General features: G+C 53.8%; 69 protein-coding genes and 2 tRNA genes (1 of these 71 only partly in view). 33 read left to right on the top strand and 38 right to left on the bottom strand.

Going from position 1 to position 55,575, the window contains the following annotated elements; genetic code table 11:
• Positions 1-198, bottom strand: partial view of an AmmeMemoRadiSam system radical SAM enzyme gene (gene amrS, locus Q8A57_RS04520; RefSeq protein ID WP_305169794.1) — the 5' end (the start) only. It extends 897 nt beyond the left edge of the window; the window shows 198 of its 1,095 coding nt (coding positions 1-198); its start codon is at positions 196-198; the stop codon falls past the left edge of the window.
• A gap of 84 nt (positions 199-282) precedes the next feature.
• Here amrS and amrB point away from each other — a divergent pair, with 84 nt between their 5' ends.
• The 3 genes from amrB to Q8A57_RS04505 are packed head-to-tail and all read left to right on the top strand — an operon-like array spanning position 283 to position 2,168.
• Positions 283-1,062, top strand: coding sequence for an AmmeMemoRadiSam system protein B (amrB, locus tag Q8A57_RS04515; RefSeq protein WP_305169793.1), 780 nt, complete (start codon positions 283-285; stop codon positions 1,060-1,062).
• Entirely contained in the window at positions 1,056-1,637 is a 582-nt protein-coding gene (gene amrA / locus Q8A57_RS04510; protein WP_305169792.1) for an AmmeMemoRadiSam system protein A, read from the top strand. Before amrB ends, amrA begins: the two co-directional genes overlap by 7 nt.
• Before the next feature lie 54 nt (positions 1,638-1,691).
• The gene (locus tag Q8A57_RS04505) at positions 1,692-2,168 is read left to right on the top strand and encodes a flavin reductase family protein (RefSeq protein ID WP_305169791.1); all 477 of its coding nucleotides are present in this window, start codon (positions 1,692-1,694) and stop codon (positions 2,166-2,168) included.
• 4 nt (positions 2,169-2,172) lie between these two features.
• Here the strand turns inward: Q8A57_RS04505 and prmC are convergent, their stop codons facing one another.
• From prmC to hemA, 3 genes are read right to left on the bottom strand one after another with little or no spacing between them, the layout of a single operon-like run.
• Positions 2,173-3,018, bottom strand: coding sequence for a peptide chain release factor N(5)-glutamine methyltransferase (gene prmC, locus Q8A57_RS04500; protein WP_305169790.1), 846 nt, complete (start codon positions 3,016-3,018; stop codon positions 2,173-2,175).
• Between the two features lie 3 nt (positions 3,019-3,021).
• Entirely contained in the window at positions 3,022-4,104 is a 1,083-nt protein-coding gene (gene prfA, locus Q8A57_RS04495) for a peptide chain release factor 1 (protein ID WP_305169789.1), read from the bottom strand.
• Positions 4,105-4,131: 27 nt separating this feature from the next.
• Positions 4,132-5,400 (bottom strand): glutamyl-tRNA reductase, encoded by a 1,269-nt coding sequence (hemA, locus tag Q8A57_RS04490; RefSeq protein ID WP_305169788.1) that lies wholly within the window; start codon positions 5,398-5,400, stop codon positions 4,132-4,134.
• Between the two features lie 196 nt (positions 5,401-5,596).
• On the opposite strand from hemA, the gene Q8A57_RS04485 reads away from it, so the two are divergent.
• The 12 genes from Q8A57_RS04485 (at position 5,597) to Q8A57_RS04430 (ending at position 15,613) form a co-directional block, all read left to right on the top strand.
• Positions 5,597-7,369, top strand: a complete 1,773-nt coding sequence (locus tag Q8A57_RS04485) for a tetratricopeptide repeat protein (RefSeq protein WP_305169787.1) — start codon at positions 5,597-5,599, stop codon at positions 7,367-7,369.
• 3 nt (positions 7,370-7,372) lie between these two features.
• Positions 7,373-7,975: a lipoprotein insertase outer membrane protein LolB gene (gene lolB / locus Q8A57_RS04480; RefSeq protein ID WP_305169786.1), complete on the top strand. Its 603-nt coding sequence runs from the start codon at positions 7,373-7,375 to the stop codon at positions 7,973-7,975.
• Positions 7,975-8,814 carry a 4-(cytidine 5'-diphospho)-2-C-methyl-D-erythritol kinase gene (gene ispE, locus Q8A57_RS04475; protein WP_305169784.1) on the top strand — a complete coding sequence of 280 codons (840 nt, stop codon included), beginning with the start codon at positions 7,975-7,977 and terminating at the stop codon, positions 8,812-8,814. The genes lolB and ispE overlap by 1 nt, the downstream gene beginning before the upstream one ends.
• Before the next feature lie 4 nt (positions 8,815-8,818).
• A tRNA-Gln gene (locus Q8A57_RS04470) sits at positions 8,819-8,894 on the top strand.
• A gap of 56 nt (positions 8,895-8,950) precedes the next feature.
• Entirely contained in the window at positions 8,951-9,883 is a 933-nt protein-coding gene (locus Q8A57_RS04465) for a ribose-phosphate pyrophosphokinase (RefSeq protein ID WP_305170148.1), read from the top strand.
• Positions 9,884-9,974: 91 nt separating this feature from the next.
• On the top strand, positions 9,975-10,628 hold the full coding sequence (locus Q8A57_RS04460; RefSeq protein WP_305169783.1) for a 50S ribosomal protein L25/general stress protein Ctc: 654 nt from the start codon (positions 9,975-9,977) through the stop codon (positions 10,626-10,628).
• A 44-nt stretch (positions 10,629-10,672) separates the two neighbouring features.
• Positions 10,673-11,257, top strand: a complete 585-nt coding sequence (gene pth, locus Q8A57_RS04455) for an aminoacyl-tRNA hydrolase (RefSeq protein WP_305169782.1) — start codon at positions 10,673-10,675, stop codon at positions 11,255-11,257.
• A gap of 35 nt (positions 11,258-11,292) precedes the next feature.
• Positions 11,293-12,384: a redox-regulated ATPase YchF gene (gene ychF, locus Q8A57_RS04450; RefSeq protein ID WP_305169781.1), complete on the top strand. Its 1,092-nt coding sequence runs from the start codon at positions 11,293-11,295 to the stop codon at positions 12,382-12,384.
• 54 nt (positions 12,385-12,438) lie between these two features.
• A complete protein-coding gene (locus tag Q8A57_RS04445; RefSeq protein ID WP_305169780.1) occupies positions 12,439-13,668 on the top strand; it encodes a PQQ-dependent sugar dehydrogenase in 1,230 nt (409 codons plus the stop codon).
• Between the two features lie 32 nt (positions 13,669-13,700).
• Positions 13,701-13,928, top strand: a complete 228-nt coding sequence (locus Q8A57_RS04440; protein ID WP_305169779.1) for an acetyltransferase — start codon at positions 13,701-13,703, stop codon at positions 13,926-13,928.
• An 84-nt stretch (positions 13,929-14,012) separates the two neighbouring features.
• Positions 14,013-14,089: transfer RNA gene (locus tag Q8A57_RS04435), tRNA-Met, on the top strand.
• Between the two features lie 243 nt (positions 14,090-14,332).
• A complete protein-coding gene (locus Q8A57_RS04430) occupies positions 14,333-15,613 on the top strand; it encodes an aminotransferase class I/II-fold pyridoxal phosphate-dependent enzyme (RefSeq protein ID WP_305169778.1) in 1,281 nt (426 codons plus the stop codon).
• A 78-nt stretch (positions 15,614-15,691) separates the two neighbouring features.
• On the opposite strand, the gene Q8A57_RS04425 is transcribed toward Q8A57_RS04430, so the two are convergent.
• Positions 15,692-16,030 (bottom strand): DUF1820 family protein, encoded by a 339-nt coding sequence (locus Q8A57_RS04425; protein WP_305169777.1) that lies wholly within the window; start codon positions 16,028-16,030, stop codon positions 15,692-15,694.
• A 158-nt stretch (positions 16,031-16,188) separates the two neighbouring features.
• Between Q8A57_RS04425 and miaB the strand changes: the two genes are divergently transcribed.
• The 8 genes from miaB to holA all read left to right on the top strand — a co-directional run bounded on the left by miaB (position 16,189) and on the right by holA (position 25,761).
• Positions 16,189-17,529 carry a tRNA (N6-isopentenyl adenosine(37)-C2)-methylthiotransferase MiaB gene (miaB, locus tag Q8A57_RS04420; protein WP_305169775.1) on the top strand — a complete coding sequence of 447 codons (1,341 nt, stop codon included), beginning with the start codon at positions 16,189-16,191 and terminating at the stop codon, positions 17,527-17,529.
• Between the two features lie 144 nt (positions 17,530-17,673).
• Entirely contained in the window at positions 17,674-18,696 is a 1,023-nt protein-coding gene (locus Q8A57_RS04415; protein ID WP_305170147.1) for a PhoH family protein, read from the top strand.
• Between the two features lie 17 nt (positions 18,697-18,713).
• Positions 18,714-19,166: an rRNA maturation RNase YbeY gene (gene ybeY / locus Q8A57_RS04410; protein WP_439651646.1), complete on the top strand. Its 453-nt coding sequence runs from the start codon at positions 18,714-18,716 to the stop codon at positions 19,164-19,166.
• Positions 19,167-19,175: 9 nt separating this feature from the next.
• On the top strand, positions 19,176-20,012 hold the full coding sequence (locus tag Q8A57_RS04405) for an HlyC/CorC family transporter (protein WP_305169773.1): 837 nt from the start codon (positions 19,176-19,178) through the stop codon (positions 20,010-20,012).
• A gap of 32 nt (positions 20,013-20,044) precedes the next feature.
• Positions 20,045-21,550 carry an apolipoprotein N-acyltransferase gene (lnt, locus tag Q8A57_RS04400; RefSeq protein WP_305169772.1) on the top strand — a complete coding sequence of 502 codons (1,506 nt, stop codon included), beginning with the start codon at positions 20,045-20,047 and terminating at the stop codon, positions 21,548-21,550.
• Between the two features lie 103 nt (positions 21,551-21,653).
• Positions 21,654-24,137 (top strand): leucine--tRNA ligase, encoded by a 2,484-nt coding sequence (gene leuS, locus Q8A57_RS04395; protein WP_305169771.1) that lies wholly within the window; start codon positions 21,654-21,656, stop codon positions 24,135-24,137.
• 45 nt (positions 24,138-24,182) lie between these two features.
• Entirely contained in the window at positions 24,183-24,728 is a 546-nt protein-coding gene (locus tag Q8A57_RS04390) for an LPS-assembly lipoprotein LptE (RefSeq protein WP_305169770.1), read from the top strand.
• Positions 24,712-25,761, top strand: a complete 1,050-nt coding sequence (gene holA / locus Q8A57_RS04385) for a DNA polymerase III subunit delta (RefSeq protein ID WP_305169769.1) — start codon at positions 24,712-24,714, stop codon at positions 25,759-25,761. The genes Q8A57_RS04390 and holA overlap by 17 nt, the downstream gene beginning before the upstream one ends.
• On the opposite strand, the gene Q8A57_RS04380 is transcribed toward holA, so the two are convergent.
• The gene (locus tag Q8A57_RS04380; RefSeq protein WP_305169767.1) at positions 25,758-26,105 is read right to left on the bottom strand and encodes a VanZ family protein; all 348 of its coding nucleotides are present in this window, start codon (positions 26,103-26,105) and stop codon (positions 25,758-25,760) included. The genes holA and Q8A57_RS04380 overlap by 4 nt on opposite strands.
• A 125-nt stretch (positions 26,106-26,230) precedes the next feature.
• Between Q8A57_RS04380 and Q8A57_RS04375 the strand changes: the two genes are divergently transcribed.
• Complete coding sequence (locus tag Q8A57_RS04375) at positions 26,231-26,878, top strand: helix-turn-helix domain-containing protein (protein WP_305169766.1); 648 nt, start codon at positions 26,231-26,233, stop codon at positions 26,876-26,878.
• Here Q8A57_RS04375 and murU read toward each other — a convergent pair.
• Entirely contained in the window at positions 26,875-27,600 is a 726-nt protein-coding gene (gene murU / locus Q8A57_RS04370) for an N-acetylmuramate alpha-1-phosphate uridylyltransferase MurU (RefSeq protein WP_305169765.1), read from the bottom strand. The genes Q8A57_RS04375 and murU overlap by 4 nt on opposite strands.
• A complete protein-coding gene (locus tag Q8A57_RS04365) occupies positions 27,597-28,637 on the bottom strand; it encodes an aminoglycoside phosphotransferase family protein (protein WP_305169764.1) in 1,041 nt (346 codons plus the stop codon). Before Q8A57_RS04365 ends, murU begins: the two co-directional genes overlap by 4 nt.
• A gap of 184 nt (positions 28,638-28,821) precedes the next feature.
• Here Q8A57_RS04365 and Q8A57_RS04360 point away from each other — a divergent pair, with 184 nt between their 5' ends.
• From Q8A57_RS04360 to Q8A57_RS04320, 9 genes are all read left to right on the top strand, one after another.
• Positions 28,822-31,470, top strand: coding sequence for an LPS-assembly protein LptD (locus Q8A57_RS04360; RefSeq protein WP_305169763.1), 2,649 nt, complete (start codon positions 28,822-28,824; stop codon positions 31,468-31,470).
• An 18-nt stretch (positions 31,471-31,488) separates the two neighbouring features.
• A complete protein-coding gene (locus Q8A57_RS04355) occupies positions 31,489-32,787 on the top strand; it encodes a peptidylprolyl isomerase (protein ID WP_305169762.1) in 1,299 nt (432 codons plus the stop codon).
• On the top strand, positions 32,784-33,761 hold the full coding sequence (gene pdxA, locus Q8A57_RS04350) for a 4-hydroxythreonine-4-phosphate dehydrogenase PdxA (RefSeq protein ID WP_305169761.1): 978 nt from the start codon (positions 32,784-32,786) through the stop codon (positions 33,759-33,761). The genes Q8A57_RS04355 and pdxA overlap by 4 nt, the downstream gene beginning before the upstream one ends.
• The gene (gene rsmA, locus Q8A57_RS04345) at positions 33,758-34,561 is read left to right on the top strand and encodes a 16S rRNA (adenine(1518)-N(6)/adenine(1519)-N(6))-dimethyltransferase RsmA (protein ID WP_305169760.1); all 804 of its coding nucleotides are present in this window, start codon (positions 33,758-33,760) and stop codon (positions 34,559-34,561) included. Before pdxA ends, rsmA begins: the two co-directional genes overlap by 4 nt.
• Positions 34,558-34,926: a Co2+/Mg2+ efflux protein ApaG gene (gene apaG, locus Q8A57_RS04340; RefSeq protein WP_305169759.1), complete on the top strand. Its 369-nt coding sequence runs from the start codon at positions 34,558-34,560 to the stop codon at positions 34,924-34,926. The genes rsmA and apaG overlap by 4 nt, the downstream gene beginning before the upstream one ends.
• A complete protein-coding gene (locus tag Q8A57_RS04335) occupies positions 34,923-35,726 on the top strand; it encodes a symmetrical bis(5'-nucleosyl)-tetraphosphatase (RefSeq protein WP_305169757.1) in 804 nt (267 codons plus the stop codon). The genes apaG and Q8A57_RS04335 overlap by 4 nt, the downstream gene beginning before the upstream one ends.
• Positions 35,727-35,818: 92 nt before the next feature.
• On the top strand, positions 35,819-37,141 hold the full coding sequence (locus tag Q8A57_RS04330) for a short-chain fatty acid transporter (protein WP_305169756.1): 1,323 nt from the start codon (positions 35,819-35,821) through the stop codon (positions 37,139-37,141).
• Positions 37,142-37,209: 68 nt separating this feature from the next.
• On the top strand, positions 37,210-37,713 hold the full coding sequence (locus Q8A57_RS04325; protein ID WP_305169755.1) for a class I SAM-dependent methyltransferase: 504 nt from the start codon (positions 37,210-37,212) through the stop codon (positions 37,711-37,713).
• Between the two features lie 87 nt (positions 37,714-37,800).
• Positions 37,801-39,240 carry a two-component system sensor histidine kinase NtrB gene (locus tag Q8A57_RS04320; RefSeq protein WP_305169754.1) on the top strand — a complete coding sequence of 480 codons (1,440 nt, stop codon included), beginning with the start codon at positions 37,801-37,803 and terminating at the stop codon, positions 39,238-39,240.
• Between the two features lie 45 nt (positions 39,241-39,285).
• On the opposite strand, the gene galE is transcribed toward Q8A57_RS04320, so the two are convergent.
• The 30 genes from galE to tuf form a co-directional block, all read right to left on the bottom strand.
• On the bottom strand, positions 39,286-40,332 hold the full coding sequence (gene galE / locus Q8A57_RS04315) for a UDP-glucose 4-epimerase GalE (RefSeq protein ID WP_305169753.1): 1,047 nt from the start codon (positions 40,330-40,332) through the stop codon (positions 39,286-39,288).
• A gap of 139 nt (positions 40,333-40,471) precedes the next feature.
• The gene (gene rplQ, locus Q8A57_RS04310; RefSeq protein ID WP_305169752.1) at positions 40,472-40,867 is read right to left on the bottom strand and encodes a 50S ribosomal protein L17; all 396 of its coding nucleotides are present in this window, start codon (positions 40,865-40,867) and stop codon (positions 40,472-40,474) included.
• Between the two features lie 80 nt (positions 40,868-40,947).
• Positions 40,948-41,946, bottom strand: coding sequence for a DNA-directed RNA polymerase subunit alpha (locus Q8A57_RS04305; RefSeq protein WP_305169751.1), 999 nt, complete (start codon positions 41,944-41,946; stop codon positions 40,948-40,950).
• Positions 41,947-41,996: 50 nt separating this feature from the next.
• Positions 41,997-42,617: a 30S ribosomal protein S4 gene (gene rpsD / locus Q8A57_RS04300; RefSeq protein WP_305169750.1), complete on the bottom strand. Its 621-nt coding sequence runs from the start codon at positions 42,615-42,617 to the stop codon at positions 41,997-41,999.
• A gap of 15 nt (positions 42,618-42,632) precedes the next feature.
• Positions 42,633-43,025 carry a 30S ribosomal protein S11 gene (gene rpsK / locus Q8A57_RS04295; RefSeq protein WP_305169749.1) on the bottom strand — a complete coding sequence of 131 codons (393 nt, stop codon included), beginning with the start codon at positions 43,023-43,025 and terminating at the stop codon, positions 42,633-42,635.
• A gap of 12 nt (positions 43,026-43,037) precedes the next feature.
• Positions 43,038-43,394 (bottom strand): 30S ribosomal protein S13, encoded by a 357-nt coding sequence (gene rpsM, locus Q8A57_RS04290; protein WP_305169748.1) that lies wholly within the window; start codon positions 43,392-43,394, stop codon positions 43,038-43,040.
• Between the two features lie 123 nt (positions 43,395-43,517).
• A complete protein-coding gene (rpmJ, locus tag Q8A57_RS04285; RefSeq protein WP_081890805.1) occupies positions 43,518-43,634 on the bottom strand; it encodes a 50S ribosomal protein L36 in 117 nt (38 codons plus the stop codon).
• A 19-nt stretch (positions 43,635-43,653) separates the two neighbouring features.
• Positions 43,654-44,976 carry a preprotein translocase subunit SecY gene (secY, locus tag Q8A57_RS04280; protein ID WP_305169747.1) on the bottom strand — a complete coding sequence of 441 codons (1,323 nt, stop codon included), beginning with the start codon at positions 44,974-44,976 and terminating at the stop codon, positions 43,654-43,656.
• A 6-nt stretch (positions 44,977-44,982) separates the two neighbouring features.
• Positions 44,983-45,417 (bottom strand): 50S ribosomal protein L15, encoded by a 435-nt coding sequence (gene rplO / locus Q8A57_RS04275; protein WP_305169746.1) that lies wholly within the window; start codon positions 45,415-45,417, stop codon positions 44,983-44,985.
• 2 nt (positions 45,418-45,419) lie between these two features.
• Positions 45,420-45,608: a 50S ribosomal protein L30 gene (rpmD, locus tag Q8A57_RS04270; RefSeq protein ID WP_305169744.1), complete on the bottom strand. Its 189-nt coding sequence runs from the start codon at positions 45,606-45,608 to the stop codon at positions 45,420-45,422.
• A 42-nt stretch (positions 45,609-45,650) separates the two neighbouring features.
• Entirely contained in the window at positions 45,651-46,163 is a 513-nt protein-coding gene (gene rpsE / locus Q8A57_RS04265) for a 30S ribosomal protein S5 (RefSeq protein ID WP_305169743.1), read from the bottom strand.
• 12 nt (positions 46,164-46,175) lie between these two features.
• Positions 46,176-46,526 (bottom strand): 50S ribosomal protein L18, encoded by a 351-nt coding sequence (rplR, locus tag Q8A57_RS04260; RefSeq protein ID WP_305169742.1) that lies wholly within the window; start codon positions 46,524-46,526, stop codon positions 46,176-46,178.
• Positions 46,527-46,535: 9 nt separating this feature from the next.
• A complete protein-coding gene (rplF, locus tag Q8A57_RS04255) occupies positions 46,536-47,069 on the bottom strand; it encodes a 50S ribosomal protein L6 (RefSeq protein ID WP_305169740.1) in 534 nt (177 codons plus the stop codon).
• Positions 47,070-47,082: 13 nt separating this feature from the next.
• On the bottom strand, positions 47,083-47,475 hold the full coding sequence (gene rpsH / locus Q8A57_RS04250) for a 30S ribosomal protein S8 (protein ID WP_305169739.1): 393 nt from the start codon (positions 47,473-47,475) through the stop codon (positions 47,083-47,085).
• 27 nt (positions 47,476-47,502) lie between these two features.
• Positions 47,503-47,808, bottom strand: a complete 306-nt coding sequence (gene rpsN, locus Q8A57_RS04245; protein ID WP_305169738.1) for a 30S ribosomal protein S14 — start codon at positions 47,806-47,808, stop codon at positions 47,503-47,505.
• Positions 47,809-47,818: 10 nt separating this feature from the next.
• Positions 47,819-48,358, bottom strand: a complete 540-nt coding sequence (rplE, locus tag Q8A57_RS04240; protein WP_305169737.1) for a 50S ribosomal protein L5 — start codon at positions 48,356-48,358, stop codon at positions 47,819-47,821.
• 17 nt (positions 48,359-48,375) lie between these two features.
• Entirely contained in the window at positions 48,376-48,693 is a 318-nt protein-coding gene (gene rplX / locus Q8A57_RS04235) for a 50S ribosomal protein L24 (protein ID WP_305169736.1), read from the bottom strand.
• Between the two features lie 21 nt (positions 48,694-48,714).
• Complete coding sequence (gene rplN / locus Q8A57_RS04230) at positions 48,715-49,083, bottom strand: 50S ribosomal protein L14 (protein WP_305169735.1); 369 nt, start codon at positions 49,081-49,083, stop codon at positions 48,715-48,717.
• Positions 49,084-49,118: 35 nt separating this feature from the next.
• The gene (rpsQ, locus tag Q8A57_RS04225; protein ID WP_305169734.1) at positions 49,119-49,385 is read right to left on the bottom strand and encodes a 30S ribosomal protein S17; all 267 of its coding nucleotides are present in this window, start codon (positions 49,383-49,385) and stop codon (positions 49,119-49,121) included.
• A 1-nt stretch (position 49,386) separates the two neighbouring features.
• Positions 49,387-49,578: a 50S ribosomal protein L29 gene (rpmC, locus tag Q8A57_RS04220; protein ID WP_305169732.1), complete on the bottom strand. Its 192-nt coding sequence runs from the start codon at positions 49,576-49,578 to the stop codon at positions 49,387-49,389.
• Positions 49,578-49,991 carry a 50S ribosomal protein L16 gene (gene rplP, locus Q8A57_RS04215; protein WP_305169731.1) on the bottom strand — a complete coding sequence of 138 codons (414 nt, stop codon included), beginning with the start codon at positions 49,989-49,991 and terminating at the stop codon, positions 49,578-49,580. Before rplP ends, rpmC begins: the two co-directional genes overlap by 1 nt.
• A 25-nt stretch (positions 49,992-50,016) precedes the next feature.
• Positions 50,017-50,697 (bottom strand): 30S ribosomal protein S3, encoded by a 681-nt coding sequence (gene rpsC / locus Q8A57_RS04210; RefSeq protein WP_305169730.1) that lies wholly within the window; start codon positions 50,695-50,697, stop codon positions 50,017-50,019.
• The gene (rplV, locus tag Q8A57_RS04205; RefSeq protein WP_305170146.1) at positions 50,697-51,038 is read right to left on the bottom strand and encodes a 50S ribosomal protein L22; all 342 of its coding nucleotides are present in this window, start codon (positions 51,036-51,038) and stop codon (positions 50,697-50,699) included. Before rplV ends, rpsC begins: the two co-directional genes overlap by 1 nt.
• 25 nt (positions 51,039-51,063) lie before the next feature.
• Positions 51,064-51,339: a 30S ribosomal protein S19 gene (gene rpsS / locus Q8A57_RS04200; protein WP_305169729.1), complete on the bottom strand. Its 276-nt coding sequence runs from the start codon at positions 51,337-51,339 to the stop codon at positions 51,064-51,066.
• 23 nt (positions 51,340-51,362) lie between these two features.
• Positions 51,363-52,187, bottom strand: a complete 825-nt coding sequence (gene rplB, locus Q8A57_RS04195; protein ID WP_305169727.1) for a 50S ribosomal protein L2 — start codon at positions 52,185-52,187, stop codon at positions 51,363-51,365.
• Between the two features lie 12 nt (positions 52,188-52,199).
• Positions 52,200-52,496 (bottom strand): 50S ribosomal protein L23, encoded by a 297-nt coding sequence (gene rplW, locus Q8A57_RS04190; protein WP_305169726.1) that lies wholly within the window; start codon positions 52,494-52,496, stop codon positions 52,200-52,202.
• The gene (rplD, locus tag Q8A57_RS04185) at positions 52,493-53,107 is read right to left on the bottom strand and encodes a 50S ribosomal protein L4 (RefSeq protein WP_305169725.1); all 615 of its coding nucleotides are present in this window, start codon (positions 53,105-53,107) and stop codon (positions 52,493-52,495) included. Before rplD ends, rplW begins: the two co-directional genes overlap by 4 nt.
• Before the next feature lie 11 nt (positions 53,108-53,118).
• A complete protein-coding gene (gene rplC, locus Q8A57_RS04180) occupies positions 53,119-53,754 on the bottom strand; it encodes a 50S ribosomal protein L3 (protein ID WP_305169724.1) in 636 nt (211 codons plus the stop codon).
• 109 nt (positions 53,755-53,863) lie between these two features.
• On the bottom strand, positions 53,864-54,175 hold the full coding sequence (gene rpsJ / locus Q8A57_RS04175; protein ID WP_305169723.1) for a 30S ribosomal protein S10: 312 nt from the start codon (positions 54,173-54,175) through the stop codon (positions 53,864-53,866).
• 215 nt (positions 54,176-54,390) lie between these two features.
• Positions 54,391-55,575 (bottom strand): elongation factor Tu (gene tuf, locus Q8A57_RS04170; protein WP_305169722.1); only part of this gene is annotated, 1,185 nt, incomplete at its 5' end.

The raw sequence follows: 55,575 nt of genomic DNA, 5'->3' as shown, positions 1-55,575 counted from the left end.
ACAGAAGCCACTGGAGCGACCATAGGTGTAAAGCACGATTTCATCGCCTTCCCTGCCCCGCACATAGCAAAGTCCACGCTGCCCCTCGTGCAGACGGCAGTGTCTTGGACAGACATCGCACTGCACCCGGCCATCGTCGACCTTGTGCCAGTATCGGGTAGGATAACTTTCCGGAGAGGTCTCTTTGCCTGTTGCCATCGAAGTTACACTCAACCTGAAAAAAATTTTCTATAACTTATATATAGCAGGTTATGGTCACCCAACGACTGGGAGGAGAGGAAAATGCTGGCACGTGTACCCGCTGTGGCAGGCGCGTTCTATCCGGGCAACCCCCTGTCCCTGCAACGGCAGATAGATGACATGCTCAATAGCCAACCGGGCACCCCTCTGCGCCCGAAGGCATTGATCGTTCCCCACGCAGGCTATATCTACTCCGGCCCGATTGCCGCCAGCGCCTACCGGCTGCTGCAGACCTATGCCGACCGGATTCGGCGAGTGGTGTTACTTGGCCCGTCTCACCAGGTCGCTTTTCGGGGCCTTGCCGCTCCGGAAGAAGACCTGTTTCAACCCCCCCTGGGTGACATTACTGTCGACCGGTCGTCAATTCACCAGCTGCAAAGCCAGGGCCTGATCGCCGTGCGCAGCGATGCCCACCAATGGGAACACAGCCTGGAAGTCCAGCTGCCATTTTTGCAAAGTGTCTTGGGAGAATTTCTGTTGCTGCCACTGGTGGTGGGAGACGCCAACCCACAGCTGGTGGCCGACACCCTGCGCGCCAGCTGGGGTGGAGAGGAAACACTGGTCGTAGTCAGCAGTGATCTCAGTCACTACCATTCCTACAGTGAGGCCCGACAAATCGACCGCCATACCAGCGCGATGATCGAATCATTAAATGGTACGCTAAACGGCGAACAGGCTTGCGGATGCAGAGCCGTAAACGGATTATTGGCCGTAGCAAAGGAAAAACAACTCGCCATCACCACTCTGGATCTTCGCAACTCGGGGGACACCGCAGGTGACCGCGATCGCGTGGTAGGATATGGCGCCTATGCCCTGTGTTGAACGCTATGCCCTTTATTGAGCTGAATTACGATGACCGCCAGACTCTGCTGTCCCTGTGCCGTGAAAGCATCCGCGTCAGGCTGTTGTTTGACCGGGACCTGAACATCGACAAGACTGCTTTCAGCCCCGCTCTGCAACAGACAGCTGCCTGTTTTGTCACCCTGAAAATTGACGGCAAACTGCGGGGCTGTATAGGCTCACTCGAAGCACATCAACCGCTAGTCGAAAACGCGGTGCATAATGCGGCTTCAGCCGCCGTGGATGACCCGAGATTTCCCCGGCTCACCCTGGATGAGGAAGCCCATATCGACATCGATATTTCCGTGCTGACCACTCCCATAGCACTGGAGTTCGACAGCGAGGAGGCACTGCTGGAACAACTCACACCGGGCAAGGATGGGTTAATTATCGAGTCCGGGCACTACCGGGCCACGTTCTTGCCCAGCGTGTGGAATAGCCTGCCAGGGAAAGCCGCTTTTCTGGCGCAATTGAAAGAAAAAGCCGGGATACCCCAGAATATTGAACCTGAAAAACTCACCGCCTGGCGTTACCAGACGCTGAGTTTTAGCGAGTAACCCGGAAAGACATCGGTGGCAAAGCCACCAACTGACCCCCAAGGGATAATAACAATGACCAATAACCCTCAGCGCGAGCTGCGCAATGCTATGGGTAACTTTGCCACCGGCATCACTGTGATTACGGCCCTGGATGGACAGGGCAACCCCAGGGGGATGACCGCCAACAGTTTCTCTTCTGTTTCACTCGAACCTGCCATGGTCTCCTGGTGCGTGGGGCGTGACTCTCGGCTGTTTGAACTGTTTCAGCAGACGGATCATTTTGCCGTAAACATTCTGCACAGCGGCCAACAGGCTATTTCACAACTGTTTGCCGGTTCCGAGCAGAACAAGTTTGATCATGTTAACTGGCATCCGGGCCTGCATGGACTGCCCATCCTGGACGACTGCCCCTGCCATTTCCAGTGCCGAATTGAACACCGGCACCCCGGCGGAGATCACATCATTCTTGTGGGCCGGGTACTGGAGTTCAGCAATGAGCCTCTGGAACCGCTAATTTTCCACGGCGGCCAATACCGCACACTGAAATAGTTTTTCAGGCGGAGTCCGTCCACTGGCCCAGTGTCGCGCGGTCCCGCCCGCCGAGATCCTGACGGGTTTCGACCCGATCAAACCCCGCTGCCTGCATTAGCTCCCTGACCGCCTGTGCCTGCTGCCAGCCGTGTTCTAGCAACAGCCATCCACCGTTATTCAGGTGCACTGGCGCCTGCTGGATAATGGTTTCCAGGTCCGCCAACCCTCTCCCCTCAGCCACCAGTGCAGACTTCGGCTCGAAGCGCACATCGCCCTGTTGCAGGTGTGGGTCTGATGAATCGATGTAGGGTGGATTACTGATCACCAGGTCAAACCGCAGGTCTCCTAGAGCGGCAAACCAGTCACTTTGGCGAATGTCCACATTGAGCAGACCCAGTTGGCGACGGTTTGTGTCCGCCAGTATCACAGCAGCATCAACTGCATCAACGGCAACTACCTGCCATGCGGGTTGCTCACAGGCTAGCGCCAATGCAATCGCACCGGTGCCAGTGCCCAAATCGATTACCTTCGCGCTTTCAGGCAATGGCAGTTGAAGTGCAGTTTCTACCAATAGTTCGGTATCAGGGCGCGGTATCAGCGTGGCCGGGGAAACCGACAGGGACAGGGACCAGAATTCCCGGCTCCCCGTCAGGTGGGCTACCGGTTCGCCCCGCAGGCGCCTCTCGAACAGCGCTTCAAACAACCGGTATTCGTCTTCACTGAGGGCATGCTCCGGCCAGGTAAAAAGATAGGTACGGGATTTTTGCAGCACATGGCCCAGCAGTACTTCGATATCCAGACGCGGGGTGTCGCTGACACTGGCAAGTGCGGCACTACGCCGTAACAGGCTGGCAATAGTCTCGACCACAGTCTACCCGGACAGGGCGGCAAGTTGCTCCGCCTGGTACTCGTTAATCAACGGCTGAATGACCTCATTGAGCTCACCCTCCATGATCTCATCGAGCTTGTAGAGGGTCAGGTTGATGCGGTGATCGGTGACGCGCCCCTGGGGATAATTGTAGGTGCGGATACGTTCGGAGCGATCGCCGCTGCCCACCAGTGAACGGCGCTCATCGGCGATATTCTTGGCCGCCGATTCTTCCTGGGCATTTTTCAATCGTGCCGCCAGCAGCGACATGGCCTTGGACTTGTTCTTGTGCTGTGAGCGCTCGTCCTGACATTCCACAACGATACCCGAGGGAATATGAGTAATACGGATGGCCGAGTCCGTCTTGTTAACGTGCTGACCACCTGCACCGGATGCCCGGAAGGTATCAATACGCAGGTCATTTTTGTTGATATCCACGTCTTCCAGCTCATCAGCTTCGGCCATAATGGCCACCGTGCAGGCGGAAGTGTGAATACGGCCCTGGGATTCCGTATCAGGCACACGCTGTACACGGTGCGCACCGGATTCAAACTTCAACAGGGAATACACCCCCTGCCCGACAATGCGGCTAATGATTTCCTTGTAGCCACCGTGCTCCCCCGGGCTCTCGCTGATAACCTCAACCTGCCAGCGCTGTTTTTCGGCATACCTGCTGTACATACGAAACAGGTCACCGGAAAAAATGGCCGCCTCATCGCCACCGGTACCGGCGCGAATCTCCAGGAATACGTTTTTTTCATCGTTGGGGTCCTTGGGCAACAGCAATTTTTGCAGGTCGACTTCCAACTCAGCGCGACGCGCCTCCCCCTCCTGAAGCTCTTCCTGAGCCATTTCCCGCATATCAGCATCAGCATCTTTCAGCAATTGGCTGGCTTCATCGATATTGGCCTGAACCCGCTGATAGTCCCCATAGCTTTTAACCACAGGCTCAAGCTCCGCATATTCGCGGGATAAATCGCGAAAGCGATTCTGCTGAGCAATCACCTCGGGATCGCTCAGGAGTGCACTCACTTCTTCATAGCGGTCGGAAAGATGCTGTAATTTTTCCAGGATGGAGGCTTTCATTAACTCTCTTTATCTTCTTAAAGGTGGTTAGGATTCAGACCCGTCGTCGGGTTTTTTGAGACCAAACAGGTGATGCGCCAAGTCAATATGTTCTGTCAGGCCCTGTTCACCGGCCTGCTTCAACCGCGTAGTCGGGGTGTGCATTAATTTGTTGGTGAGGTTGCGCGCCAGGCTTTTCAGGACCAACTCCGGAGCCTGGCCGGCGCGCAGTGAAGCCAGTGCCTTTTCCAGTTCATGATCCCTGGCTTCCTCGGCGCTGCTGCGAAAAGCACGAATCGTGTCCACCACGTTCAGCGCGCGCAGTTGACTCTGCCAGCCCACAACGCCCTGTTCGACAATATCCTCTGCCTCACCAGCGGCACTCTGCCGGGAGCGTATGTTTTCATCGATCACAGCCTGCAGGTCGTCGACGGTATACAGGTAGACATCCTGAAGCTTTGCCACTTCCGGCTCGATATCTCGCGGTACCGCAATATCCACCATAAAGATGGGTTTGTGCTTGCGTAGTTTAAGTGCCGATTCAACAGCGCCCTTGCCAAGAATGGGCAACTGACTGGCCGTGGAGGAAATCACCATATCTGCCCTGTGCAGATAGTCGGGTATTTCGGACAACAGAATGCCCTGGGCTGAAAACTGCTCCGCAAGGTCTTGTGCCCGACTGAGGGTGCGGTTTGCAACCGTGATTTCCCTGACGCCTTTCTCCTGAAGGTGACGGGCGACCAGCTCAATCGTCTCCCCCGCGCCGATCAAGAGCGCCCGCACATCCCGCAAGTCAGAAAAAATCTGCTGAGAGAGACTGACGGCAGCGTAGGCCACCGATACTGGACTTTGCCCGATGGCGGTCTCAGTTCTCACCCGCTTGGCAATACTGAAGGCCTGTTGGAACAGCTGGTTCAGCACTGTCGACACTTTTCCTGCCTCACGGGCCACGGCGTAGCAGGATTTCAATTGACCCAGAATTTGCGGCTCACCGAGCACCATGGAATCGAGTCCACAGGCAACCTTCATGATATGGCGAACGGCGTCGGAATCGGTCAAGAGATAATGGCAACTCTGCAGCTGCTCCAGGGAGATGCGCCGCTGTTGGGCAAGCCAGTGTAGTACCTGATCCGCCTGCTCACCTTCCGCGTATATTTCCGTACGATTACAGGTAGAAAGTATCGCGACTTCCTTAAGCGCGGCAGCATCTGCCAGGCCCTGCAACGCTTCCATCATCTGTTCCGGGGCAAAAGCCACCTTCTCCCGGATATCGAGAGGGGCGGTTCGGTGGTTGATGCCCAGAGCAAAAATGGTCATGAAAACGGAGCTTGGAAGTGAGCCCGCAATTGTCCGATTCTCGACCTGCAAAGACAAGCGGTATAGAAATTCAGGCTCTTGGCACTAAAGGCCTTGATTTATTGTCTGAGTTATTGGCTACAATGAGGCCGCCTATAATGACATTAATCCAACCATTGCCCGACGAATCCGATATTCACCATTGAAAGAGCCAAAATTGTTTCAACACTTTACCCGTCTCTCCGGCATCGCCATGCCGACGCTTTTGGCTTGTTCATTCATCCTGACGGGCTGTTCCACCCCCCAAGGCAATCAGGTCGTCAGTGATCAGCCAGCAGCGGTTGTCCCCACTACAGCTCCAGGGGAACAGCCAAAGGCTGACGAAGAGGCTGTGGAATACCCGGTGCGGGCATTCCCCACAGAAACCCTCTACGACCTCCTGGTGGCAGAACTGGCAGGCATGGACAATAACCTGCCTTTGGCGCTATCCAATTATCTGATACAGGCCAGAGCGACCCGGGACCCGGGAATTGTTGCGAGAGCGGCCCGCGTCGCCGCCTATGCCGAAAACCACCCTGCGCTGCTGGAAATGTCCTTGCTGTGGAGCGACATTGAACCGGACAACCTCGACGCCCGTAGCGTTGCCACATTGTCGCTGGGCAGGGAAGGCCGTCTGACAGAAGCCCTGCAACATGCGGAATTTGCGCTTAAACAGGGTGACCAGGAACCCATCATGGGCCTGACGGTGAGTGCGGGCGGCTCCACACCGGCGCAACGCCAGACGTTACTGGATGCCTACACCGATTTGCGCTCACGACTGCCCAGAGATGAAACCGTGTTGCTGACCTATGCCATGCTTCTCCGCCAGCAAGGCCAGTTCTTGACAGCGCTGGCCACCGTCGATGAGTTGCTTGAACAGGCACCGGCGAAAGAGAGTGCCATCATGCTGAAAGCCCAGCTACTTCACCAGCTGGGCAAAAAACAGGAAGCCACAAAATTCCTCGGCACCGTGCTGGATGGTCTAGCAGACAGTAAAAGACTGCGACTGCAATATGCCCGCTTCCTGGCTGAAGATGACCTGCTCGGAGCCTATCAACAACTGAATACCCTGATGGTGCAGTACCCCCACGATGCCGAACTGGCATACACCCTGGCTTTGGTCTGCCGTGGGCTCAACAAAAACGAGGAAGCCAGAGAACTGTATACCCAGCTCAGCAAGAACCCCAACATGGCGGCAGCCGCCCACTACGAACTGGGCCAACTGGCTGAGGAAGAAAACAACAGCGATGCGGTGCTTCTGCATTATCGCGCGGTCAGAAACGGTCCCAAATTCCTGCCAGCCGTAGTGAAGCTGGGTAGATTCATGGCCAGCAACGGACAACTTAGCAGCGCACAACTCTATATGAGCCAGCTGCGCCTGGAATACCCCCACTATTCCGCGCAACTCTATCAGATCGAATCTGAATTGCTGGTGGAGAATCAATTGATCGGCGATGCGCGCCTGATTCTCAGCGAAGCACTGGAGCATTTCCCCAACAACATTTCACTGCTTTACAGTCGCTCTATTCTCAGTGAACGAGAAAATGATTTTGCTAGCTCGGAGCAGGACCTCCGCGCCATCCTTGCCCAGGACGCCAATAATTCCATGGCGCTTAACGCCCTCGGCTACACCCTCACTCTGCATACGGATCGCTACGAGGAAGCGCGACAACTGATCCTGCGAGCACTGGAACTGAATCCCGGCGATCCGGCCATTATCGACAGCCTGGGGTGGGTGCTCTTCCAGCTCGGAGAATACGATACGGCCATCATCCACCTGCAGGAAGCGCTGGAAAAAATGCCAGACCCCGAAATTGCAGCGCATCTGGGCGAAGCGCTGTGGGCTAATGACCAGCAGGAAGAAGCGCTTCAGATTTGGCAGCAAATCCTCGAGCAGCATCCCGACAACCCTATCATTCTCGAAACCATGCAGCGCCTGCAGGCGGAATAGTTAGTGCGTCTGTTAGCCCTGATATTTGCCACGCTGTTTCTTGGCGCCTGTGCCAGCCACACACCCCGACCCGAGCCGGTCATATCAGACTGGCAACAACACCAGTCCGCGCTCCAGAACTTCAACAGCTGGCAGCTGGAAGGCAAGTTGGGCTATCGTGACAGTCGCGATGGCGGCAGTGCATGGCTGAACTGGCAGCAGTCATCAGACGCGTTCAAGTTACTGTTAAGCGGACCTTTCGGCACGGGTGCCACCCAGATTCTGGGCAACAGTCATCACGCAGAGCTGCGCCGCAGCGGCAAGGAGACCCTCTATTCGCCTTCGCCTGCAGCCCTCACTGAGCAGCTGTTTGGCTGGCAGTGGCCCGTGGATGAACTACATTTCTGGATTCGCGGCATACCTGCACCCAACACGACCCAGGATGTCAGCAGCCACAATCTGGATGGCACCCTGTCGACCCTTACCCAGGCCAACTGGCAATTACAATTCTCAGGCTACCAACAGGTCGGCCCGTGGATACTGCCCGGTCGTATCCGCGGGAACAGCGGAGAATACAGTTTCACGCTGGTCATCAAGCAGTGGCACCTGGACATGGAAAATCATTGATGCTGTCACTGCCTGCTCCTGCGAAAATCAACCTGTTCCTGCATATCACCGGGCGCCGTCCGGATGGTTATCACAACTTACAAACCCTGTTTCAGTTGTTGGATTTTGGAGATCAGCTGGACATTGAAGTCGATTCCAGCGGAGTCATCAGGGTCACACCAACCCTGGAGGCGGTTCCTCCTGAAGACAATCTGATCTATCGGGCAGCTCGACTGCTACAGCAAGAAAGCGGCTGCAAAATGGGGGCCGCCATCCATCTACACAAGCAACTACCAATGGGCGGCGGCCTGGGTGGTGGTAGCAGTGATGCTGCCACGACACTGATGGCGCTGAACACGCTCTGGCAGCTGAACTGGTCCAGGGAAAAACTGATGTTCCTTGGCCAGCAACTAGGCGCCGATGTACCCGTATTTATCTTTGGTCACAGCGCTTGGGCAGAAGGGGTTGGCGAGCAACTCACAAAAGTGGAAATGAAGTCTTACTGGTACCTGGTTTTGGCCCCGGACACACAGGTTTCTACCGCTACAATTTTCGCGCATCAGGGTTTGACAAGAAACACGCATCCGATCAAAATACGCGCCTTTCTCGAGCAGGGTGGCCGGAATGACTGTCAGACAGTCGTTGAGGCTCTATATCCTCAGGTAAAAAAAGCACGCCTCTGGCTCGCTCAATTTGCCGATGCTCGATTGACGGGAACAGGTGCCTGCCTATTTGCCCGCTTTGATTCAGAAGCTGATGCGAGATCAGTCCTGAAACAAATGCCGGCGCCTTGGCAAGGCTTTGTTGCACAAGGGGTCAACCGGTCACCCTTGCTTGACAAGCTCCCGTCACACAACTGACTACTGGGGTGTCGCCAAGTGGCTAAGGCAACGGGTTTTGATCCCGTCATTCGGAGGTTCGAGTCCTCCCACCCCAGCCATATTCCTTTGGGTTAGCTGCACCAAGACCCCGATCAGGAAAAAAGCCGTGGCAAATATGATGGTTTTCTCCGGGAATGCTAACCCGGAGCTGGCAAATGAAATCGCTCGCTACCTCAGCCTGAGTCTGGGTGATGCGCTGGTGTGCCAGTTTTCTGATGGCGAAATTAATGTCGAGATTCGCGAGAACGTGCGCGGTCGCGATGTCTTTGTGGTTCAGCCCACCTGTGTACCGACACATAAAAACCTGATGGAGTTGATGCTCATCATCGACGCCCTTCGCCGCTCTTCTGCGGGTCGCATAACCGCCGTACTGCCCTATTTCGGCTATGCCCGCCAAGATCGCCGCGTTCGCTCCATCCGCGTTCCCATCAGCGCCAAAGTGGTCGCCGACATGCTCACTAATGTAGGCGTCGACCGCGTGATGACCGTTGACCTTCACGCCGAGCAAATTCAGGGCTTTTTCGACTGTGCCGTAGATAACGTCTACGGTCTGCCCGTTATGCTCTCTGATGTTGAACGGCAGAATTATGAAGATCTGACCGTTGTTTCGCCCGATATTGGCGGCGTTGTCCGCGCCCGCGCCATGGCCAAACAACTGAACACTGACCTGGCCATTATCGACAAACGTCGTCCCGAAGCGAATCAGGCACAGGTAATGAACATTATTGGTGAGGTAGAAGGCCGCACCTGCCTATTGGTTGACGACATTGTGGATACTGCAGGCACCCTATGCAAAGCCGCCGATGCGCTCAAAGAGCACGGTGCGAAAAGGGTTGTTGCCTGCTGCACCCACCCTGTACTGTCGGGTAAAGCTATCGAAAACCTCGAGAACTCTTCCCTCGACACGCTCGTGGTCACCAACAGTATTCCACTCAGCGAAGCTGCCCGCCACTGCGGGAAAGTCCGCGTCTTGAGCCTGGCTCCGATGCTGGCAGAAGCCATGCGCCGGGTCAGCAATGAGGAATCCATCAGCGCTATGTTCGACTAGCGCTGTTTACTTAACTGCCCATCAGGGCTTATTTCACTCCCACTACGATTCTGGTCGCGGATCGCAATGGGAATAATTAGGAGTCAAGGCAATGTCCGATGATTTTAAATTGAATGCCATGGTCCGCAATGACATGGGGAAAGGTGCGAGCCGCCGCCTGCGTCGTGAGGCCAACCTGGTGCCTGCCATTATCTATGGTGGCAAAAATGCACCGGAAAACATCAGCATCGCGAGCAACGAGCTGGAACACGCACTGCAAAATGAAGCGTTTTACTCGCACATCATCACCATTTCGGTGGACGGTAACGACCAGGACGTGATCCTCAAGGATCTTCAGCGTCACCCGTCCAAAACCGTCGTGATCCATGCAGACTTCCTGCGCGTCAGTAAGACCCAGAAACTGCACACCAAGGTTCCCCTCCACTACATCAACGAAGATATCTGTGTCGGTGTGAAAATGGGTGGCGGTATCATTTCCCACAACATGACAGAGCTGGACATCAGCTGTCTGCCCGCCGACCTGCCCGAGTACATCGAAGTGGATGTCAGTGCAGTTGATATTGGCGGTGTTCTGCACATTTCTGACATTGCCCTGCCATCCGGGGTGGAAAGTGTAGAGCTGAGCCATGGTGCAGAGCACGACCAGCCCATCTTCACCATCAACAAGCCCAAGGCAGCTGTTGAAGAAACAACTGACGAAGAAGCTGCAGACAAAGGTGATAACGAAGAGACGTCCGAAGAGTAATCAACCACTCTTTCTGTCTTCAGAGACACCAGCAGGCCCCGACATTGGATACGCCCGTTCAGCTCATTGTGGGGCTGGGAAACCCCGGCCCACAATATGACCGAACCCGTCACAATGCCGGGGCCGATTTTGTTGCGGCACTGGCAAACCGCTACTCCGTAGAATTGACGCCCGAAAGCAAGTTTTTTGGCAAAACCGCCAAAGCTATCATCGATGGCGCTCCGGTGTGGCTGTTGATCCCCGACACGTTCATGAATCGCAGCGGCAAAGCCATCGCAGCGCTGGCCAGCTTCTACCGTATCCCGACGAAAGCCATTCTTGTGGCCCACGACGAACTCGACCTCAGCCCCGGTACAGCACGCCTGAAATTGGGCGGCGGCCACGGCGGACACAATGGTCTACGGGATACCATCCAGGCATTGGGCAACAACCGAGACTTTGCGCGATTAAGGCTGGGTATCGGTCACCCCGGGCACGCCAGTGAAGTTGTTAATTTTGTGTTGAAACGCGCCCCGGCCAGTGAGCAGGAGCTCATCGAACAGAGTATTGATCAGGCGTTAGATGTCATTGGCGATACCGTTGCCGGACGCTGGAACGACGCCATGAAAAAACTTCATACCAATAACTAGGCCCACCGGGCAGAAACAGTATTCAGGAAATCATTATGGGTTTTAATTGCGGAATCGTCGGCCTGCCCAACGTGGGCAAATCCACCCTGTTCAATGCGCTGACCCAAGCGGGTATTGACGCGGCAAATTTCCCATTCTGCACCATAGAACCCAACACCGGCATTGTGCCCATTCCAGACCCACGGCAGGACAAACTGGCTGAGATCGTCAAACCTGAACGCATCATTCCCACCACCATGGAGTTTGTGGACATTGCCGGCCTGGTTGCAGGGGCATCGAAGGGAGAGGGTCTCGGCAACCAATTCCTTGCCAACATCCGCGAAACCGACGCCATTGCCCACGTGGTCCGCTGTTTTGATGACGACAACGTCGTGCACGTGGAGGGCAAGATCAACCCCGCCGCAGATATCGACGTAATCAATACTGAATTAGCCCTTGCCGACCTGGAAACGGTTGAAAAAGCTCTGCTGCGATCCGCCAAGGCTGCCAAGGGTCAGGATAAAGACGCCATCGCCCTGAAGGCTGTACTGGAAAAAATCCTGCCACATCTCAACGAAGCCAAGCCATTACGTTCCTTTGGCCTCGAAAAGGATGACCTGAAAACCATCCGCTCCCTGAGTCTGCTGACACTGAAACCCACCATGTATATCGCCAATGTCGATGAGGGCGGTTTCGAGAACAATCCATATCTCGATCAAGTACAGGCAATTGCCGACTCGGAAGGGGCTGTGGTCGTACCCATCTGCAACAAACTGGAAGCAGAAATCGCTGAATTGGAAGACGAGGAAAAACTCGAATTTCTGCAGGAAATGGGTATGGAGGAGCCGGGACTTAACCGCGTGATACGCGCTGGTTATTCCCTACTAGGGCTGCAGACTTACTTCACCGCCGGCGTCAAGGAAGTCCGCGCCTGGACTATTCCTGTTGGTGCCACAGCCCCTCAATCTGCCGGAAAAATCCACACTGACTTCGAAAAAGGCTTTATTCGCGCGGAAGTCGTAGCCTACGACGATTTTGTCGCCTGCAAAGGTGAGCAGGGTGCCAAGGACGCCGGCAAATGGCGCCTCGAAGGTAAGGACTACGTGGTCCAAGACGGCGACGTCATCCACTTCCGGTTTAACGTCTAAACCCAAGCCTCTAACTGCCGGCATGGGAGACACCCATGCCGGACTGTCATACGGGTGCGTAGCTTCTATAATGAAGCGATGCACTATTCACTCAGGATCTTCACACTGCTGCTGTTACTGCTTGTTCTGGCAGTTTTCCTCGCCACTCGCTTTGTGCCGGGACTGCAGATCAGCAGCTTCGCCGTCATTTTCAATTCTATCTCGGGTGCCGGCAGCCCGGAAACCAGCCACCGCATCGCTGATTCACTGGTTATAACGCCTGGCTTGCAACTTACAGTATTTGCCGACAATCTCACCAGACCACGGATTCTAAAAACCGCCCCCCATGGCCAGTTGCTGGTCAGCTCACCCCCTACCGGTTCGATCATCCTTCTTGCCGATACCAATAGCGACGGACAGGCCGATAACAACCGGGTGATTCTCTCCAACCTGAAACGCCCTCACGGTATCGAGATTTTTGATGACGGCAACACCAGCTGGCTGTATGTGGCAGAAACCAATGCCGTGGGGCGCGTGGCGATGGACTGGACATCCGGCGAGCCAGTGGGCGACTACCAGCGACTGATCACCGACCTACCCCCCGGCGGCGGCCACTGGACACGGAGCATCCGCTTTGGCCCTGACGGCCTGCTGTATTTAACTGTCGGCTCAAGCTGTAATGTCTGTGAGGAATCAGACCCGCGCCGTGCTGCAATGATGCGCTACCAACCGGATGGTAGTGGCGAGGAGATTATTGCTACCGGCCTGAGAAACAGTGTCGGCTTCGACTGGACACCCTGGAGCAACCAACTCTACGCCACCGATAACGGACGCGATATGCTGGGGGATCATTTTCCACCCTGTGAGCTCAACCTGATTCAGGCTGGCGGGTTTTATGGCTGGCCTTATATCAATGGCTTCGGGAAGCTGGACCCCGATCTCGGCCAGGGTAAAGAATCTTTGCTGACATCCAGTCTTTCACCGTCCTATGGTTTTCCTGCCCACAATGCACCCCTGGGCATCCATTTTATGCGCCATAGCAACAGACCGGAAACTTTCCAGCGCACCGCCTTAGTCGCGCTGCACGGCTCCTGGAACCGCAGCGAGCCCGACGGTTACAAGGTGGTTGCTTTGCGCTGGGACCAGCAGGGCACTATCAGTATCAAAGATGTTCTCACAGGCTTTCTACGACAAAACCAACAGGTGATTGGTAGACCTGTGGATATAGAAGAAGGGCTCGATGGCAGTATTTATATCTCTGATGATTACGCTGGCAGCATCTACCGCATGCTATATATAGATTAACTCTCTACAAACAATCACCAGGAGGGAACATCATGTTCATGAAAGAGGAACCTTCCGGTCACCTGGTTGAAATTCTGTCTTTGCAGGATCTGTTCGATCCTTTTCGCCAAGACGTTGCCGGGCGCTATCGCTACGGGGAAGAAGCGCAGGAGCCGGAAACCATCCCTAAAGCACACCTGGTTTTTCTATCCGGGGAATCCCTGCCCCAATGCTGGCTGGACCCCCATTATCGGGATCATGAATTGCCCACGAAAGGATAAAAGCGTCGCGCAACCGACTGCGGAAAACGCCTTGACAACCCCTGGCAAAATCGAGAAAATTCGCGCCCTCTCTAAAAGAGCAATGGCTACGTAGCTCAGCTGGTTAGAGCACAGCATTCATAATGCTGGGGTCGGTGGTTCAAGTCCACCCGTAGCTACCATACAAGATAAAGGCTTAACACCACAGGTTGTTAGGCCTTTTTTGTGAGCAATAATACACCAGGATCGATATTCGTCTCTTCGCCCGAAGCCAGGTTTTTGGGCTTCAACGAGAGAGGTGGTCAACAGGTGAATGTATTACAATGTACCCGTTTTATCGGCTGACCCAGCGCCATCAACAACCCATAGGCTGTTGAACTGAACCGGAAGACACCTATCAATCACCCCGTTTACGAGGAAATCAAGTGTACGTCGAACAGGCAACCCGCGAGCAGTTGCAACAATGGCATAAAGAACTTACCACCAACCACCAGTCTTTTGTGGCAGGAGGTCTCAATCTGGACCTAACCAGAGGCAAACCCTCTGCCAGCCAGCTATCCCTGGCCAATGACCTGGATGGAGCTCTGAAAGGCAACTATATCGCCGACGACGGCACGGACACCCGCAACTACGGCGGCATTGATGGACTCCCCGGCATGAAGGCCTTGGCCGCGGATATTCTCGGCGTCAAAGCCGAAGACATTCTGGTCGGCGGCAACAGCAGCCTGACCTTAATGTATTTCTCAGCCCTGTTTGGCTGGCAATTTGGCTTCACCGGTCCCACATCGGCATGGCGTAACGAGGACAAGGTAAAATTCCTCTGCCCGGTTCCCGGCTATGACCGCCATTTTGCCATTTGCGAAGAACTTGGCATTGAAATGGTCAATGTGCCCATGGATGACAACGGCCCTGACATGGATGTGGTTGAGTCTCTGGTCCGTAACGACCAGTCCATCAAAGGCATCTGGTGCGTCCCCAAATATTCCAACCCAACGGGCTGTATCTACAGCGCCGAGACGGTAGAACGGCTGGCCAATCTGGGCACCATTGCTGCCGATAATTTCCGTATTTTCTACGACAATGCCTATGTGGTTCACGACCTGACAGATGATCCTGCGGAGCTGCCCAATATCATGGATTATTGCCGAAAAGCAGGCACTGAAGACTCGGTGCTACAGTTCGGCTCTACCTCAAAAGTCACATTTGCCGGGGCTGGGGTTGCCTTTATGGCCGCTTCGGCCGTCAATCTGAAGGCCATGAAAAACCATCTGGGAATCGCCACCATCGGCCCGGACAAGGTAAATCAACTGCGCCATCTCCGTGTCATCAGCAACGTACAACAATTGCGCGCTCATATGATCAAGCATGCAGAATTGCTGAAGCCTCGCTTTGCCTGCGTTCTGGACCACTTGCAGAAAAATTTTGCGGATTCTGATCTGGGCAGCTGGAGCACCCCTGAGGGCGGCTACTTTATTTCCTTTGACACCCGTCCGGGGCTGGCCAGTGAAGTAGTGAAACTGGCAGCAGAAGCAGGTGTCAAGCTCACCCCTGCTGGCGCAACCTTCCCCTATGGCAAAGATCCACAGGACTGCAATATTCGCCTGGCCCCTTCTTTCCCCACTGTTGAGGATATCGACAAGGCCATGGCCGTCTTCTGCAACTCGGTCAAGCTGGCATCGGTCAGCCAGCGCCTTCAGGCCGGCTAGCTAACAGCGGCACCCAAGAAATGACCAATAAAAAGGGCAGCTTTAGCTGCCCTTTTTATTCGCGAACCCTGATATTGTTCAGTCGCCTTTATTCGGGTTTGGCACCAGATTGGGGTAAGGGAACGGCGTAATATTGCCGGTACCTTTTACCTCGCTCACCTTGCAAGCGCCTTCCTTTTCCACTTCATCAATACGCACCACGGCATGCAGAGGAATAAAGCTTCGTTTCACCGATGCAAATTCAGTTTTGAGTTTTTCTTCGGCCGGGTCAACGATCATTTGTGAGCGCTCGCCAAACACAAACTCTTCAACCTCAAGAAATCCCCAGAGATCGCTCTGGTAGACTTGCCGAGCATAGATTTCATACATCTCGCCCTGGTTGAGAAACATGATTTTGTAGATGGGAGCTGAAGCCATGTCGCTTGTCTGTCCAACGGTTATTCAAGGGGGCGAGAGAATACCACAATTTGTGCAAATTTCATCCAATCACCCCGATGTGTATGGGCTTCCTCCACGTCCATCGCTATAATGCGCGACCCGAGCAATTGCCCATAAATTAAACACTTGTCCTCACCATGCCTGAAGAGAACGTTAAAAAGCTGCACATTGTGACCCACGGTTGCCAGATGAATGAGTACGATTCATCGCGTATGCGTGATCTGCTGGGTGATAGCTATCAGATGGTGTCAACGGACAATCCGGAAGAAGCCGACGTCATCCTGCTTAATACTTGCTCCATTCGCGAGAAAGCGCAGGAGAAGGTATTTCACCAGTTGGGCCGCTGGAAACACCTGAAAGAATTAAATCCCGACCTCGTCATTGGCGTCGGCGGTTGCGTGGCGAGCCAGGAAGGTGAGGCCATCGCCAAACGTGCACCCTATGTGGACCTCGTCTTTGGCCCCCAAACCCTGCACAGACTGCCGGAAATGCTGTCCGAGAGAAAACAGGGTGACGGCACAACCATTGTCGATATCAGCTTCCCGGAAATCGAAAAGTTTGACCGACTGCCCCAACCGGATGCCGACGGTGTCAGCGCTTTTGTCTCAGTAATGGAAGGCTGCTCAAAATACTGCACCTTCTGCGTGGTGCCCTATACCCGTGGCGAGGAAGTCAGTCGTCCCGCTGAGGATGTTCTGGCCGAAGTCGCTCATCTGGCCAAGCAAGGTGTCCGCGAAATCAATTTGCTGGGCCAGAATGTGAACGCCTACCGTGGAGAAATGCCCGACGGCCATATCTGCGACCTGGCTGAACTGATCACCTATGTGGCGGATATCGACGGCATTGACCGTATTCGTTTCACCACATCTCATCCGGTTGAGTTCTCCGACAGCCTGATTGCAGTCTATGCCCAGGTTCCAGAATTGGTCAGCCACCTACACCTTCCAGTGCAGAGTGGTTCTGATCGGGTGCTGGCTGCCATGAAGCGCGGGCACACCGCCCTTGAATACAAGTCAAAAATTCGAAAGTTACGGCAAATCCGCCCGGACATCAGCATCTCATCCGATTTCATTGTGGGCTTCCCGGGAGAAACGGAGAAAGATTTTGAGGACACCATGAAGCTGATTAACGATATCGGCTTTGATCACAGTTTCAGTTTTATCTACAGCGCCCGGCCCGGCACCCCTGCCGCAGATCTTCCAGATGAAACCCCTGAAGCAGTGAAAAAACAGCGCCTGCAAATTTTGCAGAACCGTATCAACCAGAACGCCATGCGTATCAGTGAAGAGATGGTCGGCAGCCAGCAGTCCGTTCTGGTGACCGGCATATCCAAGAAGGACCCCGGCCAGCTCCAGGGCCGCACAGAAAATAACCGGGTGGTGAATTTCCCCAGCCAGGACCACAGCCTGATCGGCCAATTTGTAGAACTTGCCATTACAGAAGCCCTGCCCAATTCGTTACGGGGCATGCTGGCATAACCCACAAATAACCTGAAAATATATAAAAATTCCTAGTTGCCCGTATTTTTGTATATAAACACCGCTTAAAAGTATTTGCAGGTCTTACCAAAGGGGATATGCTAAGTAAAAGTCACTGCCGCAGAGGGCGGCCTATTGGCAAATTTGAATAAACTGACAGCAGTACACACCATTACTCTCGAGCCTAGCGATACTCGACGACTTGCAACACTCTGCGGCCAATTCGACGAACACCTTAAACAAATAGAACAGCGGTTGAATATTGAAATTCGTAACCGCGGCAATGTCTTTGCACTTTATGGTGACAACAGAACAACCCAGGCGGCCGGAAAGCTGCTACACAACCTTTATCAGGAAACCAACAGCAACGGCGATCTGACACCCGATCAGGTTCATCTTGCCATCCAGCAATCCAACACAGAGATGCCTATGGAAAACTATGCTGCCAATACCCCGATACATGCCCCCAATGGAGAAAACGTGGAAAGCTTTACCGTCATCCGCACCAAGAAAGGCAACATCAAGCCGCGAGGGGCGAGCCAGCAGAAATATGTTCGGGCTATACAGACCCACGATATCAACTTTGGCGTCGGGCCTGCGGGTACGGGTAAAACCTACCTGGCGGTCGCCTGTGCAGTAGAAGCGCTGTTGCGTGATGAAGTCGAACGCATCCTGCTGGTGCGCCCTGCCGTTGAAGCAGGTGAGAAGCTGGGTTTTTTACCCGGAGACCTGAGCCAGAAAGTCGATCCTTATCTGCGCCCGCTATACGACGCGTTGTATGAGATGCTCGGCGTTGAGACCGTCGCCAAACTGATCGACCGCAACGTGATTGAAGTGGCACCACTGGCCTATATGCGGGGCCGCACGCTGAACAATTCCTACATTATTCTCGACGAAAGCCAGAACACCACCCGTGAGCAGATGAAAATGTTCCTGACGCGTATCGGCTTTGGTTCCACTGCGGTCATTACCGGTGACACGTCACAAATTGACCTGCCCCGCCGCAGCCAGTCAGGCCTGCTGCATGTGTGCCAGGTCCTGAAGGACGTTGAGGATATCAGCTTCACTTTCTTCGGCTCCAAGGATGTGGTCCGCCACCCCCTCGTCCAGCAGATTGTAGATGCCTATGACATCCATGAGAGTGAGGCAGGCGACGAACAACCGTGACGGAACTCACCCTGGATATGGAGAACGTCTCCTCTGCTGTTAGGGTGCCAAACGAGGACCAGATATTCCAATGGGCATCTGCCGCTCTCAACGACATTGACAGGGCGCTGGAATTAAGCGTTCGAGTCGTTGATGAAGCCGAGAGCGCCGAGCTCAACGAGCATTACCGTCACAAAACCGGCCCCACTAATGTATTATCGTTTCCGGCTGACCTTCCGGATGAACTCAATCTGCCGCTGTTGGGTGACTTGGTCATCTGCGCGCCGGTGGTCGAGCAGGAAGCCATCCAGCAAACCAAAACTGCTGAGGCCCACTGGGCGCATATGGTTATTCATGGCTGCCTGCACCTGATCGGCTACGACCATGTACAAGATGACGATGCAGAAGTGATGGAAACACTTGAAACCAATATACTTGTAGGCCTAGGATTTCCTCCTCCTTACGAAGAGACCCTATCCAAGAGCAATTGAAGAACCCAAATGACTGACGACGATTCGAGTAGCTCACAGGAAAAAACCTGGCTGGGCAAACTGGCCAACGCATTCTCCGGTGAGCCGCAATCACGGGATGAGCTCGCAGGTACTCTGCGGGCTGCTTACGAAAACAAGATTATCGATCACGATGCCCTCGAAATTATTGAGGGGGCATTGCATGTCTCGGATCAACAGGTCCGGGAAATCATGATCCCACGTTCCCAGATGGTGGTTATCCAGCACGACGCCAGCCTGGAAGACATCCTCAAGCTGGTCATCGACTCCAGCCACTCTCGCTTTCCGGTTATCGGTGACAATGCTGACGATATTACTGGAATCCTGTTGGCCAAGGAATTATTGCCACTGGTTCTCACCGGGCGGGAGAACTTCGACATGGCAAAAGTCGTCCGCCCCGCTACTATTATCCCAGAGAGCAAGCGACTCAATGTTCTGTTAAGGGAATTCCGAGAACAACGCTATCACATGGCCATTGTAGTCGATGAATATGGCGGCATTGCAGGCCTGATCACTATTGAAGACATCCTCGAGGAAATTGTCGGGGATATCGAAGACGAGACTGACGAAGACGAAGGGGCCATGATCAGGCCGCAATCGGATAAGACGTATCTCGTCGATGCACTGACCCCGATTGAAGATTTTAACGAATATTTCGATACCGGTATCAGCGATGAAGATTTTGACACCATCGGCGGTATTATCGTCCAGGCTTTTGGCCGCATGCCAAAAGTGGATGAATCCGTCAGGGTCGACAATTTTCTTTTTCGCGTCGCCGAAGGGGACAGTCGCCAGGTGAAACTGCTTGAAATGAGCATTGCCAACTAAGCCACCCACTCCTTCAGGGACGACCATTCACCATGGCCACAACCCCCTCGCATCCCGGCCTTAAAGGCCATATTGCCGCCCTGCTGTTCGGTGTCATGCTGCCCTTTTCAATGGCGCCCTGGAACTGGTGGCCCGTTGGCCTTCTGTCGATAGCCGGCCTTCTAATCCTGCTCCGCCAGCTGTCATCAAACGCCTCTTTCTGGCGAAGCTTCTGTTACGGACTAGGCCTGTTTGGTTGCGGCGCCTCTTGGGTGTTTGTCAGCATTCACGATCATGGCCAGGCCTCCGTATTACTGGCTTCATTACTTACCGGCCTGTTTGTCATCGCTCTGGCGCTGGTATTTGCAGTGCCCTTCACACTTTACGGTGCAGGGCTCAACCGACATGCGGGCATGATGGTGATCACTTTCCCCGCGATTTGGGTATTGGGGGAATGGTGGCGTGGCTGGATCTTCAGCGGCTTTCCCTGGCTATACCTGGGCTACGGCCATCTCGACACCTGGCTATCTGGCTGGGCACCCATTGCCGGAGTTCTCGGCATCAGCTGGGTTGCGGCGCTGAGCGGCTCATTGATAGGCATTATTGTGTTGCCCCGCCAGAAGTTCACCCTGAGCAATTTTGCTGTTCTGATTGCGCTATTCTGGCTGGGAGGCTGGTATTTACAAAATGAAACCTGGACCCGGCCCGTAGGGGAACCGCTCAGAATCGGCATCCTGCAGCCAGCACTCCCCCTGAACGTAAAGTGGGACAGTGATCAGCTGAACAACATACTGACGCTATACCGAGAAGAGACTGAGCCGCTCCTTGGAGCAGACTTGGTGATCTGGCCTGAATCAGCTATTCCGGCTTTTTCCGACGAAGTAAAACCATTTTTAAAAGAGATGGCAGCTGAAGCCATTGATCAGGACACTGGTTTGATCACTGGCATACCAACCCGCGCATTCGGCCAGCAGTACTTCAATTCTGTCATCGGACTGGGCATCGCCAGCGGTACTTATCACAAACAGCACCTGGTGCCATTTGGGGAATATGTTCCCTTCGAGCGCTGGCTAAGGGGTACCATCGCCTTTTTTGATCTGCCGATGTCGGCATTCAGCCCCGGCCCTGCGACACAAGCTCCCATTACCGCCAACGGCATCGCCATCGGTACTGCCATTTGTTACGAAATTGTCTTCCAGGACCTAGTTGCCCGCTCTGCCCGGGAGACCAACCTGTTGCTGACAGTAAGCAACGACACCTGGTTTGGTCGCTCTATCGGCCCCCACCAGCACTTTCAGATGGCGCGTATGCGTGCCATGGAAAACCGCAAACCCTTAATTCGCGCTACCAACGATGGCATCACAGCATTGATCAGTAGCCAGGGGGAAGTGGTCGCCAAAGCTCCCGCCTACTCCAGGCAAACACTCAGCGGCTACCTGACCCCAAAACGCGGCACTACCCCCTTCACAGAGAGAGGTTCTTTGCCTGTTTTGGCACTGTGCCTGCTGACACTTCTTATGGCTGCGTTTACCCAGCAACGCAGCGGCAACCGTCACTGAAGCAGGCTATTGACGACGAGTAGCAATCGGGCTGTGTCTGCTGTTCCCTTTAGCCTATAATTGGCGGCTTTTCCGGCCCTGGGCCCAACCACCAAGACAAACAATGAAAGAGCAATACCACCCCCTAGAAGTTGAAACAATCGCCCAGCAACACTGGCACGACAGTGGCGCGTTTAATGTCACTGAACAGCCAGACCGGGAAAAATATTACTGCCTTGCCATGTTTCCCTACCCCAGTGGCAAGCTGCATATGGGCCATGTTCGCAACTATACGATTGCCGATGTCATTGCACGTTACCAGCGCATGCTGGGGAAAAACGTGCTGCAACCCATGGGTTGGGATGCCTTTGGCCTGCCGGCCGAAAATGCTGCCATCAAGAATCAGACAGCGCCGGCCAAATGGACGTACGAAAACATTGACTACATGAAAGCCCAGCTCAAGCGCCTGGGCTTTGGTTATGACTGGTCACGTGAGTTAGCCACCTGCAAGCCTGAGTACTATCGTTGGGAACAGTGGTTTTTCACCCGGCTCTACGAGAAAGGCCTGGTCTACAAAAAAACGGCCGCAGTAAATTGGTGCCCCAATGACCAGACAGTTCTGGCCAACGAACAGGTCATTGATGGCTGCTGTTGGCGCTGCGATACCACTGTTGAGCGCAAGGAAATACCCCAGTGGTTTATCAAGATCACCGACTACGCCGAAGAATTGTTAAACGACCTGGACAGGCTTGATGGCTGGCCCGAACAGGTGCGCACCATGCAGCGCAACTGGATCGGCAAAAGCCGTGGCGTGCAATTCAGCTTTAACCTGGACAGCCCTGTTGCAGGTATCGACAGCTTTGCGGTCTACACTACTCGACCCGATACGCTAATGGGCGTCACCTACGCGAGTATCGCTGCCGAGCACCCCATCGCCCTGGCTCTGGCCAAAAACAATCCGGCGCTGGCGGAATTTATCCAGAGCTGCAAAACCCAATCCGTGGCAGAGGCCGATATGGCCACCATGGAGAAAAAAGGCATGGCGACCGGCCTGAATGCCCTGCATCCCATCACTGGAGAGCCCGTACCGGTATGGGTCGCCAATTATGTGCTAATGGATTATGGAACCGGCGCCATTATGGCCGTGCCGGCCCACGACGAACGGGATTTCGAATTTGCCAACAAGCATGGACTCGCCATAAAGCAGGTTTTTGAGCATACCGATAGTGGTAACCATCACTTCGACCCGCAAAATTGGAGCGAGTGGTATGCCTCCAAGGCAAATGACGTATCGATGGTGAATTCAGAAGATTTCAATGGCCTGACACCCGCCGAGGGCTTTGATGCCATCGCCGCCAAGCTTGAAGCTTTAGGCTGTGGAGAAATCGTGACCAACTACAGGTTGCGGGACTGGGGTGTTTCCCGGCAGCGCTACTGGGGCGCGCCGATTCCCATGTTTAATCTCCCGGATGGCGGTGAAATTCCGGTTCCGGCCGACAGGCTACCGGTGTTGCTGCCGGAAGATGTGGAAATGGATGGCGTACAATCACCCATCAAAGCCGATCCCCAGTGGCGCAAAGCGGAGCTGAACGGCAACCCTGTTGAGCACGAAACTGATACCTTTGACACCTTTATGGAATCCAGCTGGTATTACGCCCGCTATACCTGCCCCGATTATCAGGACGGCATGCTGGACAGCGCCGCGGCCAACTACTGGCTGCCTGTTGATCAGTATGTCGGAGGTATTGAGCACGCCATTCTGCACCTGTTATATGCCCGCTTTTTTCACAAGCTGATGCGCGACGAGGGCCTGCTCTCTTCAGACGAGCCGTTCACCAAACTGCTCTGTCAGGGCATGGTCCTGAAAGACGGCGCCAAAATGTCCAAGTCCAAGGGCAATACCGTCGACCCACAGCAACTGATTGACCAGTACGGTGCCGACACCGTACGCCTATTCACCATGTTTGCCGCCCCACCGGAGCAATCACTGGAATGGAGCGACAGTGGTGTTGAAGGCGCTCACCGCTTTCTGCGCAAGCTCTGGAAGCTGGTCCATGGGCACTTGCAAGCTGGCGCACCAGCCCCGCTGAATGCCGAGGCCCTTGAGCAAAATCATAAAGACCTGCGCCGTAAAACCCATGAAACCATCGCCAAAGTCAGCGATGATTACGGTCGCCGGCAAACATTTAACACTGCCATTGCTGCCGTAATGGAGTTACTCAACGAGCTTAACCGCCTGTCTGACAGGGAATCCGCCAATGGTCTCGCAGTGGAAAGAGAAGCCCTGGATGCTGCGGTGTTGCTACTGGCGCCAATCGTTCCCCATATCTCCCATCAACTCTGGCACGCTCTGGGACACAGCGAAGAACTGCTCGACAGCCCCTGGCCGGTTGTCGATGAAGCGGCGCTGGTGAAGAGCACTATCCAGATGGCGGTTCAGGTTAACGGCAAGCTGCGGGCACAGATTGATGTCGCGGTCGAGGCCAGCCGAGAGTCCATCGAAGAAACAGCGCTGGCCCACGAGAACGTTCTTCGCTTTACGGAAGGCCAAACCATCCGTAAAGTAATCGTCGTTCCCAACAAGCTGGTGAATATTGTTGCCAATTGAGAGCCGCCAAATCAGGGCGAGCGAGCAAGACGTTAAGGATTATCCATGAAAAAATTGAGCTGCCTGCTGATCACAGGTCTATTGGTTGCCGCCACCCTCTCAGGTTGTGGCTGGCACCTGCGCGGCACGGCACAAGTCAACAACATTTCCAGCGTGCACATCAGTGCAGCAGACCGCTTCAACGACTTCTACGAGTCCCTTAGCAGGTCACTGGAGGCCAACGATGTCGTTGTGGAAAACAATGCCACAAAAGCCCAGTACAGCGTAGTGATCCTTGACCAAAGCAGCCGACGCCGCACCGGCTCTGTTAGTGTCAGCGCCAGAGTCTCCGAGTACCAGTTGACGGAAAACGTGACCATGATGATTCTCGACGGTAATGGTAAAACCCTGTTGCCCAGATCAACACTCACGGCAGAACGTTATTTCGACTTCGATGAAAACGATGTGCAATCGAAAGAGGGTGAAGCGGAGATGCTGAAGCGGGAAATGCGTGACGACCTGGTACGCCAGATCATTATCCGCTTGAATGCCATCGCCAATCGTCCGGCCGCCTCCAGCACATCGGCGGAGCAAGATGCGGCTGCGCACTGAGCAGCTTTCCGAACACCTTGCCCAGGGGCCGTTGGCCCCTGTCTACCTGATTAGCGGTGATGAACCCCTACTAGCTCAGGAGGCTGCCGACCATATTCGCAATACAGCACGTGCCGAAGGCTTTAACGAGCGCGAATTACTCCACGCCGAGCCGGGCTTCGACTGGGACACCGTACTCACCGAAGCCAACAGCTTGTCCCTGTTCGCTGAAAAAAAAATCATTGAACTGCGCATTGCCAATGGCAAACCCGGGGACAAGGGCTCCAGGGTATTGCAGGAATATGCAGCCAACCCCAGCCCTGACAACCTGTTACTGATCATCACCCCCAAACTGGAAAGTGCTGCCACCCGCAGCAAATGGGTTAAAAGCATCGAAGCTGCCGGAGTCTTTATCCAGGCGTGGCCCGTACCTCCGGGTCAGCTACCGGCCTGGATTGGCAAACGACTGCAGCAGGCTGGCATACAAGCCAGCAGGCAGGCTGTGGACATTCTGGCCGACCGGGTGGAAGGCAATCTGCTAGCCGCCGTGCAGGAAATCGAAAAGCTGAAACTTCTGCTGCCGGAGGGTGAAGTCGATGCCGCAACAATGTCTACCGTGGTAGCGGACAGCGCCCGCTTTAACGTATTTGCCCTGGTCGACAAGGCCCTGGAAGGGGATGCCCAGGGGGCCAGCCGCAACCTCAGAGGCTTGAGAGACGAGGGCACCGATGCAACGGTGATTCTGTGGGCCCTGGCCCGTGAATTGCGCACCCTGATCAAAGCCAGGGAATCATTGGATGCGGGCGACCACATGGACTGGGTGCTAAAAAATCTCGGCGTCTGGGAAAAGCGCAAGCGTCCAGTGAAGATGGCCCTAAAGCGCCTGCCGATCAATCACCTGAAACAGATGCTGCGACTGGCCGGCGGCATCGATCGGGCTATCAAGGGCATGCGCACAGCCAACCCCTGGGATGACCTGACTACCCTGACCCTGATGTTTTGCGGCAGCCCGGTATTACAGCCTGCCAATTTGCGCCTGGCACTCAGGGATTAACCACAACAGCCCTGGGATGGTTGCTTTTTGAGCACCCATAACCACCCCACCAGTAATCCCGCCATATCCGCCACTGCATCCCAGGCTTCCATTGATCGGTAACCACTCAGTCCTTGCAGCAACTCAATCGCAATACCGTAGCCCAGCAGCCCCACAAGCAGCTTGTTCCGATAACCCGCCTGGGGAAATGCTTTGGCGCCCAGCAAATACAGCAGCAAGAAAGTGACACCATGGAGTACCTTGTCCTGCCCTGGCAGCATGCTTCCATGCCCCGAAGGTAACAACATAATAACCAGCACGGCGCAGAGGCTGCCCACAAAACTCCACCGCCAAACAGATCTCATTGTTTACCCCTCATTCAAATACCGTATTGAACAAACTCCGTGACACAAGTTACAGCAAATCAACCCCGTACCGAAGTTTGTATATACTGCCATGGTATGGCGGCGCTTTTCACCGAGGATAGCCCATGAGCAAACAGCCCGATAACCCCAAAGAAGAGGAAGTGAGCGCACTTGAAGGCTTGAGTGTTTTCCTGGATGGATGGAAGGAGCTATCCACATCAGCACTGAAATACGCCGCCGAAAAAACCCGTGATCAGGCTGCCAAAACCATTATGCAAACACCGGAGCAGTTGGAGCGCATGGGTAAAGCCGGGCGGTCATTGCGAGACCTCAGGGAGGTTGCCGGACTCACCATTAACGAACTGGCCAGCGCCATCGACCTGAAAGACCCGAGCCTGCTCAAAGCGGTGGAAGAGGGGAAAGCGGCACTCCCCCTGGAGATCATTCTGAGGCTGGCATCCCTCTATTCCCGAAATGATCCGCTGCCGTTCATCGTCAAATATGTGCGGACCTACAGCCCGCGTGTTTCGGAGCTGTTGGAAAAAATTGGCATCGACCGCCTGGTCATCACGGCGGAGAGAGAAGTCCAACTGCTGAAAATCTACCGCAACCGCGACGCCGCCCGCAAACTTTCAGACGAGGGTTTCAGCAAAGTACTGGCATTTACCGACCAGGCATTCGAAATGGCGCTGCATTTCGCCCAGGAACAGGAAAAGCCGTCTGATACTCAGGAACAGCACGAATCTCCTGAAGAAAAAAAACCGTCAGACTAGCCGGCCTTCAGTAGTGTCTTTTTTCCGGGCACCACCGCCGAACCAGTTACCAGCGTATTGAGGGCTTCGAGGCGCTCCAAGGTACCCACATCCCACCAGGTCCCCGTAAATACCTCACCACTCACATAACCATCGCGAATACCCCCTGCCAACACTTCACGGATTGGAAAACGCTCACTGGCCGAGCTGTACATGGCAAAGATTTCCGGCCTCATCACGCTGATACCGCTGAACGTGAAAGTCGCCTGATCCTCTGTGGGATAACGGACACACTGCTGGCTATCCAGGACAAAATCCCCGTTGGGGTGATGGGCAGGATTGGGAACCAACACGAGGTGGGCATCCATTTCCTCAGTCCACTCCCTTTGCACCAAATTCTGCAACGGGTAATCCGTCCAGACATCACCGTTGACGACCAGGAACGGTTCTCCACCTAACAGAGGCAAGGCCCGACGGATACCACCGCCAGTCTCCAGTGGATCACTTTCTCTGGACCACTTGATGTCCACACCAAACCGGGAACCATCTCCCAGAAACGACTCGATCTGGTCACCGAGCCAGGAGGTATTGATCACCAGGTCTCGGACTCCGGCTGCTGCCAGGCGCTCTATGTGGTATTGAATCAGGGGTTTGTTGGCAATTTTTAACAGCGGTTTTGGGGTGTCATTGGTCAGGGGACGAAGGCGTTCGCCAAATCCGGCGGCCAGAATCATAGCTTTCATAGTAGTTCCCGTTGCGAGTCACCGGCCTGCTGCCAGGGCTGATACCAGGACTGGCTTTCTGCAACAGGCAACACCCGCTGCTCAAACCAGGCTCTAAAGTCTTTCAGCTCCGAATAGGAGTCCAGCTGTTCCAGGGTGTAGCGGATAACGAGAGGCAAGTCATTGAGGTAGCCCGCCTTTCCATCACGCAAAAACAGGCGGGCAAAAATACCCAGGACCTTGATATGCCGCTGCAACCCCATCAGATCAAACCAGCGAAAAAACTGCTTGTCGGACACCGGGGTAGCGATGCCGGCAGCTAATGCACGCAGATAATAATTAAGCGCCCGCCTAGAAACCTCTCCAGCGGGCCAACGAATATAGCAGTCCCGCAACAGGGACACCAAGTCATATGTGAACGGACCTGTGACCGCATCCTGAAAATCGATCACGCCAATATCACTGTTACTCAACAACATCAGGTTGCGGGAATGATAATCCCGGTGCACCAGAACCGCTGGCTGTGACAACGCACTCTCCACAAGCACTTCAAACGTAGAGGCTATCAGCTGTTGCTCAGAATCGGAGAGCTCGACACCCAGCAACTGCGTAACAAACCACTCTGGAAACAGGTTCATTTCCGATAACAGTCTCGAGTGGTCATAAATCGGTATCGAATGACCGGCAACGTCAATCTGCTGAATAGCCAGCAGTGTCGACTCGGCTTTTGTATAAAGTACATCCACTGTCTTTTCATTAAGCAAGGGCAACAGCAGCTGGTCCCCAAAATCCTCCAGCAACAGGTAGCCCCGCTCGAAATCCACGGCAATAATCTGTGGCGCATGAACACCCTGGGCCTTGAGCAGCAAAGCAATATTGACAAAGGCCTCGTTGTTTTCATGCTCTGGAGGTGCGGAAACCGCCAGTAACGAGGGCTGGCAGCTCACCCGGTAATAGTTGCGAAAGCCGGCATCGCCGCTAAGGGATTGTAGGGAAAGCGGCGTGATAGGTCGGTATTGATCAGGCAGATAGCTTTCCACCCATTCTGGGAGGCTCAAATCAGCAGCCATATTTGAAGGAACTGGTAGAAAAAAGGTGCCTCATTCTACCCCAAACCCTCGCATGATGTCGCAGAATGGGTAAAATGTACCGTCGCGTTAAAGCCACTGCCCGCCAGAGAGATCACGGATCATAAGAATGCCAACAACACCGAGTCATTTCCGCACCAGGCTCTACCAAGCTATGCGTTCACAGTTTGTACAAACATCCACTCTGATTCTCTCCGGATTGCTGTTAGCTCCTTCAATTCATGCAGAAAGCAGCTCGGGCAAAATGCAGTGGGAATGTAAAGCTTCGCCTAGTGGTGAGTGGCAATGTGGTGAGCGCTCCTTACCCGGCAGGACATTCTCCCGTCCCACCCACCCCGAGCCGGAAGCCTATGAGCCAGAGCCCGATGATGATGCCCCCAAAGTAGAACTGGCCCGCAACCTGGACTGGGTGGAACAGGATGCGCTGACCGAAGAACAACAGAAAACCATGGCACCGGGATGCTGTGGCGCTTATGTAGAACCCCCGCGGGACTACCCTGAAAGTGACCTGGACCCTGCAGACGCCCCCCTCCGGGTGGCATCTGAAACCACAGAGGTGGAACAGGAAAATGTCGCGCACCTGCGTGGCAAGGTACAACTGACCCAGGGGTATCGTCAGGTACGCAGCCAGAATGCCACCGTCGACCAAAACACCCGAACGGTCGACCTGGATGGCGATGTTCAGTTCCGCGAACCCGGCTTGTTACTCACCGGTGACCATGCGCAGATCAACATGGACACCAAGGACGTCACCATCGATAACGCAACCTACCTGTTGCACGAATCCAATGTGCGTGGCACCGCGACCCAAATGAATCGCCGCGATGCCGTGTTCTATATCGACAATGCCACCTATACCACCTGCGAACCTGGCAGTAATGCCTGGCAATTGGTCAGCTCCGAGGTTGATATCAACCCCGAAACCGGTATTGCCCACGCGAAACATGTTCGCCTGGAAGTCAAAGACATTCCCATCATGTACGCGCCCTGGCTGCGCTTCCCCATTGATGACCGGCGCGCCTCGGGCCTGCTGTTCCCCAGCTTTCAATTTGGCGATGAGAACGGTATTGATTTCGCGCAGCCCATTTATCTGAACCTGGCACCTAACTACGATGCCACCATCACGCCCCGTTACATTCAGGAGCGCGGCCCGATGGCTGAAGTCGAGCTGCGCCATCTGTCGAAACTGACCAACACGGTGCTGGGCGGAGCATTTCTCTCCGATGATGACGGCGGAGATGACGACGATGAAGAACCCGATGTTATTACCGGTGATCGCAACTACGAGGGCGAAGACCGATGGCTCGTGAGTGTTGATCACGAAGGTGGCTTCGGCAAACGCTGGAGCACGCTTGTTGATTACACCAAAGTCAGCGACAGTGACTACTTCCGTGATCTGGACAATACCACCCTGGAAGTCAACAGCCAGACTCACCTGAAACAGGTGGCTTCCACCAGCTATCGTCTGGACCACTGGTTCTTCAACATCAAGGGACAAAAATTCCAGACGCTTAACGATGACTTTGACCGCATCGAGCAATACAAACAACTACCCCGCGTGGATGCCAATGGCGATTACCGCTTCGGCGACTTCGTGGTCAACCTCGACAACCAGTACACCTATTTCGACCACGATGACGATGACAACCTGGCGCCGACCAACACCTATATGCAGGACGACCTCGGCACCTTCGTCACCGGTGAGCGTCTGCGTCTAAATTACAGTGTTACCTGGGACAAGCAATGGGCCTGGGGCTATTTCCGCCCCACCGCCAAAGTCAGGCACCTGACCTATAACCTGGACGACCCCATCATGGGGCAGAATGATGACAGTCCGTCTGTCACCGTCCCAACCGGAGTCATTGATGCCGGTATCTACCTGGAGCGGGACACCACCTGGCTGCAGGGCTTTACCCAGACTCTGGAACCGCGGGTGTACATGGTCCACACCAAATACGAGGACCAGAGCGACATTCCGGACTTTGATACCTCGCTGATGACCTTCAGCTATAGCCAACTGTTCCGCGATGATCGCTTTACCGGTGGCGACCGCATTGGCGATACCGAGCAGATTTCTGTGGGTCTCACCAGCCGCCTGATTGATCAGAATACCGGCGTAGAGTGGCTGCGAGCCAGTTTTGGCCAGATTTTCTACCTGGATGACAGATACGTCACCCTCGACCCCACACTGAACAAGGCCTTCCTGAAAGCACTGGGTGATCCCGACAGCCTTTCAGCTGCGCAGCGTGAAGTGGCCACCGACATGCTCAGTGATGAATCAGCCTACGCAGCAGAAATTGCCCTGCGCCTGAGCGAAAACTGGCGAGCCCAGGCCGACCTGCTCTACGACGAAGATGACAGCCAGCTGGACAGGGGCACCGCCAGCCTCCGTTACAACGACAGGAACAACCGCCTGTTTAATGTCAGCTACCGCTTCAATCGCAGGATTCCTCGCATTGTTGGCAATGAAATCATTGATACGGATATCGAACAGGCCGACTTCTCCACCATGCTACCCATCGGTCGCAACTGGAGCCTGATCGCCAAGCACAATTTCGATCTGACCAACAGCCGTGAACTTGAGACGTTTTTTGGTTTCCAATATGACAGCTGCTGCTGGCGATTCAGCCTTCTCGCCCGTCGCTGGTTGGATCGGGATGACTACATCCTGCTGCCGGACGAAGACCTTGAAGAAGATGATGGCATTTTCTTCCAGATACAGTTCAAGGGACTGGCTGGCAGCGGCCGAAAAGTAGATGCACTTCTCGAAGATGGCATCTATGGCTATGTACCGACCGAATAATTTCTTACAGGCAACTTCATGAAATTACGCAGTAACCTATTTTTACCTTTTGCTGCCACCCTGGCTGTACTCTGGGGAGCTTCCGTCCCCAGCAATGCAGAAGAAGTACTGATTGACAGCATTGCGGCCATAGTCGATGAAGACGTGGTCATGGCCAGTGAGCTGGATGAACGCGTTCGGGAAATCTACATGCGGCTGAAAGACAGCAACACCCAAATCCCCCCCGGCGATGTTCTGGTCCCCCAGGTGCTGGAACGGCTAATCCTGGAACGTATTCAGCTGAGCCGCGGTCAACGCGCAGGAGTTCGCATCAGTGATGATGAAGTCAATCAGTCAATCTCTCAACTGGCGCAAAGCCGTGGCATGACGGTAGACCAGATGGTAGAACACGCGCACCAGAGCGGTATCAGCCTTAACCGTCTGCGGGAGCAAGTGCGTACAGAAATGATTGTCAAACGGGTACAGGAAGGACTCGTTAATCGCCGCATCAATGTCTCCGAGCAGGAAATCGACAACTTCCTGAAGTCCGAAGAAGGACAGCAATGGAGCTCCCCGGACCTCAATCTCGGTCATATTATTCTGCCTCTTTCCGCTGGCGCACCCCGCGATGAAGTTACCATGGTGGAAAACAAGGCTCGGGAACTGTTCGAACAACTGCAGGCTGGAGCGGATTTCAGAAGTCTCGCTATTGCCAATTCTGCAGGACAAAACGCCCTGCAGGGTGGCGATCTTGGCTGGCGTAAAACCACCCAGCTGCCCAGCATTTTTATTACCGCCACCGACAAACTGCTCCCCGGGGAAGTCAGTGTGCCGATTCGCAGCGACGCCGGGTACCACATTCTTAAGCTCTATGATCGCCGCGGCGGCAGCGAGAGAATCGTGCTGCAACACAATGTCCGCCATATCCTGATCAAACCGAACGAGATTCGCACAGAAGAAGAAACCAAGGCCATGCTGGAAGGCATTCGCGCTGACATTATGAACGGTGCGGACTTCGCGGAACTGGCGCGAGAAAACTCTGAAGACATTGGAACTGCCTTGGCTGGAGGAAGCCTGGGCTGGTCCGTGCCGGGTCAATTTGTGCCCGATTTTGAAAACACGATGAACAACATTCCCCTCAACGAAGTCAGCGAACCTTTTCGCAGCCAATTTGGCTGGCACATCCTGCAAGTCACAGAACGGCGGCGTCAGGATTTCAGTGAGAATATGCGCCGCGGCCAGGCAAAAAATATTCTCCATAAGCGTAAATTTGAGGAAGAACTTCAGATCTGGCTTCAGGAAATTCGCGACGAGGCCTTTGTAGAAATCAAGCTGTGACCAGGCTGGCCATCACGCCGGGGGAACCCGCAGGCATTGGCCCTGACCTGGTCGTGCAACTGGCCCAAAAGCCGCAGTCCTGCGAACTGGTCGTTTATGCCGACCCGCAATTATTGCTTTCCCGCGCCGACCAGCTTGGGCTGCGCCTGAGCATCCGGGAGTTTACTGGCGAAATCGCTGGCCCTACCGCTCAAGGTGAGGTTTGGGTACGACCGGTGCAGCTTAGCCATACCGCCACCCCTGGCCAACTCTGTGCCGATAATGCCCCCTACGTTCTGGACACGCTCACCGCCGCGGCCTCGGATTGCCAGAATGGTCTGGTGGATGCCATGGTAACAGGCCCCGTTCACAAGGGAATTATCAATGAGGCTGGCATCGCCTTTAGTGGTCACACTGAATTCCTGGCAGACCTCACGCAGACGCCACGTGTAGTGATGATGCTGGCCACCGAGGGGTTGCGTGTGGCGCTGGCCACCACCCACCTGCCCCTCGCCCAGGTTCCTGGCGCTATATCGCAAGCCTCTCTCACGGAAGTGATCACCATTCTGCACCGGGACCTGAAGCAGAAGTTCGGCATCGAAGATCCCCATATTCTTGTCTGCGGACTAAATCCCCATGCAGGCGAAGGCGGGCACCTGGGACGGGAAGAAATTGATGTCATTATTCCTGTGCTGGACAGCTTACGTAGTTCCGGCTTCTCTCTTGAAGGCCCCCTTCCAGCAGACACTCTGTTTACCCCCAAACACCTGGCTCACTGCGATGCGGTGCTAGCCATGTACCACGATCAGGGCTTGCCCGTATTGAAGTACGTAGGTTTTGGCGCCGCAGTCAACATCACACTGGGATTACCGATCATTCGCACATCTGTGGACCACGGCACGGCACTGGACCTGGCGGGTACAGGCCAGGCTGACATCGGCAGCCTGTTGACTGCCATCGCCTACGCCAAAACCATGGCAGAATCCAGCCGATGAGTGAACGTGCACACAGCGGCCATCAGGCACGCAAACGCTTTGGGCAAAACTTTCTTGTGGACGCCAACATCATTGCCAACATTGTTGCCGCCATAGCCCCCAAACCCACCGACAACCTGATTGAAATTGGACCGGGCCAGGGAGCCATTACGGAGCCAGTGCTGTCCCGTTGCCCAACACTCAAGGTGGTTGAGCTGGATCGCGACCTGATCCCGTTACTCAAGGCAAAATTTCAGCAGCACCCCTCTTTACAGATTCATCAGGGCGACGCGCTGAAAACAGATTTCAGCCAGTTCTATGAAGCTGACCGTCCACTGCGCATCATCGGCAATCTGCCCTATAACATCTCAACACCCCTGCTGTTCCACCTGCTCAGCTACAGCGACAAGATTTACGACATGCACTTTATGCTGCAAAAAGAGGTGGTAGACCGCCTCGCCGCGGCTCCTGGTGACAGTCACTACGGGCGACTCAGTGTGATGGTGCAGTACCACAGTCAAGTACAGCCCTTATTTCCGGTGCCTCCCGGTGCCTTTCGCCCAGCACCCAAAGTGGATTCAGCCATCGTGCGCCTGCTGCCCTATTCACAACCGCCCCACCCAGCAAAGAATCTTGCAAAACTGGCACACTTGGTGAATGCCTGCTTTCAGCAGCGCAGGAAAACCATACGCAATACGCTCAAGCACCTGGTGAACGCCGAACAACTAGCTACCTTGAACATTGACCTGTCATTGCGACCGGAAAAGCTCAGTGTGGCTGACTTTGTGCAACTGAGTAACCAACTGACGGAGATGACATGAACCATATTGTTGTACTCGTCACCACAGAGTACCTACCCCGGCAATCAGAACCCGGGCAAGGCAAATACGCTTTCGCTTACCATATCCGCATTGAAAATCACGGCACAGAAGCGTCCAAGCTGCTCAGCAGACACTGGTTCATCACCGATGGCAATTCCCGCGTTAAAGAGGTTCGCGGACCAGGCGTCGTCGGCGAGACCCCGCGAATTAACCCCGGTGACCACTACGAATATAGCAGCAGCGCCATCCTTGAGACCGAAGCAGGCACTATGGAAGGCAGCTATCAGATGATCACCGACAGTGGCGAAATGTTTGACGCGGATATTCCCCCTTTCCTATTGGCTGTGCCCGGAGCCATCCATTGACCACCTTTGTGGTAGGTGATCTGCAAGGCTGTCTCACCCCCCTGCAAAGGCTCTTGGAGACTGTGAAGTTTGATCCGGGAAAGGATCAGCTCTGGTCAGTTGGCGACTTGGTCAACCGCGGCCCGCAATCCTTAGAAACATTACGTTTTTGCTATCAACTGGGGGATGCTTTCCGCACTGTGCTCGGCAATCACGACCTGCACCTTCTGGCAGTGGTCCACGGCGTTCGCAAACCACACCCCTCCGACACCCTGAATGACATTCTCGACGCTCCCGACAGGGAAGAGCTGTTGAAGTGGCTTGCAAAACAACCACTGCTCTTGGCTCATGAGGAATACCTGCTGGTTCATGCAGGCATTCCACCTCAATGGTCCCGTGAAGAGGCGCTCTCACTGGCTGAAGAAATGCACCAGGTGTTAACCGACGAACAACAATCCGCGGCCTTCTTTGAAGTTATGTACGGCAACGAACCGGACCTGTGGCACAACGCACTATTACCGCCACTACGCTGGCGACTGATCACCAATTACCTGACCCGTATGCGTTTCTGCTCGACGGAAGGACAACTGGAGCTCACGTCCAAAGCGTCACCCCAGGAACCACCCAAGGGCTTTGCCCCCTGGTACGCACACACCCACCGAAAAACACGCCATTTCAAAATCATCTTCGGTCACTGGGCGGCTCTTGAGGGAAAACCCATTGGTGACAACCTATACCCCCTCGACACGGGTTGTGTTTGGGGCGGGCCACTACGCATGATGGCGCTGGACTCAGGCCACTACTACCACTGCCAACCCTAAGAACGCTGGATTTTTGAGATAACGACTGAAGCGGCTAGAATAGCCCTGAAAATTGCAATTCGCTGATAACGCATAACAAAAAGGTGATGCAAGTGATCCGCACACTATCCAATTTTTTCACCAACATCATGCAGCGCTGGCTGCCCGATGCTTTCATCTTTGCCATTATCCTCACCTTTATCGTATTTATTGCCGGCATGCTGGGCGAATCAAAGTCTCCCTCCCAGATGGCCAACTACTGGGGCGATGGGGTCTGGAACCTGCTGGTCTTTTCAATGCAGGTGACCATCAGTCTGGTGACAGGCAGTGTTCTGGCACAGACGACCGCGGTGAAACGGGTGTTGCGTGGCCTCGCAACGCTGGCCAAAAATCCAAGCCAGGCGATTATGTTAATGACCTTTATTGCCCTGATCTGCGGATGGATCAGCTGGGCATTCGGGCTGATTGCCAGCGCGCTGATGGCCAGGGAGATTGCCCGTCATGTCAAAGGTGTTCACTACCCTCTATTGGTCGCTTCAGCCTACTCGGGCATGGTGATATGGCACGCCGGGTTATCGGGGTCCATTCCGCTAAAAATTGCGGTATCCGATGGCGATGTACTCAGCTCACTGATGCCGGGCATTGAAATTCCGTTGCAGGAAACCATTTTTAGCTGGGAAGTCTTGTCGGTTTGCCTGGTTGTGCTGCTCACCCTACCAGTCATTTTTCGCCTCATGATTCCGCCAGCCCACGAGACCCAGGAGGTGGACCCCAGCCAACTGGGAGAGACAGAGCAGGTAGACATCAGGATCAAGACTCCCTCTGACCGCATCGAACACAGCCGTCTTCCCACCTTGCTACTGGGATTGCTGGGGGGTTACTACCTGGTTGAATTTTTTCTTGATGGCGGCAGTGTCGGCTTGAACACACTGAACCTGATTTTTCTTGTTTCCGGCCTGTTGTTACATCGATCCACCACCAGTTATCTCTTTGCTGTCAATGAGGCGGTCAAGGGCCTGTCCGGCATTGTTCTACAGTTCCCCCTATACGCGGGCATCATGGGCATGATGGCGCAGTCGGGGCTGGCGGCATCGGTTTCCACCTGGTTTATTGAAATATCAACGGTCGAGACCTTCAATCTCTTTACTTTCCTCAGTGCCGGAATTGTGAATTTCTTCGTGCCATCCGGCGGCGGCCAATGGGCCGTACAGGCACCGATTGTTATTCCCGCCGCACAGACACTGGGAATTCCCCTGAATCACGCTGCCATGGCGGTGGCCTTCGGGGATGCCTGGACGAACATGGTACAGCCCTTCTGGGCACTGCCCCTGCTAGGAATCGCGCGGTTGGGTATTCGGGATATCATGGGTTACTGCACGGTCGCCCTGTTGTGGACAGGGCTGATTTTCGGGCTAGCCATGGTCTTTCTCTTCTAGTGAATATTGAGACTGTTGGCCTACCATTGAATCCCGCACGATCTGCAGTGCCTCCTCCTGACTTTTGGGTGCGCTCACACATCCACCGCATCCAGGTGGGGCCTGTACTCGACCTGGCCTGCGGCAGTGGCCGTCACGGTCGCCTGTTTCTCGAACGGGGGCTATCCGTTCACTTCCTGGACAGGGAGTTATCCGGAGTGGAGGATCTCAGGGGATCGACCTCGGCCCGTCTTCATTGCCACGACCTTGAGAACGGTACCCCCTGGCCTTTCACGGCCGAGTATTTTCAAGGCATTGTTGTGGTCAACTATCTGCACCGCCCCATTTTGGGAGAGTTAGCCCACTGGCTAAAACCGGGAGGCGTGCTCCTTTACAAAACCTTTGCCTGTGGAAATGAGCAATATGGCCGGCCATCCAACCCCGACTATTTATTGCACAAAAATGAATTGATGGATGTGTTTGGCGATGCCATGGATGTGGTAGATTGCCGGCAACAAATGGAAACGTCGCCACAACGTGTAACCCAACACCTTTGTGCAGTGAAACCTGCCCTAGGCAACTACAATGCATGAAACTAATATGGACGTTGCCGAATCTAATCGTCCAGCTTGTCTATCACCGACAATCCAAAAGACCTACAGACATTGAATAAATTGATCATGACAAATAAATACTTCTGGCTACTGACATCATGGCTAATCAGCCAGCCCGCTTCAGCCAGTATCATTGAATATTTCCGTGAGGAAGATGGCCATACCAATTGGCAGTACGTCGCCAACTGGTCCAGCGGGATTCTCATTGTTCTGTTGTCGATAACGGTGCTGACACTTTTTTTCAGTCGTCGTCAGGCACACCTGGCCAACAAGGCGCTTGAGGCCATCCGCCAGGAACTGGAGGAAAGGGTCAGGGAGCGTACAGCTACACTGGATGAATCCAACCGGCTGCTACAGGAAGCCAACCAGCTGTTACAGGGTGAAATAGCCCAGCACCGGGAGACGGCCAACCGCTTGCGCAACTCGGAGTCCTATATCCGGGACATACTCAGTTCGATGCCGTTGATGCTTATCGGGCTTACCTCGGATGGGGTGATCACCCAATGGAACCGACGTGCAGAGGAAATCACAGGGATCCCTGCTACCAAAGCACTAGGGACCAACCTGTGGCAGACCTATCCCACCATTACCCTCAGCCAGCAACAGGTAAAACGTTCCCTGCAGGAGAAGAAGCCGCTCACCATCAAGCACAGTCAGCGTGGCCAATACCATTTTGATATCACCATTTACCCTCTGCGGGAGCAGGCAGAAACAGGCGCCGTCATCCTTGTCGACGATGTCACACAACACATCCTGGCGGCCAACATGCTGATCCAGAGGGATAAGATGTCATCCATGGGTGAGCTTGCGGCGACCATGGCCCACGATATCAACCCGCCCTTGCATCAGATTCTCACCGATGTACAAACTGTCAAAGATGCGTTGCAACTGCAGCCGCCATCATCGGTTGAGAACATTACACGGCTGATGGATGAGGCCGACGCCAATGGTAAGCAAGCACTGGCCATTATTCAGAACTTGCTGGATTTTGCCCGTAGTCGCGGTGGCGAGCGCCATCAGGCGAGCATCATTGATATCATTGAACACAGCCTGCAATTGGCCAAGGATGTTCTCTCCGTTCCCTCGGGGCTGCATTTCCGCGATATCTCGATAGAGCGACACTACAATCAGAATCTTCCCGATATCCCCTGCTATGCAACAGAATTGCAACAGGTCTTTCTGAGCCTGTTCAGACACGCCTGTCACGCACTCGGGCAGGTCCAGAAAGCGGGGCACACCCCAATTATTCGAATACAGGTGATGGTGTGTTACGACATGCTGTGGATCAAAGTGCAGCACAATGGCGTCGGCATTACCAACGAGGAACAACAGTATATTTTTGAACCCTTCTTCACCCACACGCCTGGCAAAGCAGAAGATTATGATGCCGGGAAACGGCTGTCCTTCTCCCATTTCATCATTACCGAACAGCATCAGGGGCAACTGGCCGTAACATCAGACCTGAACGTCGGCACGACTTTCCACCTGCAATTGCCTTTGACCTAGGCAATGTGGAACCCAGGAACCTGGGCCACAAAAATAAAAACCTCGTCAGCTCTCCAGGTCGGGATAGCCATCAGGGTTATTGCGCTGCCAGCGCCAACTGTCCGCCATCATTTCATTAAGACTGCGCCGGGCTTTCCAACCCAATTCTCGCTCAGCCTTGCTGGCATCAGACCAACACTCAGCCACATCCCCTGGACGGCGTGCCACAATCTCGTAGGGAATCCTGCACTGTGCAACTGATTCAAAAGCTCGAATCATTTCAAGTACAGACACACCGTTACCCGTCCCCAGGTTCCAGGTTTGACAGCCATAGGGAGCATCGGGCCTTGTCAGAGCCTCCAGCGCACGCACATGCCCTTCAGCAAGATCCATCACGTGCAGATAATCCCTCACCCCGGTGCCGTCGGGGGTCGGGTAATCACCGCCAAACACCGAAAGCTTCGCCAATTTTCCCACCGCAACCTGGGTAATGTAGGGCAATAGGTTGTTGGGGATACCTTTGGGGTCTTCGCCCACAAGTCCACTGGAGTGTGCACCTACTGGATTGAAATACCTCAGGATGGCTACTCGCCAGAACGGGTTTTCAGCGATGTTGTCAGCGCTCTCCAGATCCTGAAGGATCTCCTCAATCATCAACTTGGAACGTCCGTAGGGATTAGTAGCCTGCAGAGGAAAATTCTCTGTGATGGGCGTGCTTGCCGGGTCGCCATAAACAGTCGCAGAAGAACTAAAAATAAAATCTTTTATCCCTGCGGCCTTCATCGCTTCCAGCAGCGTCACAGATCCGGTCACATTGTTCCGATAGTAGGTAAGCGGCTCCAGACATGACTCACCTACCGCTTTGAAACCGGCAAAATGCATTACCGCATCGATGGCGTGGTTACTGAACAGCTCATCCAGAACATCGCGATCATTGACGCTCGCTTCCACGATCGGGAAATCACAACCCGTGATCTGCATGACCCGCTGTAAAGAAAGCGGGGAACTATTACTGTAATTATCCAGTGCCACAATCCCGTGGCCAGCATCAATCAATGCAATGCAGGCATGACAGCCTATATATCCGGCGGCACCGGTTACAAGTACGTTCACGTGTATTCCCTGTCAGGTTTAACTACTGTTTATTATCCCACAGGCTGTGGGAAATGGTGTGGCTGAAACGACAAAAACCATACACAAAAAAGCCGGGCTATTGCCCGGCTTTTTTAACAGGATTGAACACTATCCGATATTACTCTTCAGTGTCATCAATCTCGACTGCTTCCACTTCGGGACGGTCAACCAGCTCTACGTAAGCCATAGGCGCCGCGTCACCGGAACGCAGACCACACTTGAGAATACGAATATAACCGCCGGGACGACCCTCATAACGGGGACCCAGTTCACCAAACAGTTTGCCTACAGCAGCTTTATCGCGCAGACGGCTGAACGCCAGACGTCGGTTGGCCACGCTGTCCTGCTTTGCCAGCGTGATCAGTGGCTCAGCCACACGACGCAGTTCCTTGGCTTTTGGCAAGGTGGTTTTGATCAGCTCATGCTCTACCAGAGAGTTTGTCATGTTGCGGAACATGGCACGACGGTGAGCACCTGTACGGCTAAGTTTGCGGCCACTATAACGATGACGCATGATTCTACTTCCTTTAAAAGTGTTGCTATCTCAGCAATAAACTCAATTTCACGGAGTCTGCGTAGCAGGCTCCGCAGCAATTAAATATGGTCGTTTTCAGTGCGCAGGCTTGAAGGCGGCCAGTTTTCCAGGCGCATGCCCAAGGACAATCCGCGTGATGCCAGCACATCTTTAATTTCTGTCAGTGACTTTTTACCCAGGTTAGGGGTTTTCAGCAGCTCTACTTCTGTGCGCTGAATCAGGTCACCAATATAATAAATACTCTCGGCCTTCAGGCAGTTGGCAGAGCGTACAGTCAGCTCCAGGTCATCAACCGGGCGCAGCAAGATCGGATCAACTTCTTCCTCTTTCTCAACAGGCTCAGAGAGGCTTTCACTCTCCAGGTCAACAAAGACAGCCAGTTGCTGCTGCAGGATGGTCGCTGCGCGGCGAATAGCCTCTTCAGGATCGATCGTACCGTTGGTTTCGAGATCCAGAACCAGTTTGTCCAGGTCAGTACGTTGCTCAACACGGGCACTTTCAACTACATAGGCCACTCGGCGCACGGGGCTGAACGTAGCATCAAGGTGAAGACGACCAATGGAACGTGTCTCGTCCTCATCTGAAGCACGGCTGTCTGCGGGCTGGTAACCGCGGCCAAGCACAACATGCAGCGTCATTTCCAGAGAAGTATCACCGGTGATATTGGCAATTACATGCTCAGGATTTTTGATTTCAGTGGCGTTGTCCACCTGAATGTCGCCGGCTGTAACTACACCTTTACCCTTCTTACTCAGAGTCAGGGTAACTTCTTCTTTGTCATGCAGGACGATGGCGACATCCTTCAGATTCAGGAGGATTTCAATGACATCTTCCTGAACACCTTCAATACTGCTGTATTCATGCAGTACGCCTTCAATTTCAACTTCAACGATGGCAGCGCCTGCCATTGAAGAGAGAAGAATGCGACGCAGTGCATTGCCCAGCGTATGTCCAAAACCGCGCTCGAGCGGTTCCAAAACAACCTTGGCACGAGTGGAGCCATACTCGGTTACATCAATGTTTCTGGGCGTCAAAAATTCATGTACTGATGTCTGCATATTTGTTCCTGCTCGTTGGTGTCGCTTCGCTATCGATTAATGACAACGCGTTACTTGGAGTAGAGTTCCACAATCAGGTTTTCATTGATTTCGGCAGGAAGATCGGCACGCTCTGGAGTGCGTTTGAAAACACCTTCCAGTTTATTGGCATCGACTTCTACCCAATCAACCAGACCACGCTGTGAAGCGATCTGAAGAGCTGATTGAATACGCAATTGATTCTTGGACTTTTCACGGATGCTCACGACATCACCGTCAGCGACACGGTAAGAAGCAATATTCACTTTCTTGCCGTTAACGAGAATAGCGTTGTGCGCGACCAGCTGACGAGCTTCTGCACGTGTTGAGCCAAAGCCCATGCGATACACGACATTGTCCAGACGACGCTCCAACAACTGCAGCAGGTTCTCGCCGGTTGCACCTTTGATGCGAGCGGCTTCCTTGTAGTAGTTGCGGAATTGTTTTTCTAGCACACCGTAGAGACGACGTACTTTTTGTTTTTCACGCAGCTGAACGCCATAGTCAGACAGGCGACCACGACGCTGGCCATGTTGTCCGGGAGCACTTTCTGCACGGCATTTGGATTCCAGAGGACGGATACCGCTCTTCAGGAAAAGATCAGTGCCTTCGCGACGGGAAAGTTTACACGTTGGTCCGAGATATCTTGCCATTAGTTCACTTCCTCGTTATACCCGACGTTTCTTCGGCGGACGACAGCCGTTGTGCGGGATTGGCGTCACGTCGGTGATATTGGTAATTTTAAAGCCGGCGTTGTTCAGCGCACGCACGGCAGATTCGCGACCCGGACCAGGACCTTTAACCTGCACATCCAGATTCTTCAAACCGTATTCCTGTGCAGCCAGGCCAGCGCGTTCTGCTGCTACCTGAGCGGCGAACGGTGTACTTTTGCGTGATCCGCGGAAACCGGAACCACCAGAAGTTGCCCAGCTCAGGGTATTTCCCTGGCGGTCAGTGATGGTCACGATGGTGTTGTTGAAGGAGGCATGAATATGAGCCACACCGTCAACAACATTCTTTTTGACCTTCTTACGAACAGTCTTTTGTCCAGGCTTTGCCATTTGTTTGCCTTCCTATCGCTTGATGGGCTTGCGGGGCCCTTTGCGGGTGCGCGCATTAGTTTTGGTGCGCTGGCCACGCAAAGGCAGGCCGCGACGATGACGGAGACCGCGGTAACAACCGAGATCCATCAATCGCTTGATGTTCATGCTGACCTCACGACGCAGGTCACCTTCTACAGTACGTTCACCAACGGCATTGCGCACTGCGTCCATTTGCTCATCGCTGAGATCAGCAATTTTAACGTCTTCAGCAATACCCACCTGGGCGCAGATAGCCCGGGCAGTGGTACGACCAATCCCGAAAACATACGTAAGTGAAATCACCGCATGTTTGTTATCTGGGATGTTGACACCGGCAATACGGGCCATCACTACACTCCACTTTAATGTTTAACAGTTTTCCGGCTATTTTTGCATTGCCAGCACCTAGGCTGGCGAAAAAGGCGCAAAAGGATAGCTTTCGAAACAATAAAAATCAATAACTCCGTGCAATTAACCCTGACGCTGCTTATGGCGGGGTTCTGCACTGCAAATTACTCTGACAACACTTTTGCGCTTCACGACTTTACAGTTGCGGCACATTTTTTTTACAGAAGCACGTACTTTCATTTCGTCACCTCAACTTCTACTAGCGAATTCCACTGCCATAACCTTTCAAATTTGATTTCTTCATCAGTGATTCATACTGATGGGACATCAAATGAGATTGCACCTGGGCCATGAAATCCATGGTTACAACTACTGCGATTAGCAGAGACGTACCACCAAGATAAAATGGCACGTTGAAATAGATATTCAAAAACTGTGGCAGCAAACAGACAGCTGTCATGTACAAACCACCCACAAGTGTCAGGCGGGTCATCACACCATCGATGTATTTGGCCGTTTGCTCACCGGGGCGAATTCCGGGTAGGAACGCTCCGCCACGTTTCAGGTTGTCTGCCATTTCACGGGGGTTGAACATCAACGCCGAGTAGAAAAAGCAGAAGAAAATAATCAGGCCAGCAAACAGCAGCACGTTCAATGGCTGGCCGGGGCCGATAAACAATGCCACGTCCTGCAGCCAGTCCGGGCTGTCAGCACCTTGTCCAAACCACTGGGCAATGGATGCCGGGAACAGCAGAATGCTGCTGGCAAAAATGGCCGGGATAACGCCTGCCATGTTGACCTTCAAGGGCAAGTGGCTGGTCTGAGCCGGGCCACGGCCTGGCTGGCGCTGTGCGTAATTAACAGTCACCCGACGTTGTCCCCGCTCGACAAAGACAACAAAGTAGACAACGGCGATTGCAAGCAATGCCACAAACAGCAATGCCAGAATATGCAGATCTCCCTGGCGCGAAGACTCAAATGCCTGCCCAATCGCCGAGGGTATGCCGGCAACAATACCGGCAAAAATCAGCATTGAAATACCGTTACCTACACCGCGTTCAGTGATCTGCTCTCCGAGCCACATCATAAAGACTGCACCGGTCACCAGTGAGACAACGGCGATAAAATAGAAGCTGAAATCAGCGGTAAACGCCAAACCCTGACCAGCCAAACCTACAGACATACCAATTGCCTGTACAGTCGCCAACAGCACAGTGCCGTAGCGGGTGTACTGGTTGATTTTGCGACGTCCGGCATCGCCTTCTTTCTTTAGCTGCTCCAGAGACGGCGTTACTGCGGTCAACAGCTGCATGATGATCGAGGCAGAAATGTACGGCATGATCCCCAAAGCGAGGATACTCATGCGCTCCAATGCACCACCGGAAAACATGTTGAAAAGGCCGATGATAGTGCCCTGATTCTGGTTGAACATATCCGCCAGGCGATCAGGATCGATCCCAGGAACAGGGATATGGGTACCAATTCGGTAAATCACCAGAGCAATGAATAAAAAGCGAAGGCGAGCCCACAGCTCGCCCAAACCTTTTATGTTGCCCTGCGGCATATTCCCGGGTTTAGCCATCAGGCGTTACTCTTCTACCTTGCCACCAGCCGCTTCAATCGCAGCTTTGGCACCTTTGGTCACACGCAGACCTTTAACAGTGACAGCTTTATTCACTTCACCGGAAAGGAACACTTTCGCACGCTCGATGGAACCATTAATCACACCGGCTTCGCGCAACGACGCGATATCAACAGTCTCACCGGCAACCTTGTTCAGCTCACTCAAACGAATTTCTGCCGTAACGCGAGAAATACGAGAAGTGAAGCCGTACTTGGGCAGGCGTTTTTGCAAAGGCATTTGACCGCCTTCAAAACCTGGACGCACACGTCCACCGGAGCGGGACTTTTGACCTTTGTGTCCACGACCACCAGTTTTGCCCAAGCCGCTACCGATACCACGACCAACGCGCTTGCCTTCTTTAATTCTGCCCGGTGCGGGACTCAGCGTATTCAGACGCATTTTTACTCTCCCTCAACCTTAACCAGATAGTTCACTTTATTAATCATGCCACGCACTGAGGGGGTATCTTCTACTTCCACAGTGTGGTTTATGCGACGCAGACCAAGTCCGGCAACACAGGCTTTGTGCGCTGCAAGACGGCCATGGATGCTACGCACCTGAGTAACCTTAATTTTTTTAACGTTCGACATGGTAAAGCTTCCGTTGTACTTCGCCCGGCGTCAGCCGCACGCTTAATTCAGAATTTCTTCTACGCTCTTGCCGCGCTTAGCAGCAACTTCTTCCGGAGAGCGCATGTTTTTCAGTGCCTTAAAAGTTGCACGCACAACGTTCACCGGGTTAGTAGAGCCATAACATTTGGCCAATACGTTTTGTACACCTGCGATCTCAAGCACAGCACGCATCGCACCACCAGCAATAACACCTGTACCATCAGAAGCCGGCTGCATATAAACCTTCGATGCACCGTGATTGGCTTTTGTCGGGTACTGGATGGTTGTACCCTTCAGGTCAACCTGGATCATGTTGCGACGGGCGGACTCCATAGCCTTTTGGATAGCTTGGGGCACTTCGCGGGCTTTACCGCGACCGAAGCCAACCTTGCCATTGCCATCACCAACTACAGTCAGTGCAGTAAAGGCAAAAATACGCCCACCTTTTACAGTTTTGGCAACACGGTTGACCTGTACCAGTTTTTCCTGGAGGCCTTCATCCGCGGCTGCTGTATCTTTCTGATCTCTCGACATAACGGTAAACCTTTAGAATTCCAGTCCGGCTTCACGGGCGGCATCCGCCAGAGCCTTTACACGACCGTGATATTTGAAACCACTGCGGTCAAATGCCACCTGAGTGATACCTGCTTCTTTTGCGCGTTCAGCAATCAAAGTGCCGACACTTTTTGCAGCGTCAACATTGCCTGTCTGACCGGCACGCAGGGACTTGTCCAACGTAGAAGCGCTGGCCAGCACAGTTCCACCATCTGGAGAAATCACTTGCGCGTATATATGACGCGGCGTGCGATTCACACACAGGCGGTTGGCTCCCAACTCGCGGATCTTGCAGCGGGCACGGCGTGCACGACGCAAACGTGATTGTTTCTTGTCGCTCATAATCCTGACCTACTTCTTCTTCGCTTCTTTACGTAATACTTGCTCATCCGCGTAACGAACACCTTTACCTTTGTAGGGCTCTGGTGGGCGGTAAGCTCTGATTTCTGATGCCACTTGGCCAAGCAGTTGCTTGTCGGCGGACTTCAAAACGATTTCTGTCTGACTGGGCGTCTCGGCAGTAACACCTTCGGGAAGGTTGTACTCAACCGGGTGAGAGAATCCGAGGGTCAGATTGACCTTGTTACCCTGTGCCTGGGCACGGTAACCAACACCGATCAATTGCAGCTTTTTCTCAAAACCTGCACTGACACCAACAACCATGTTGTTTACCAGCGCACGGGTTGTACCCGCCAGCGCATTGGCCTGCTTGCTGCCATCTTTCGCTGAAAATGTCAGTACATTGTCGTCTTGCTTGATTTCAACATTACTGCTAACAGCAAGAGACAATGAGCTTTTGCCACCCTTGACGATAATTTCGCTGGGGCTGAGTTTGACCTCTACGCCAGCCGGCAATGTGACCGGATTTTTTGCAACTCTAGACATCTCGACTATCCCGTTAGAATACTGTGCAGAGAACCTCGCCACCGACACCGGCTGCGCGAGCTGCACGATCTGTCATCACACCCTTACTGGTGGAAACGATCGCCACACCCAAGCCACCACGTACGCTTGGCAGTTCTTTGGAGCCTGAATATTGACGCAGGCCTGGACGGCTGTAGCGGTCGATCTTCTCAATCACCGGCTTGCCTTCAAAATATTTCAGGCTCAGCGTCAGCTCCGGCTTTGTACCTTCAGCTACACTCCAATCGTTAATGTAACCCTCTTCTTGTAAAACTTTGGCAACCGCCACTTTCAAGTTAGAAGAAGGCATAGTGACATCTTTCTTAGCCGTCATCTGCGCGTTGCGGATACGGGTCAGCATGTCTGCCAATGAATCTTGCATGCTCATCAGTTCAGTTCCTCAATTTACCGCGCTTTACCAGCTCGCCTTAACCAGGCCAGGTACATCACCGCGCATGGCGGCTTCACGTAATTTGTTACGACACAGGCCAAACTTGCGATACACCGCGTGCGGGCGACCAGTCTGACGACAGCGGCGTTGCTGACGGCTAGGGCTGGCATTGCGTGGCAGTTGTTGCAGTTTCAGCTGAGCTTCCCAACGCTCGTCTTCAGTGCTGGAAGCACTGTGTATAACGGCTTTTAAAGCTGTACGCTTTTCTGCATATTTGGCAACTGTACGCGCACGTTTCTTTTCGCGTTCAATCATGGATCTTTTGGCCATTTCTCTCACCTCATCCTTTCAGCGGGAAGCTGAATGCACGCAGCAATGCACGACCTTCATCGTCGTTGCGCGCTGTGGTTGTAATCGTGATGTCCAAACCGCGCAGGGCGTCCACCTTGTCATAATCAATTTCAGGGAAAATGATCTGCTCTGTAACACCCATGGCAAAGTTGCCGCGGCCATCAAATGACTTGGGGCTGACTCCGCGGAAATCACGAATACGCGGGATAGCAATGGAAATCAGGCGCTCCAGGAATTCATACATGCGCTCACTGCGCAGTGTGACCTTACAGCCAATCGGCCAGCCTTCACGCACTTTAAATCCGGCGATAGATTTGCGTGCCTTAGTGACAACCGGCTTTTGACCAGCAATCAACGTCATATCAGCAACCGCACTCTCCAGCGCCTTCTTATCACCGAGCGCTTCACCAACGCCCATATTCAGGGTGATCTTGGTGATTTTCGGTACTTCCATTACGTTCGCCAGACCCAGCTCTTCTTTCAGCTTGGGGGCGATTTCTTTTGTGTAAACTTCTTTCAGCCTTGCCATGTCAGTTTCCTGTCAAATTAGGCGTCAACGGCATTGCCGTCGGACTTGAAAACGCGAATCTTTTTGCCGTTCTCCATAACCTTGAAACCAATGCGGTCTGCCTTGTTGGCCACAGGGTTGAAGATAGCCACATTGGAAGCCTGAATTGGGGCTTCTTTCTCGATAATGCCGCCAGCAATGTTCATCTGCGGGTTCGGTTTCTGATGTTTTTTCATCATGTTGACACCGGAAATCAGCAGGCGACCGTCATCCTGGACTTTCAGCACTTTGCCGCGCTTGCCCTTGTCTTTGCCAGCAATCACGATGACATCATCATCACGTTTGATCTTGCGCATATCTCTTTCCTCTCCTCCGGCTTAGAGCACTTCTGGTGCCAGAGAGATAATTTTCATAAACCGCTCACTGCGCAGCTCACGGGTCACAGGCCCGAAGATGCGGGTGCCAATCGGCGCCAGCTGCGTGTTCAGAAGAACCGCGGCATTATCATCAAACTTGATCAGGCTACCGTCTTGACGACGCACACCTTTTTTAGTGCGAACCACAACTGCGTTCATCACCTGACCTTTTTTCACCTTGCCACGCGGAATCGCTTCCTTGACGGTAACCTTGATAATGTCACCCACGTTGGCATAGCGGCGATGTGAGCCCCCAAGAACCTTGATACACATAACACGGCGTGCACCACTGTTGTCTGCCACATCCAGATAACTTTCTGTCTGAATCATCGTATTTCTCCGATCCCGTTACTGCTTAACGCCGATCAAACTTCGGCAGCACGCTCATCAATGTTGACCAGCGTCCAGGATTTTGTTTTGGACAGTGGACGAGTTTCCGCAATAGTCACCTGATCGCCTGCACGACACTGATTTTCTTCATCGTGCGCCTTGATTTTGGTGGACTTGTTTACAATCTTTCCGTACACCGGGTGCTTTACACGGCGCTCAATCAGTACGGTGATGGATTTGTCCATCTTGTCACTGATGACACGGCCAGATAGCGTACGAGCGCTTTTTTCTACTTCACTCATCTCAGTTACCTGCCTTCTCGTTCAGCACGGTCTTGACACGCGCAATATCGAGTCGCGTCTCTTTAACCTTGTGGCTTTGACCCAGTTGGCCAGTCGCAGCTTGCATACGCAGCTTGAATTGCTGCTCGCGCAACTGAAGCAACTCCTGGTTCAGTTCTTCAACTGACTTTTCACGTAATTCGCTGGCTTTCATCACATCACCGACCGTTTAACAAAGGAGGTTTGCACCGGCAGTTTGGCTGCAGCGAGAGCAAACGCTTCACGAGCCAGTTCTTCGGAAACACCTTCCATTTCGTAGAGCACCTTACCGGGACGAATCTGCGCAACCCAGTACTCCACGTTACCTTTACCTTTACCCATCCGCACTTCGAGAGGTTTGTTGGAGATCGGTTTGTCAGGGAACACCCTGATCCAGATCTTTCCACCCCGTTTAATGTGACGGGTCATAGCCCGACGAGCAGATTCGATCTGACGCGCGGTGATACGACCGCGCGCAGTGGCCTTCAGGCCGTACTCGCCAAAGCTTACTTTGCTACCGCGCAATGCTAGGCCACGATTGCGACCTTTCTGTTGCTTACGGAATTTTGTACGTTTCGGTTGCAGCATCTCGCTTGACCCTTAACTCGCAAACTTACTTCTTTTTAGCCGGTGCTTTTTTGGCTGGCGCTTGCGCCGCCTCTTCACCACCAATGACTTCGCCCTTGAAGATCCAAACCTTGACACCAATGATGCCGTAGGTGGTTGAACCTTCTGCTGTACCGTAATCAATGTCGGCACGCAGTGTATGCAGCGGCACTCGACCCTCGCGGTACCATTCGGTCCGGGCAATCTCGGCACCACCAAGACGACCACTAACCTGAATCTTGATGCCCTTGGCACCTTGACGCATGGCGTTCTGCACAGCGCGCTTCATGGCGCGGCGGAACATCACACGACGCTCCAACTGCTGAGCCACATTCTGGGCAACCAGCGTGGCGTCGAGATCGGGCTTGCGCACTTCTTCAATATTGATATGAACAGGAACACCCATTTGCGCTGAAACTTCATTGCGCAGGGATTCCACATCCTCACCCTTCTTGCCGATCACGATGCCTGGACGGGCAGTGTGAATGGTGATGCGCGCACTTTGCGCCGGGCGCTCAATCTCGATACGACTTACTGAGGCATGGGCCAGTTTTTTACTGATGAAATCCCTAACCTTCAGGTCGGCGTTCAGTTTGTCTGCATAGTCTTTCTGGTTGGCGTACCAAACAGAGGTATGCTTTTTAACAATACCCAGACGAATGCCAGTTGGATGTACTTTCTGACCCATTAAACGGTCTCCTCGTCGGCAACTTTTACGGTGATATGACAGGAGCGCTTAAAAATCCGGTCAGCACGGCCCTTTGCACGGGGCTTAATGCGCTTCATGGTTGTGCCTTCGTCCACAAAAATGGTCGATACACGCAGCTCATCCACATCTGCACCTTCATTGTGCTCGGCATTTGCAATCGCAGATTCGAGCACTTTCTTAATAATCGCGGCGCCTTTTTTAGGGCTGAAAGCCAGAATATCCAGGGCTTCTTCAACCGCTTTGCCACGCACCTGATCGGCCACCAGACGAGCCTTCTGAGCTGACAGTCTGACTCCGCGTAATTTTGCTGCTACTTCCACAGTCATTTACCTCTCAAACCGCCGCTTAGCGCTTGGCCTTTTTATCCGCGACATGGCCGCGGTAAGTGCGGGTTGGAGCAAACTCACCGAGTTTGTGTCCAACCATTTCTTCGTTGACCAACACCGGTACATGTTGACGGCCGTTATGTACAGCAATCGTCAAACCGACCATATCGGGGCTGACCATGGAACGACGCGACCAGGTTTTGATCGGACGTCTGTCATTTTTTTCCAGCGCTTCATCAACCTTCTTAATCAGATGCAGGTCGATGAATGGGCCTTTTTTGAGAGAGCGTGGCACTATAGTTTCCTCTTCTCTATCAATTACTTGCCGCGACGGCGCACAATCATATTGTCAGTGCGCTTGTTCTTGCGGGTTTTGTAACCCTTGGTAGGAACACCCCAAGGAGTCACCGGATGACGACCACCGGAAGTACGACCTTCACCACCACCATGGGGGTGATCTACCGGGTTCATAACAACACCACGAACCGTAGGTCTAACTCCGCGCCAACGAGTGGCACCGGCTTTACCCAGGGAGCGCAGGTTGTGCTCGCTGTTGGAAACCTCACCAATGGTGGCGCGGCACTCAACAGGCACTTTACGCATCTCACCACTGCGCAGGCGCAGGGTGGCATATTGTCCTTCACGGGCGACCAGCTGTACCGCCGCGCCGGCGCTACGTGCCAGCTGGGCACCTTTGCCAGGCTTCATTTCCACACAGTGGATAACGGTACCAACCGGGATATTACGCAGCGGCAGTGTGTTACCAACCTTGATGGAAGCATCAACACCGGACTTAACGGTATCACCCGCCTGCAGCCCTTTCGGTGCAATGATGTAACGACGCTCACCATCGGCATAGCACAGCAGCGCAATATAGGGAGTACGGTTTGGATCGTATTCCAGACGCTCGACCTTCGCAGGTACGCCATCTTTCTGGCGCTTGAAGTCGATAACGCGGTAATGCTGCTTATGACCACCGCCCACATGACGGGTAGTGATACGGCCATTGTTGTTACGCCCACCGGACTTGTTTTTCTTTTCCAGCAAAGGCGCGTAAGGCGCACCTTTATGCAAGTTCGGGTTGACGACGCTGACTACAAAGCGGCGTCCGGGAGACGTTGGCTTTCTCTTTACAACAGGCATCTCAACAACCCCTTACTCAGTTACCGCAAAGTCAATTTCCTGACCCTGCTCTAGACGAACGTACGCCTTTTTCCAATCAGAGCGCTTGCCCAGACCGAAGCGAGTACGCTTGGTTTTTCCTTTCACGTTGGCAACCCGAACATCAGCCACCTTAACGTCAAACAACTGCTCAACCGCGGCCTTTACTTGAGGCTTTGTTGCATCAGCAGTCACCTTAAACACAACAAGGTTTTGGGCGTCTGCAGCAACGGCAGTTTTTTCTGTAATGTGCGGTCTCAGCAGCACATTGAAGATGCGCTCTTGATTCATACCAGCATCTCCTCAATCTTTTTCAGCGCAGGCACTGTCACCAGCACTTTTTCAAAACGAATCAGACTGACCGGGTCGAGACCCACCGCATCACGCACATCCACTTTATGCAGGTTGCGGGATGACAGATACAGATTCTCGGTGACCTCTTCAGTCACAATCAGCACATCCTGAACACCGTAGTCACCCAGCTTCTGTACAAGAGCCTTGGTTTTTGGCGCTTCCAGGTCGAAAGACTCAACCACCACCAAACGCTCCTGACGGGCCAACTCAGACATAATCGAACGCAGAGCAGCGCGATACATCTTACGGTTCAGTTTCTGGGAATGATCCTGAGGCTTGGCAGCAAAGGTCACACCACCGGTACGCCAAATTGGGGAACGAATGGTCCCGGCACGTGCACGACCAGTACCCTTCTGACGCCAAGGCTTCTTGCCACCACCGCTGACTTCAGAGCGCGTCTTTTGAGCACGAGTGCCCTGACGAGCGCCAGCCAAGTAGGCGGTAACCGCCTGGTGAACCAGATCCTGATTAAATTCTTTGCCAAAAGCGACGTCAGAAACTTCTACGGTTCCGGCATTACCTTTGGGTGTTGCGATATTCAATTCCATCGATGATCCCCTCAGCCCTTCACAGCAGCACGAATGATCACGTCACCACCCGGCGCACCAGGCACAGCGCCTTTAACAAGCAGCAGATTACGCTCAGCATCGACACGGACAACTTCAAGATTTTGCGTGGTTACGCGCTCAGCACCCATGTGACCGCTCATCTTCTTACCTTTGAAGACACGACCGGGAGTCTGACACTGACCGATAGAGCCAGGTGCGCGGTGAGACAGGGAGTTACCGTGAGTGGCATCCTGCATGCTGAAATTCCAGCGCTTGATGACACCCTGGAAACCTTTACCTTTCGAGGTTCCTGTCACGTCAATTTTCTGACCAGCCTCAAATTGCTCAACACTGATGGTGCCGCCAACCTGCAGCTCATCCTGAACACCGTCCACACGGAACTCCCAGCAGCCACGACCCGCCTCAACACTCGCTTTGGCGAAGTGACCGGCTTCGGACTTGCTGACACGTGAAACACGACGGGCACCAGTGGTCACCTGTACAGCCGTGTAGCCGTCAGTTTCACCGGTCTTAATTTGAGTAATACGATTGGGTTCTGCCTCGATCACAGTGACCGGGATAGACACACCTTCGTCGGTAAATACGCGAGTCATGCCACATTTGCGGCCGACAATACCAATAGTCATTTGAGTAACCTCATAGTGTACGGGGCTGTTACCCGCTATGGCCGCCCATTTCAGAGCGTTACACCCACCCGGCGTTGGCCGGGCCTGGGTTTTTTTGTTGCAATGCTGCTTATGTCAGGCTGATTTGAACCTCAACACCAGCAGCCAGATCCAGCTTCATCAATGCATCGACAGTCTTCTCTGTCGGTTCAACAATATCCAGCAAACGTTTGTGAGTGCGGATTTCATATTGATCTCGTGCATCTTTATTGACGTGCGGTGAAATCAATACAGTAAAGCGTTCTTTGCGAGTCGGCAGCGGAATGGGGCCACGAATCTGGGCACCGGTACGCTTAGCCGTTTCAACGATTTCCTGAGTAGAGGCGTCAATCAACTTGTGATCAAAGGCCTTCAGGCGAATACGAATGCGTTGATCCTGCATGGAATCAAACTCCAACTGTTTAAAGAGCCATCGAACCCCGCTCATCGGGGCCCGGAAAAATGGAGGCGAGATTCTAAGTCCGCCCCCAACCCCTGTCAAGGGAAATTCCCATCACAATCCCAGGAATTTTTTACCGCCGCCCATATCCCCAAAGAGATTTCTCACAGCGATAAAAAGGGGGCCCCTGAGGGCCCCCACACTCTATTCAGAATGTTTTACTCGATAACTTTAGCGACGACGCCGGCGCCTACAGTACGGCCACCTTCACGGATCGCAAAACGCAAGCCATCTTCCATCGCAATCGGTGCAATCAACGTCACTACCATCTGCACGTTGTCGCCCGGCATGACCATCTCAACGCCTTCAGGCAGCTCACAAGCACCTGTCACGTCAGTGGTACGGAAGTAGAACTGCGGACGGTAGCCTTTGAAGAACGGCGTGTGACGGCCACCTTCGTCCTTGGACAGCACATAAACTTCTGCTTCGAACTTGGTGTGCGGGGTAATGGTGCCCGGCTTCGCCAGTACCTGACCACGCTCAACTTCGTCACGCTTGGTACCGCGCAGCAGTACACCAACGTTCTCACCAGCACGGCCTTCGTCCAGCAGCTTGCGGAACATCTCAACACCGGTACAGGTGGTCTTGGTGGTGTCGTGGATACCGACAATTTCGATTTCCTCGCCCACTTTGATAATGCCGCGCTCTACACGACCGGTAACTACCGTACCGCGACCAGAGATGGAGAATACGTCTTCGATCGGCATCAGGAACGGTTGGTCAATCGCGCGCTCCGGCTCCGGAATGTACTCGTCCAGGGTCTCTACCAGCTTCTTAACAGCGGTAGTGCCCATTTCGTTATCGTCTTTGCCTTCCAGCGCCATCAGGGCAGAGCCGATGATGATCGGGGTATCGTCACCCGGGAAGTCGTACTGGTCCAGAAGTTCGCGAACTTCCATCTCTACCAGCTCCAGCAGCTCTTCGTCATCAACCATGTCGGCTTTGTTCAGGAAGACCACAATATAAGGTACGCCTACCTGACGGGACAGCAGGATGTGCTCACGGGTTTGTGGCATTGGGCCATCCGCTGCAGAACAAACCAGGATCGCCCCGTCCATCTGCGCCGCACCAGTGATCATGTTTTTCACATAGTCAGCGTGTCCGGGACAGTCTACGTGTGCGTAGTGACGGTTCGGTGAATCGTATTCCACGTGGGAGGTCGCAATGGTAATACCGCGCTCGCGCTCTTCCGGTGCATTGTCGATGCCGTCAAACGCCACCGCTGTACCACCCCAGACTTCCGCACACACGCGCGTCAGCGCCGCAGTCAGCGTCGTTTTACCATGGTCTACGTGACCAATCGTACCCACGTTTACGTGGGGCTTATTTCGTTCAAACTTTTC

It is taken from the genome of Porticoccus litoralis, from assembly GCF_030676955.1.
Taxonomy (GTDB): Bacteria; Pseudomonadota; Gammaproteobacteria; order Pseudomonadales; family Porticoccaceae; genus Porticoccus; species Porticoccus litoralis.
The sequence above is the reverse complement of the archived record's forward strand: the minus strand, read 5'-3'. Positions and strand labels throughout refer to the sequence as shown.

Bases quoted from the DNA above. Each gene is read 5' to 3' on its own strand.
- amrB (WP_305169793.1), top strand. From the start codon at position 283: ATGCTGGCACGTGTACCCGCTGTGGCAGGCGCGTTCTATCCGGGCAAC.
- Q8A57_RS04505 (WP_305169791.1), top strand. From the start codon at position 1,692: ATGACCAATAACCCTCAGCGCGAGCTGCGCAATGCTATGGGTAACTTT.
- prfA (WP_305169789.1), bottom strand. From the start codon at position 4,104: ATGAAAGCCTCCATCCTGGAAAAATTACAGCATCTTTCCGACCGCTAT.
- hemA (WP_305169788.1), bottom strand. From the start codon at position 5,400: ATGACCATTTTTGCTCTGGGCATCAACCACCGAACCGCCCCTCTCGAT.
- ispE (WP_305169784.1), top strand. From the start codon at position 7,975: ATGCTGTCACTGCCTGCTCCTGCGAAAATCAACCTGTTCCTGCATATC.
- Q8A57_RS04465 (WP_305170148.1), top strand. From the start codon at position 8,951: ATGATGGTTTTCTCCGGGAATGCTAACCCGGAGCTGGCAAATGAAATC.
- Q8A57_RS04460 (WP_305169783.1), top strand. From the start codon at position 9,975: ATGTCCGATGATTTTAAATTGAATGCCATGGTCCGCAATGACATGGGG.
- ychF (WP_305169781.1), top strand. From the start codon at position 11,293: ATGGGTTTTAATTGCGGAATCGTCGGCCTGCCCAACGTGGGCAAATCC.
- Q8A57_RS04440 (WP_305169779.1), top strand. From the start codon at position 13,701: ATGTTCATGAAAGAGGAACCTTCCGGTCACCTGGTTGAAATTCTGTCT.
- Q8A57_RS04425 (WP_305169777.1), bottom strand. From the start codon at position 16,030: ATGGCTTCAGCTCCCATCTACAAAATCATGTTTCTCAACCAGGGCGAG.
- miaB (WP_305169775.1), top strand. From the start codon at position 16,189: ATGCCTGAAGAGAACGTTAAAAAGCTGCACATTGTGACCCACGGTTGC.
- ybeY (WP_439651646.1), top strand. From the start codon at position 18,714: ATGGAGAACGTCTCCTCTGCTGTTAGGGTGCCAAACGAGGACCAGATA.
- Q8A57_RS04405 (WP_305169773.1), top strand. From the start codon at position 19,176: ATGACTGACGACGATTCGAGTAGCTCACAGGAAAAAACCTGGCTGGGC.
- lnt (WP_305169772.1), top strand. From the start codon at position 20,045: ATGGCCACAACCCCCTCGCATCCCGGCCTTAAAGGCCATATTGCCGCC.
- leuS (WP_305169771.1), top strand. From the start codon at position 21,654: ATGAAAGAGCAATACCACCCCCTAGAAGTTGAAACAATCGCCCAGCAA.
- Q8A57_RS04390 (WP_305169770.1), top strand. From the start codon at position 24,183: ATGAAAAAATTGAGCTGCCTGCTGATCACAGGTCTATTGGTTGCCGCC.
- holA (WP_305169769.1), top strand. From the start codon at position 24,712: ATGCGGCTGCGCACTGAGCAGCTTTCCGAACACCTTGCCCAGGGGCCG.
- Q8A57_RS04380 (WP_305169767.1), bottom strand. From the start codon at position 26,105: ATGAGATCTGTTTGGCGGTGGAGTTTTGTGGGCAGCCTCTGCGCCGTG.
- Q8A57_RS04375 (WP_305169766.1), top strand. From the start codon at position 26,231: ATGAGCAAACAGCCCGATAACCCCAAAGAAGAGGAAGTGAGCGCACTT.
- murU (WP_305169765.1), bottom strand. From the start codon at position 27,600: ATGAAAGCTATGATTCTGGCCGCCGGATTTGGCGAACGCCTTCGTCCC.
- Q8A57_RS04360 (WP_305169763.1), top strand. From the start codon at position 28,822: ATGCGTTCACAGTTTGTACAAACATCCACTCTGATTCTCTCCGGATTG.
- Q8A57_RS04355 (WP_305169762.1), top strand. From the start codon at position 31,489: ATGAAATTACGCAGTAACCTATTTTTACCTTTTGCTGCCACCCTGGCT.
- rsmA (WP_305169760.1), top strand. From the start codon at position 33,758: ATGAGTGAACGTGCACACAGCGGCCATCAGGCACGCAAACGCTTTGGG.
- apaG (WP_305169759.1), top strand. From the start codon at position 34,558: ATGAACCATATTGTTGTACTCGTCACCACAGAGTACCTACCCCGGCAA.
- Q8A57_RS04320 (WP_305169754.1), top strand. From the start codon at position 37,801: ATGACAAATAAATACTTCTGGCTACTGACATCATGGCTAATCAGCCAG.
- rplQ (WP_305169752.1), bottom strand. From the start codon at position 40,867: ATGCGTCATCGTTATAGTGGCCGCAAACTTAGCCGTACAGGTGCTCAC.
- Q8A57_RS04305 (WP_305169751.1), bottom strand. From the start codon at position 41,946: ATGCAGACATCAGTACATGAATTTTTGACGCCCAGAAACATTGATGTA.
- rpsD (WP_305169750.1), bottom strand. From the start codon at position 42,617: ATGGCAAGATATCTCGGACCAACGTGTAAACTTTCCCGTCGCGAAGGC.
- rpsK (WP_305169749.1), bottom strand. From the start codon at position 43,025: ATGGCAAAGCCTGGACAAAAGACTGTTCGTAAGAAGGTCAAAAAGAAT.
- rpsM (WP_305169748.1), bottom strand. From the start codon at position 43,394: ATGGCCCGTATTGCCGGTGTCAACATCCCAGATAACAAACATGCGGTG.
- rpmJ (WP_081890805.1), bottom strand. From the start codon at position 43,634: ATGAAAGTACGTGCTTCTGTAAAAAAAATGTGCCGCAACTGTAAAGTC.
- secY (WP_305169747.1), bottom strand. From the start codon at position 44,976: ATGGCTAAACCCGGGAATATGCCGCAGGGCAACATAAAAGGTTTGGGC.
- rplO (WP_305169746.1), bottom strand. From the start codon at position 45,417: ATGCGTCTGAATACGCTGAGTCCCGCACCGGGCAGAATTAAAGAAGGC.
- rpmD (WP_305169744.1), bottom strand. From the start codon at position 45,608: ATGTCGAACGTTAAAAAAATTAAGGTTACTCAGGTGCGTAGCATCCAT.
- rpsE (WP_305169743.1), bottom strand. From the start codon at position 46,163: ATGTCGAGAGATCAGAAAGATACAGCAGCCGCGGATGAAGGCCTCCAG.
- rplR (WP_305169742.1), bottom strand. From the start codon at position 46,526: ATGAGCGACAAGAAACAATCACGTTTGCGTCGTGCACGCCGTGCCCGC.
- rplF (WP_305169740.1), bottom strand. From the start codon at position 47,069: ATGTCTAGAGTTGCAAAAAATCCGGTCACATTGCCGGCTGGCGTAGAG.
- rpsH (WP_305169739.1), bottom strand. From the start codon at position 47,475: ATGAGCATGCAAGATTCATTGGCAGACATGCTGACCCGTATCCGCAAC.
- rpsN (WP_305169738.1), bottom strand. From the start codon at position 47,808: ATGGCCAAAAGATCCATGATTGAACGCGAAAAGAAACGTGCGCGTACA.
- rplE (WP_305169737.1), bottom strand. From the start codon at position 48,358: ATGGCAAGGCTGAAAGAAGTTTACACAAAAGAAATCGCCCCCAAGCTG.
- rplX (WP_305169736.1), bottom strand. From the start codon at position 48,693: ATGCGCAAGATCAAACGTGATGATGATGTCATCGTGATTGCTGGCAAA.
- rplN (WP_305169735.1), bottom strand. From the start codon at position 49,083: ATGATTCAGACAGAAAGTTATCTGGATGTGGCAGACAACAGTGGTGCA.
- rpsQ (WP_305169734.1), bottom strand. From the start codon at position 49,385: ATGAGTGAAGTAGAAAAAAGCGCTCGTACGCTATCTGGCCGTGTCATC.
- rpmC (WP_305169732.1), bottom strand. From the start codon at position 49,578: ATGAAAGCCAGCGAATTACGTGAAAAGTCAGTTGAAGAACTGAACCAG.
- rplP (WP_305169731.1), bottom strand. From the start codon at position 49,991: ATGCTGCAACCGAAACGTACAAAATTCCGTAAGCAACAGAAAGGTCGC.
- rpsC (WP_305169730.1), bottom strand. From the start codon at position 50,697: ATGGGTCAGAAAGTACATCCAACTGGCATTCGTCTGGGTATTGTTAAA.
- rplB (WP_305169727.1), bottom strand. From the start codon at position 52,187: ATGCCTGTTGTAAAGAGAAAGCCAACGTCTCCCGGACGCCGCTTTGTA.
- rplW (WP_305169726.1), bottom strand. From the start codon at position 52,496: ATGAATCAAGAGCGCATCTTCAATGTGCTGCTGAGACCGCACATTACA.
- rplD (WP_305169725.1), bottom strand. From the start codon at position 53,107: ATGGAATTGAATATCGCAACACCCAAAGGTAATGCCGGAACCGTAGAA.
- rplC (WP_305169724.1), bottom strand. From the start codon at position 53,754: ATGACTATTGGTATTGTCGGCCGCAAATGTGGCATGACTCGCGTATTT.
- rpsJ (WP_305169723.1), bottom strand. From the start codon at position 54,175: ATGCAGGATCAACGCATTCGTATTCGCCTGAAGGCCTTTGATCACAAG.